Raw genomic sequence first — 57,671 nt, 5'->3', positions numbered from 1 at the left:
ATAATCATTCTGGGGAGGCACCTGAAATCCTTTTAAACTGGTGTGTTTAAGATGTTTTTCCCGGGCAATCTTCGGCATAACATCATAGGGTTCGCGGATCTGTTTGACCAATGTAGGTGGGTGGCAATGATACACGAGCGAATAAAGACTGGAAAAGCCGTGAGTGGAGACCAATTCTTCTGCATAGAGTGTTTGATCGGGCTTTCTAAAAACAGTATGTCGCTGTGCCGGAATTTGCCCTTGTTTAACATAAAATGGCATAATTCTACGATTTTAAAACGGTTATAAAAATAAATGAATATCACGCTGCCAAATAGAATCGATTGGCAATAAATTCGAAGGGATTAGTATTGAGCAAAAACAATATCAGCTATAATTGCTCTATTGAAAGCAATATAGGGCATGGATGACGCAAAGCGATGTATTCCACGATTAATCATTTTTACAAGTTTATAATGTTATAATAAAGGTAAGAATATTTTTCTGTTTTCAAGGGAAGAAATATTTTTTTCGAAACTTATACGATATATTTGTGTCGCATTCAAAGTTTGAATAACCAATAGAATATTCCGCTATGAGAATTGTTACGTGCGCAAAAAACGGCCAACATGAATTAGGTATTATGATCAATGACCGGGTATACATCTGCTCGGAGATAGCCTCTTCCCTTCCAACCAATATGGCTGATTTTTTAGTCCGTGGAGATGAAGCCATAAACGATTTAAAGTACTACCATTCAGCATTGCAGGAAGGACGGATGTCCAGGCCTTATCAACTCGTACAAGATAGTCAACTTGTGGCTCCGATCCCACATCCGGCATCGGTACGTGATGCATATGCTTTTCGACAGCACGTAGCGACATCCAGAAGAAACCGTGGACTGGATATGATTCCTGAATTTGATGAATTTCCTGTTTTTTACTTCTCCAATCATCAGGCCATACAAGGCCCCGGTCCGGTACAATGTATGCCGCTGCATCTTGAGCAACTGGATTTTGAACTTGAAGTGGCTGTCGTGATCAATAAAACAGGCATAAATATCCCTGCCTCAGAGGCCGATGAATATATCGCCGGATATATGATCATGAATGATTTCAGTGCCCGAAAGCTCCAGTTGGATGAGATGAAATTAAGCTTGGGGCCGGCCAAAGGAAAGGATTTTGCTACGGCAATCGGCCCATGGTTGGTCACCAAGGATGAATTGGAACCTTATAGAATTAAGTCTACGGGAGATCATACTGGTGACAGATACAATCTCGACATGTCATGCCGCGTGAATGGTCAACAGGTTTCTTCCGGTAATTTTGCGACGATGCACTGGACATTTGCCGAGATTATTGAACGCATATCCTATGGTGTACGTCTCTTTCCGGGAGATGTGATCGGCTCCGGAACAGTTGGAACGGGCTGTTTTTTAGAACTCAATGGCACGGGACGCATGGAGAATCCCGCTCATCAGGATCAATGGTTGCAGGTAGGCGACCAGATCGAGCTGGAAGTAACAGGTCTGGGCAAGCTTTCCAATTCCATTGTATTATACCACCAATAAATCTATTCAACAAATGAATTCTTCTTTCGATACAGTCACTTTTGAACCATCAGCTGATAAAGCAATCGTTGATAATTTAATCAAATATGCCATTGCTCCCCGTCCCATCTGTTTTGCGAGTACCATCGATACGACAGGCAATGTTAACCTGAGTCCTTTCAGCTACTTCAACCTGATGTCGCACCAACCACCAATATGCGTGTTCTCACCCTTGCGCCGCATGCGAGATGGCAGTACCAAGCATACACTGGACAATATTCACGAAGTCAATGAGGTCGTCATCAATATTGTAAACTATGCAATGGTACAGCAACAGTCACTGGCCAGTACAGAATACAGCAAGGAGGTCAATGAATTTGACAAATCTGGGTTTACACCGGTCCCATCTTTACATGTTCGTCCACCTCGGGTCGCAGAATCTCCAGTTCAACTCGAGTGCCGTGTAAGAGAAGTGATTGCTTTGAGCGATGAGCCCGGAGCCGGAAATCTCGTTATTGCAGAAGTCCTCTATATGCATGTGCACAAAGAACTATTACACAAGAACAATACGATAAAACAAGAAGAACTTGATCTGGTCGCCCGTCTCGGTGGTGACTGGTATTGCCGTGTAACCAATGAAAACCTCTTTGTTGTTCCTAAACCACTCCGCAGTCTGGGTATTGGTGTCGATCAATTGCCGGAAAGCATCCGCTTTTCCAAAGTACTTACCGGAAACCATCTGGGACTGCTGGCCAATGTAGAATCCTTACCAGTTTTAGAGCTGAATTCCCAAGAGGATAAATATTTAAACTATCTCAGGCTGAACTTTCAGCAAGGTTCACCACAATTGACACAAAAGGTACATGAATACGCGGCGCAATTGTTGGATACTGAACAATTGGAAAAAGCATGGCAGGTGCTATTGAGTCTATAAAAAGCTGCGACACATAATACGACAGATAAGCTAACCTATAAAATATCGGGAACGCGGTAGCTATAGCAATCCGGAAGCATAGACCGACAGCTATACTTCTTTTTGGCTGAAACCAGTCACAACCTGATCGGCAGCAGTGATTCCCTGACAAAAGGCTTCTTCAAAAATAGATATGCCACTTAAATCAGAATGTGCAAAATAGACTTTATCGGCAATAGGTTTCGCCAGCTCTGTGCGTGCTCGGTTTGATAGAAAACCAATGACAGGACTGATCATACCATGTCCATGTCGGAAAATTTCTATACTGATGACTTCTTTTTCTATTCCATAATGGGCCTTTCCCAAATCTTCCAGTATAAAATCTTTCCATTGCTGATCTGTCCAGCCGTACAGCTGTTTCCGGTTTACATTGAGATCTCCATCCCCTAAACTGTGATAATAGGTAATTACAAAAGGGCTTTGCAGCTGATTTAGGCTTTGGTGCTGATCATAAACATAGCCCAATCCCTTTCCATTATAAATAATATTTTCCCAGGAAAGTGTCGCCCCATCCGTAAAAGGGAAACGATGCAATACAATCGTTGCAACAATCCAGGGGGCATAATGAAATTTTTTCGTCAATGACCTACGGTTCGGCAGCAGATACTGGTTGACAAACTGTGGGCAGCAATTGATTACCTTCTGGGCTTTAAAGGTCTTTGACACTTTTCCTTTACTGTCGAATACAGACACTTCCACAGCATCTTCCCTGACATCGATCTGATAAGCCAAATGTTGATTTAGTACCTTACCATCCGCATATTTTTTCAAGTGGCTGACCAACCGTCCATTCCCTTCCTGCCAAGTGAGCACCAAATCCTGATAAGTGGGCCAGTCATGCTTTCGGCTCGCAAAATAATGTATACCAGCAAAAGCGGAAGTAGCCATTATACCTGTACCATAGTCGTCCCGGCAGCAGTAGTTCACGTAGCTATAGACCGCTTCGGTCTTATACCCTTCCGATTCCATCCATGATCGCATGCTCACAGCATCTAGCCTTTTGAGATGGTCTGATTGCGAAGCATTAAGCATCGGAATATCAAAAACGTACTTCCCATCAGCTCCTTTCAATTGCTTAAACTGATCCATTTGAACCATAAATCGATCTATTTCAGCCGTCTCCTGCGGCGATAATCCATAATTGGGGACAATGCCTTCCTGCCATACGTTGTGGATAAAGAGTCGTTCCTGTGGTGCAAAGGACAATTGTTCCGCATCAAATAAAGGAACCCCCTCAGTCGTCCAATCGATGATAATTTTCGATTCTTCCAAAAATCGCAGCAGGTCCCTGTTGGATGCATTCGGAATAGGAAGATAATGTGCTCCCAGCGGATAAGAGCTATGGTCATTCTTTCCGTGACGTGCGTTCCCCCCTACTTCGGATTCCATATCCAATAGCAGAAACTCACCTCTTCCCTTCTGTTGCAAACGATAAGCCGCAGACAAACCAGTTATACCCCCACCGAGAATCAGAATGGGTATTTCAATAACTGTTGTCGGTTTGGGAAAATCAGGAAACCGAAGGCGATGTCCCAAAATATGATCTGTACCTGTCAGCCGTAAAAAAATATGGTTTGCCTTTTTCTTGCAGGCCTGAGCAAATTGCAATCCGATTGCTCCCAGGAATGCAAGCTTAAGAAAACTACGTCGCGAGGAATTAAATCTTACTCCATTCTTCATCAAAATACCGCACTAAAATCTGGTTATCCAAACGGTTGATTTCAACCTGATCCGTCCGCATATCGGCCGGAAACTCCGTTAGTTCCTTAAAATGATAGTTGTAATACCGCAGCCTATCCACCTGTCGGGTATTACGCTTAAACTGCTGCGTCATATCGGCCGAAAACAGACAGAATCCCCATTCACCAAACGAAGGTACATAGGTATGGTAGGCGACCGTATTTGGAAAAACCGCACTGATCGTCTCATGAATACACCAGTACGATTTGGGAGCAAAATAAGGCGAGGTGGTCTGTACCGAAACCATGGTATAGGGCGTCATGAGCGGCGATAGACTTTGGTAAAAACTTGTTGTATATAGCTTTCCAAGACTATAGTTTGATGGATCCGGAAAATCAATAATCATAACATCATACTTTTCCTTCGCCGATTTTGCCCAGATAAATGCGTCCTGATTGACGACTTTCACCCGGGCATCATTTAGCGAACCTTTGTTGTGATTGACCAATAATTCATTGGTCTGAAATAACTTGGTCATGCCCTCATCCAGATCCACTAACGTAACTTTTTTTACCCCGGGATATTTCAGGATCTCGCGGACAGCCAATCCGTCTCCACCACCGAATACCAGAACATTCGAGATCTCTTTCGCCATAGACATCGCTGGATGCACTAAAACCTCGTGATACCGATATTCATCCTTGGTGTTGAACTGCAAATTATTGTTTAGAAACAATTGATATTCTCCCTTGCTCTCCGTCAGAACAATACGTTGATAGGGTGTAGAATGTTTATAGATAATATTATTTCCATATAACTGGCTTTCGGAATATTGAAGCAAGTTATCAGAATAAAAAAAGACAACAGAAAGCAGGGTCAGGCATGCGATCGACTTGGCTTTTATCCAATTGGGATTTTTGAGCCTTTTCGCAAGATAGAAGGATAGAAACACGCCTACCAGAATATTGATGATCCCAAAAAAGAGGGATGTTCCCATCACGCCCAGCTTGGGGATCAGCAGGATAGGAAACAGTACCGAAGCAATCAGCGCACCAATATAATCAAAGGCAAATACATTGGAAACCAAATCCCTAAACTGAACCCGGTCTTTTAGAATATTCATCAGTAAGGGTATCTCCATACCACAAAGGCAGCCCGTCAGAAAAACAAAAAAATAGAGAACAAATTGAAAGTGCTCGACCTGCTGGAACAGTAAAAATAAAACGACTGAACTGCAACCGCCAATAATCCCGATCAACAGTTCAATGTCAATAAAGCGATCAAAAAGGTTTTTTGTAATATACTTTGCCAAAAATGACCCCACCCCCATCGAGAACAGGTAGGTACCAATAATAAATGAAAACTGCTTGACTGAATCTCCCAATAGATAGCTTGCCAATGCACCCGCAACGAGCTCGTAGATGAGCCCGCATGTGGCAATGATAAATACGGCAAATAAGAGGAAAATAGGCAGATTGCTCTTTTTACCCATGTATTGCTGCAGCTATAATGATCGATATGCCTAATATAAAAGCTGCAAAAACAATCGCCAAAGCCATATTCTTGTTCTTTACGATCTCCTGCCAGGACTTCTCGGGTGTTAGCCGCTCCATAAGCCAATAGGCTAATAACAATACAGCAATTCCCATAAGCGAATAAATCAATGATGCTGCAATTCCTTTATAAAACAATTCGTAATTCATTTTTATATTAATTTTTATTTATGACCTGAACCATATCCACTATAACTACCACCGCTACCGTAAAAAGATCGATAATAATGTGATCTTGACCCTGTATAAGTATGGTCTTCCAAAGTGCTCGTCCGCAATGTAGTCCTGCAATCTGTTGAGGAATTTACAAATAGGCTAACAGCAATGAAAAACGCAAAAAAAGCAATTAAAGCTACTCCAAGCCAATCAAATTTTAAGATATCAACGTAACTTATCCCCTCTTCTCGAGCCACAAAATTCTTATTTTTCATTGCTAGCATATTATGCCTGAAAATGCCCACAAGAACCACCAGTCCCACTAAACATATAATCAAAAAGACATAATTGGTACCCCCGTATGTCAATTTATAATCCTCATTAAGTTCAAAGTTAACAGCCATATCAGTAGAACCATTGGATGAAGAGGTCACAAAAACAAGGTGATAGATTCCCGGTTGGATACGGCAAAAATCAACGGTCAATCCACTTGCATAATTAATGTCATTATTATCGTGGACAGCTGTACCCGTCTCTATAATCTCATTGGTCTTTTCATTGACCAGTTTGATCATCAGTTGGATGGGATGGTTTTTAGATTCCGATATTCCCTCCAGGATCAGCTTTTTGGGTTTATCACCTTTTAATTCAAAGGAAGCGCCGACAAATTCCGAATTTGTTTTTTTAGCGAAGAATTTCTCATCAAACTTATACTCATCCTTCCCAATCTGCCCCCAATTTAAAAACCAGAATAAAGCAGCCAAAAGCAAAACAGCAAAAATTCCGATGTTTCTCAGTTTCGTTCCCGCGATTTCTTTTTGAGCTATGTAGCCTTTATAGGTATCAAAAATTTGATAATAGTCCTCATCATCCAGGTAAATCCCTTGATAATACTGCACATCGTTATCAATAAATTCCTGAGAAATAAACCGATCCTCATTGACGACCTGAATATAGGTATTGGTTGTTGACGACGACTCCAGATCTTCGAATACAAATCCCTCTGCATAGACCACCGTTTGCTCCTCTGTATACTCAAGCTTATATTTCACATTTTTGAACTTACAGATATCACTTTGCGGCAAAAGCATCACTTTTTCCCGTTCAACGGCATGTAAAGCACAGGCATACTCTACGCCATCACTGAAGTAGATATCTTCTTCGTTCGCATTTAATCCAACAAACTCGTTGCCATATTCGCCATTTTTTGAATAACGTTGTATCTTAGTGATAATCCAGTAACTATTTTTCTTGAAGCGAACCAGTTCTCCCAAAGTAGCCCATTGCATCATTAAAGGAGCGGAAAACTCCTTTACATAAGTTAAGGTTTCAAGTGTCGACCCCTTAAAATAACTGTGGCAGTTGGCACAAACGAAGCCCGAAAATCCAGTTACCTCAATTTTGAACAGGTGTACATGGCCACATTTTTTGCAAATTACATCCATAAACTAGCGATTAACAACAGTTTCATTCATAACCGTTGCATTAAAATAGCTTTTAAAGATACTACCCAACTGCAAAACTTTTTCACTGTTATCTTTCAGATAATTACAGAGATAGACATCTAATGTCAATTGTCCAAATTCAGGCCAGGTGTGGATACAGATATGTGATTCCATCAGACAAATTGCAGCAGTAAATCCACCGCCCTCAAAAGAATGGGTGGAAATACCTACAATTTGTAAATTATGGATATGGATTTGCTTTTTTGTAAACGCCAAAAAAGGATCTATAGTAGTCAATAACGATACCTCCTCCACCTGCAATGTCATCAGCAGATGTTTTCCCGGAGTATACTTTTCATTCATCAGAAATAACTGGATAAATTAAACATTCCAAATATAAAAAGTTTTACCTAATTTTTATACAATAGGAATTAATCATTTCACTCAGTGATTATTTAACGCCTCCTCTTCTGCGACCCGTATCCCATCCTCTATCAGTTTTTTCAGGCTGGGCCGTATTATGATTATAGCGCGAAGTTTACCTTCAGCCTCTTGCCTTAGTTCATAATCATGATGTGCCCACGCGATCTCATACAGTTCCACCAGTGCGAGCCAGTTATCAGTGATCTCAGTGTACAACTGATCAAAAATATCCTTCCAACTCTTCCTATCAAAAGATTCCGAACGTAGTTTTGCGATACGCGCATGTATGGCGACCAATTTCGAATCTTCAATTGCTGCATGCGATAAATTGGATGTTTCCTCCGCTTTTCCGTCCTCAGATGGATACGTGTCTTTATCCGCTGCTCCGGCAAAGACCGATACAATCTCTGCACCAACAGCCATGTCGTAAGTTCCCCATTCCGGCTTAAAATAAATTTCCATCCGATCATTTCGGTAGACTTCACAATCCTCAAATGAAATCAACAGCACCTTCGCCCCTTGACGCAGAACCTTCACAACAACGCCCTCCACCACAATTCCGGAAGAAAACCGCAAAGAACATCGCTTTCCTTGGCTAATGCCATAATCGTTCAATTCTTCATTCGAGAAATCAGCCAAATCTTTAGGGCTGTTTTCCAATAAACCGACTGGAGAACCAAAGCCCTCCCGATGATAGTTTATACCGTGCCCCGCTAACTGCTTTCCTGAAAATGCCAGCGCAGTAGGGCCTACAGTTTGCAAATAGGAAATAGCCTGATCTGAGTTTACAGTTTTAAAAACACCTGACACCTGTAATCCAGAGCTATAAACGGCCGTACATACCGCCTGACAATCAACCGCTTTTTCCAAACTTTGTTTGCCTCCGATCCGAAAGGCCATAGTATCTGCAAACTGGTTCAGAACTTTCATTAAATGCTCAAAATCCGGTGTCACGAACAACTGTGGCTGAGGTTTGGTAATATCATAGGCATAGTTCACAGCATCTAGATCATATGGAAGTTTAGGCACCGATTTTTGCATACAGCTGGCGCTCTCACCGATCGAAGACAATAAGCCTGCCCCATAGATCTTCGGATCTTCTAAACTGCCTATCAGCCCATACTCCACTGTCCACCAATGTAGTCTACTCAATAAAGCCATTTCCGAAGGCTCGCCCATATTGTCCTGAACGGTTTTCAACTGACTTTCAGCTTCCCTCAATTCCGCTTCAGTTGTACCGGCTTGTTCTTTTAAAATAGACAAACGGCGAATGGCCTCATACAATTCAAAATCCTTACGGGAGGACAAAGCTTTTGTTCCAATTTCCCCAAAATACTGCAAGTAAACGGCATAGTCTGGCTCACCGATAATCGGTGCGTGTCCTGAGGATTCATGAATAATATCCGGAGCCGGTGTATATTCGATATGTTCCAATTGCCGAATATCTGCCGCTATCACCAATACCCGATGTGCCTGAAACTCCATAAAAGCCGACGGTGGTATAAATCCATCAACTGTCACTGCTCCCCAGCCGATTAATTTCAGGCTATCGTTCATCTGCTGCAGATCTGGTATCTGCGCGATGGACAAACCCGCTTTCTTCAATCCCGGTATATATGGGTAATAAGCGACATCTTTTAAAAAGGAATAATTCTGACGCATGACATAGCGCCACAACGCTTGGTCTAAAGCGGTATAACGTTCATATTGCTGGGCGACTACATAGCGCTTTAAATGTTTGGGCAACTGCTCCAAAACAACATTATTGTATGTTTCCATTTATAATCGGTATCAAAGTAAAGTATGAGACTTTGTATGAAGGTAGAAAATAATTGTGGTTTCCAAAAGAGCAACCTGACATTTCCACGCTTTTTTACAAAACATCTTGAAGGTATAGCTACTAAAACCTTCCTAAACAATTCTAAAAAAACTTCTTTTTCCTAATTTAATTCTAAAACCAATTTCTAGATCGACAGACAGATCCTGATTCGAAATTTATCCCAATCAATGACGAAGGTGTCATTGAGCGATGCTCCCAATAATGATATCTCACAGTTCTCACAGAAAGTAACGCAGCTTCAGCACGTATACTCTTCGGTCGATGGATGCGTTTTTTAACTTGCTGCAATTTGGACCTCAGCCGATCCTTGGGTAACATAATTTCAATGTTTTCTTCTAAATCTGTTAACATAATGCTATAAAAACAAAAAAGCCCGAACGTTATGTTCGGGCTTAGCTATATAAATAATTAAATTTTCTAAATTTTAATAGGCATAAGGTTCCCGAACTACTATCGGGAGATAATAATTAAAGAAAAATGGAAGACGTAAGATATTGTTCATTTTCTTCATTGCCTTAACAAAGGTAACCTTATATTTCTAAAAACCAAAAAACTCAAAATAATATAGCAAAACCACCCGCTCCTATTCACAACTACTACAGATCCCCCTAGTCATCTTATCGCTCCCCCAACTACATTCATTTAATTTTTATCAAAAATCCAACTAGACATGATTCTCAGCATCTTTTTCCGATACTGTATCCTTGCTTTTCTCCAGTAGTTTACCTTCGGCGTTATATACATATCGCTCGATCCGGCCATTTTGCTTTTTCTCAACGATTTTCTTCAATAGTAATTGGTTCTTAAAATATTCCCTGTAGTTCGTATCGTTGATTTTGTACAGCCGCTCGACTAGATTATTATGCTGATATAAGTCCGTATAGTTAATTTTACCTTTCTTATACGTATGTTTAAGTAGCTGACCATCTCTATTGAACGACTTGGATTCAACGACCTGACCGACACCATCCAATTTTGCCTTATAAAGTAATTTATTATCCCGGCCGTAGTCGGATCTACTGTGATCAAATTCATTTTCAATGGTATAGTAAGTATCAAAAAATGTCTTTAATACTTTCTTCTTCCCTAAATTAGGTTGATAAATCACGATCTTTTCCCGGCTAATTTTACCATTTCGAAAATCACGCTGCACACTGGAGGTATCTGTAATAATATACTGCAAATCTAACGTTGTATCGATAAGCACATCCATTTGCTCCATCACACCATGCCGCACCCGAACCACAGCACGCTTCCCATCTTTTTCTATCTTAAAATTTCCTTCCGCTAACCCCTCTTTATTGATAGCAATAAAAGCGTTCGAGGCACCCATAAATTGATTCTGTTGCAGAATATATTTTCCTTGCTTCAATTTTGTAACTTTTCCTTTTTCAACGATGCTAATGGTGTCTTTTGGAGATTCCGATAAATGTAACTCATACCTGTCCTTGTCCAAACGAATATACTCCTGTGCTACGGCTATTTGTCCAAGTAAAGCAATAGCTGGAAATAAGAAAAAAATCAATTTCAACATATTGTAATAAGTTTGTTGCAATAGACATATTGCAATTATTGCTCCAAAAACCAGAATTTTGAACCAAATAAAGTACAAGTACTGAATATACAACCCATAAAAATGGCTTATTGAAATACAAAAGGGAGAAATACCTAAGGTAGATCTCCCTTTTTATATTGTTCAGGAGCAGATCGTACTAGACCGACTCTAAATATTGTGCATAGCAATAGCCCTCTTCATTATCTTTGGTCCGCACCAACCACCATTGATCATTTGCTTTGCTGATCAGTGTTATAATTTCACCTTTTGCAGCTTTTCCAACAATAGGCTGATCAGTCCCCGGCCCTTTTCTAATATTTAAATTGCTATTTTCTGTAATCACCCTAACCTGACTTCCCGGGACCTCGGTAGCCACATCCACATTTAAGACAACATCACCCGTTTGGAAGTTAGGATCGATATTTCCATATATTTCCCAGAGTTTATTTTTCACATCTGCGGTAGGTGCAGTACCTCTAATCTGAAGTACACCATCCATTTCAGCGTAATTCAGATCATTAACCCCTGAAGATTGCGCAGTATCCAAAAGAACTTTATATTTTTCTTGTAATGACATAATTTTTGCTGTTTTATTTTTTAACCACAATACCACTTAAATCCACTTTCTTTGGATTCAGATTATCCAAGCCTTGTTTCAATGTAACAATCTTCGCCTGTTCCAAAGTTCCTGTTACTGAAATAATTCCATCTTTAACACTCGCTTGAACAGATGGAAAATCTTTCATAAACGTATTTACAGCCGCACCAAGTACAGCATCATTATTCGACACAGTAATAGGCGCCGGTGTCGCAACAGGTGCGCTCACAACAAGATCATTTTGAATGGATTTGACATCCTTGTCTCCAGTTGTCTTTGCAATGGATTCAATCTGCTGCTTTTCTTCCTCAGAGGCTACAGTACCACTTAGGATGACTTTTCCTTTCTCGACTTCAACATCAATAGTTTTGCGTCCCGTAAGTGCATTTTCTATCTTTTCCTCTAATTTATCATCAGATAAACCCGATTTACATGCAGAAAAAGAAAGTACTGCAGATGTTGCCAAAAGGCAAAATGTTAAATTGTTAAATTTCATATGTAAATAAATATTTATTAAGTTTCTATTCTCCTTACTTTAGATAAAATCATTACGGCCCATTTGTTTTTAAGTCAACGCCATATCCCAACTATTCCGACAAACCTGTGCACCTACTTAGCCATGGACGTTTCATATGTCCTCTATAAATTTATCCTGTCCAATACTATCCTTAACAAATTGCGGGACCAATTGTTTGCTACATGACTTTTAGAAAATTACTTGTTGGATCATAATTATATCATTAATTTTAAAAGCAAAGCTGTAGCAGGCCGGGTATACAACAGCATTCGAATACATACAAATGATGGGATTTTTGAACGATATTTTTCGAAAGAAAGAAAATAGAAAAGATAGCATACAGGATTTCTGGAATTGGTTCACAAAAAACGAACAAACATTTTTTCAAATTGTAAAAAATGGAGATCATATCGATCAGAATTTTTTCAGCAAGCTCTCCCCAAAAATCGATGCACTCCGAAAGGAACTCTATTTTTTAACTGGTATGTGCAACGATGAGACAGCAGAGCTTGTCATTACTCCTGATGGTGTTGTGAAAAATATTGCGTTTGTAGAGACTTTAATCAACGCAGCTCCTGCCCTTCCTAACTGGAAATTTACAGCTTTAAAGCCCGCAATCGAGGACATGGAAAAATTTAAAATATCAATGTACGGTTTTTCCTTTGACATCAACGATATGTTTTTCTATCCCATTGAACATCACTACCGACCGGATGAGGTGGATATCGTCATTGTACACCCCAGTTATACGGAAGAAAATAAAGCAAATATTGCTCATGGGGTTGAAATATTTCTGGATAATTATATTGGCGAACTAAACTCGATCATCACCATTGATAATTTAAATGTCACTTCCAGTGATCAGGCGGCAGGAGAACTCATTCCGCTGATTAAATTAAAAGACTATTTAATTTGGCGGGAAAAAGAATTTGTCGAAAAATACACCGATGTCAGACATGAAGCTGAAAATGATTCCTACACCGCTTTCGAAGGTATACTGCAAAACGATTTACCGATTTTAGCCATAATAAATACATCCCTGCTGGACTGGGACGGAAAAGCATCACACCCTTGGATAATAACATTACGGATCAATTACAACGGTACGGCAACAAACGGCATGCCCGACCAGGTTACATATGATTTGATGGATAAATTCGAAGATGACCTAATGAATAGTCTTCCACAGGATATAGGTCACCTTAATATCGGCCGGGAGACAGCAGATAACTTACGGGAGGTTTACCTGGCCTGTTCGGAATTTAGAAAATCGTCCCAAACTATAGATCTGCTAATAGCACAATATCAAAACAAACTCGATATAGACTACACTATCTATAAAGATAAATATTGGAGCTCCTTTGAGCGATTTAATAAAACAATAGAATAACAGCAATAGGCAACCAAAAATAAATGTTCCTCCCTTTTTGAGTTTACAATGAATAAGTTCTTCACATTTATCATCCTAGTCGGGGTCTGTCTGATTGCTTTTAGAGTTTCCCGAAATAATACCCCTGAACCAGATCGTACAGAAATCATAGCGGCATCCGATTCAGCACGGTATAACAATGCTTTCGAGCAGGTAAAAAATATCGTGAAAAACAATAAAAAGTACAACAAGGAACTTGCATTTCTACTTGATATGAAAAGACCTTCTGGCAGAAATCGCTTTTTCGTTGTCGACCTTCGAAACAATCAGCTGCTGGATCAGGGTTTAGTAGCGCATGGTTCCGGTTCGGAAACAGGGAAAACTGGGCAGCTAAAATTCAGCAATAAAGACAGCTCCTATGCAACCTCACTGGGCATGTACGCAATCGGGGTACCCTATAATGGCCGCTTCGGAAAAGCTTATAGGTTATTTGGTCTTGAAGATTCCAATAGCAATGCCTATAACAGAAATATTGTTCTACATAAATATGACAGCATGCCTTATGATGAACAGGTTGCTCCAATATGTTTAAGCCAGGGCTGCCCAATGGTGAATGTCAAATTCTATGAAAGATTGCAACGTATTATCGATACCTCGCAAAAGCAAATTATCCTGAGCATCTATTATTGATCTTTTCTCTTTTCGGGGTGTTCGACTAAATACAACATCGCCTGGTAAGGGCTTTCCGATGTGATCAGGGATTTTAACCATGCAATAAAGGCCAGCACAAATAGATCTTGGTTTTCCACATCTGCGGCCATAGTATTTACGGTGGTAATGAAAGTCCTATTTTTTACGACGGCAGGATTTTGCAGATACTTTTCAACCAGTCTTAAAAAATGTAAAACCCGACCTTCCCGTACCGTTTCCAGGTATTTTTTGTACCGACGTTTAAAGCTCCTCACACGCGAAAACGCCAAATCAATATTTCCAAACTGAATGTGGATCAAGATCTCCAGCAAACTCTTACGGATCGTCCATAACATGCCCATTTTTCGCTCGTACCAAGCATCTGTCCGAACCATTTTTCCTAATTCTGTCAATGCTAGTTTATCTTGAGATTGCGCCAAAAACATAACCAGACATAATTGCAGGTCAGCAATATCCGTCTCGCTGGATTTCGATGTCGATTGTTGTATTCCTGCACGTAAAAGAGCAAGCGCTTTAACACCCGCACCCATATAATGATAATTTAAAGCCTTTAGCAGATAATACCGTAAATGAAACTGAGCCCGAAGAACAGTCCCCGGAGCACATTCAGCTATCAACTGTTCAAGATAAGCCAAGCTCTCGTGAAATAACCCATTCCGTAAATTGAAATTAGCAAGGTAATACAGGATATGTAGGTAATAAAATAAGTGATGGACCGCATTCGCCTTTTGCCTTGTTATAAATTCGTGGCTTGTCTCCAAAAATGATCTCACCAGGGCATAGTTCTGATGAATTGTCGCATATTCATTGGCGATATTCAAGAGTTGATAAAGCGATTTAAAAGACAACAGTTCCCGTAAGGAAATGTCATACCTGCCGATTGTATCCATCACTAACTTATTTAGATCAACGATCTTACCCTTGAGATGGATATCCTGTAGCTCCACTCTTAGCAACGCATAGGCGATCTGAAATTTTGCTTCTTGCTGTATTTTATGTTGGTTAGTTATCAAGCGATCAATCAGCGGCGCCAGATCAGGACTCCGCTCCAGATAGGCATATTGCAGTCTAACCTGTAGGATTTCATTGAGCAAGCTAAACTGCTCCAGAAGTAAAGCCTTTTGCTCCGCCCGTTGAAGGCATTTAAGTCCTAATTTCATCAAATCATTCTCTAGCAGAAAACGCCCAGCTATAAGTAAACGCAATGCCTCATGAGCCTCGCTATTATCCCTCTCAAATGTTTTATTGGAAATGAACAATAATAGACTGTCATGTAATCTTTTTCTTAAAGCGTGGTAAGCATCTTTATTTTTTGAAGAAGCATAGAGTTTTTTTAGCCCATCTATATCATCAGTTTTTAATATTTCTAACAATTGGATATTCTTGACGTCATTCCGTTTATTTTTCTTCTTTAAAAAACGGTTAAAATCTTTTATATCATTAGTATCCAGAATACCAATAAGCTCTACAATCGAATCCATAGTATAAAATTTAAAGGTATATCAAACTTAATAAATAAAAATATATCATCAGTATTTACTATATATTGATTTTATATACTAGGGCATGCTCTTGATATTTGAATCAACAAATAAAAAAACAACAATAAAAAATTAAAATTATGGAACCGCTAAAAAACATGATTGAAGAAAAAATTTCAAAAAAAGATTCAAACACAAGAAATCCTTTCAAACCGACAGGAGCTTTCATTGGCGCATCGTGGACTGCTTTACTGGTAGGTACTATAGGTTACTGTATCGGTTTATGGAACGCAACGATGGCTTTGAATGAAAAGGGCTATTATTTTACCATTCTATTGTTTGCCTTATTCGCTGTTATCTCCGTTCAGAAAAGTGTCCGAGATAAAGCTGAAGGACTTGCTGTAACCGAACTTTACTATGGATTAAGCTGGTTTGCAACGATTGCCGCGATAGTTTTATTGGTTATCGGCTTGTGGAACGCTGATCTGTTACTTAGCGAAAAAGGATTCTATGCGATGTCCTTTTCTCTAAGCATATTCTCTGCGATAGCCGTTCAGAAGAATACACGAGATGCTAAACTTATTGATGATAATGAAATAAAACTTTAGCGGTTTGCCAATCCTGCGGCCTCTGGTAAACATGCCGCAGGATCTATTGTAAAAAGAATCCTAGGGATGCTTTGAGGTTTTATTATATTTTATATTCCTCGATTTTACGGTATAATGTCGCAACACCAATCTCTAGCAATCGTGCTGCTTCGGCTTTATTCCCATTGGTATGCTGCAGCACACGCTGGATATGTTGTCGTTCCATATGCGCCATAGAAAAACTGGCGGTCAGGGTTTGCTCCGCTTTCAAACCGTTCATTCCAAAAGGAAGGCTTCCTAAATCAAGCTGCCCATCTTCGCTTAAGATGACACTGCGTTCGATCACATTTTTTAATTCACGGATATTGCCGCGCCATGGATTTCGTTCGAGAGCAGCGACAAACTCAGCTGTCATTTTTAAGGGTTTGAGATTCGACTTTACCGCAAAAAAATCAGCATAATACTGCGCCAACAATCGAATGTCCTGAACACGTTCACGTAAGGGGGGTAATTGAATCGTAAAGACCGATAATCTATAGAACAAATCACTTCTAAAATGTTCCGAATCTATTTCAGCTTCAAGATCCCTATTGGTTGCAGCTATAATACGGACATCCACTTTCGTCGGTTTGGAATCACCGACTTTTAAAAATTCGCCGGTCTCCAGTACACGCAAGATTTTGGACTGGAGTTCGATCGCCATCTCCCCGATCTCATCCAAAAAAATAGTGCCCAGATGAGCCTCTTCAAATAAACCACGTTGATCTTTTGTTGCTCCTGTAAATGCTCCGGCCTTATGTCCGAACAGTTCATTTTCCAGCAGATCTTTTGTGAAAGCTGCACAATTAATAGCGACGAAACTGCGCTCCTTTCGAGGACTAGCCTGATGGATTGCTTGTGCAAATACTTCCTTACCCGTCCCGGTCTCTCCCGTTAACAGGACAGTCGTACTGGTTACGGATACCTTTTGTGCAAGTGCGATGGCCGATTTAATCGAAACAGAATTACCTATGATTTTGTGAAATGAAAGTCTATTGCCTAATTGTTTCTCCAACTGCTGTACTCGACGCGCCAGCGCCACCTTCTCACAGGCTTTATAGAGCAAAGGTATAATCTTATTGTTGTCATCACCCTTGGTGATATATTCAAAAGCACCGTTTTTAATCGCCTGAACCCCGTCCGGAATATTACCATAGGCAGTCAATAAGATAATTTCAACAACTGGATGACGTTCTTTAATCAACTTCGCTGTTTCCACACCATTACCATCAGGCAATTTCACATCGCATAATACCACATCGATGTCGAACATATCCAGATTTTTCAAACCAGACCGGATATCATCAGCTTCAATGACTTCAAAGCCCTCCAGGCTGATGATCTTGGCAAGGAGCTTACGAAGCTTCTCTTCGTCATCTATAAGAAGTATTTTATTCAACATGTTTTTTTTCAAAATTACGATTTGTTCGATGCAAACAGCAAGAATTTAGCATTAAAAAGTTACTTGACCGCTTGTCTATTTTATATTTAAAACATGAAGGAATTTGACGATACCTAAAAATAGCATTTTTGAGATTAAAAATAAACTACTATATTTGCAACTCATCCACAAAAAACTGTATGTAAGATCAAGATTCTTTAGAACGTAATAAATACCGCCGATAAATAACTATCGCGTGGTTTGTTTTTTAACATTATAAAGAATTTTGGCATGATTTCATTACAACAGATATCCTATATACATCCGAATAAAGATTTATTGTTTGAAAACATAAGTCTAACAATCAACTCTCACGAGAAAATAGCATTAATTGGCAACAACGGTGTTGGTAAATCAACATTATTGCGCCTTATAGCCGGGGATTTAGCGCCCGCAACCGGGAGTATACATCGTGATACCCGCCCTTTTTATGTTCCACAGATTACCGGACAGTACGATGATCTAACCATCGCAGAGGCTTTAGGAATTGACAAAAAATTGGCTGCTTTTTATGCCATTTTGGAGGGCAATGCTACAGAAGAAAATTTTAATATCCTTCAAGACGACTGGACGCTGGAAGAGCGCTGTCAGGAAGCTTTTAGGTATTGGAATCTGCCCGAAGTTCATTTGACAGGGAAAATGTCTGATCTCAGTGGTGGCCAAAAGGCAAAAGTATTATTGGCGGGAATCCAAATTCATGCATGCGAGCTGATCCTGTTGGATGAACCGAGCAATCATTTGGATATAGACAGTAAAAAACTACTTTATCAATGGCTGCAGGCTTCAAAAAAGACTATTGTGATTGTTAGTCACGACCGTACGCTGCTCAATTTGCTCGAGGACACTTTAGAAATGACTCCGAAGGGTATAAAACGATATGGAGGAAACTATGCTTTTTACGAATCACAAAAACAAATAGAGCGCAATGCCTTGGAGCAGGACATACACCATCAGGAAAAGGCGATCAAAATAGCGAAAGAGAAAGAGAGAGAAACGATTGAAAGACAAAATAGATTGAACAATCGCGGTCAGAAAAAACAGGAAAAAGCAGGCGTGGCCCGTATTATGATGAACACGCTTCGCAATAATGCGGAAAGGAGCACGGCCAAAATCAAAGGCGTTCACCAGGACAAGATTGGAGACCTGAGATCCAATCTGCAGGAACTCCGGGGTACAAAAGCGGCCTTAGATGAAATGAAAATTGATTTAGGAAACAGTAGTTTCCCACGCGGAAAAAGCATGATCAAAGCGACCAAAATCAATTTCAGCTACAATACCACCGAACTTTGGCCGGAAAACATTGACCTGCAGCTATTCAGCGGAGAGCGCATTATTTTACAGGGCAAAAATGGTTCTGGTAAAACCACACTGATCAAAATCCTGTTAGGACATCTTAGTCCCAGTCAGGGCCAGATTGAACGACAGAGATTTAATGCAATCTATCTCGATCAGGAGTACTCACTTATTGACCTCCAATTGAGCGTATATGAACAGGCGCAATCTTATAACAGTGAATCTTTACCTGAACATGATATCAAAATTAGACTCAATCGTTTTTTATTTGGAAAAGATGATTGGGAAAAGCCCTGCAGACTTCTGAGTGGTGGTGAAAAAATGCGTCTGATCCTCTGTTGCCTAACGATTAGGCAACAAGCTCCGGACCTCATCGTTCTGGATGAACCTACAAACAACCTGGATATTCAGAATATTCGTATCCTTACCCAGGCGATTCAGCATTATAAAGGCACGCTCCTTGTTATTTCCCATGATGAAATGTTTCAAAACGATATTGGTATTGACAGGGCTATTAGCTTAAAAAATCAGATAACATAAATTAAAGCGGAGATCTCTACGGCTAATAATATTGGTACTAGGCTGATCTGGGTATGTGCAATCAAACTGGTTTCATTGCAATCGGCACACCTATTTTGTAACAATATCGTATTCTTTATTTGGAATAATGCTAAAACGATAAATTAAATTGAAAAAAAATAAAATTTTATCAATATATTCACGATGATTTTAAACATGAAACAATAACCATCGATTAGTTGAACCTTCCCACAGATATAGATCTCAAAAAACATGTATCTCGCAGGCTTTTCAATTAATTACTCAATTTAATTATGTCAAATTATCAAATTAAAGAGAATCCCGAATTGTTTGACGCTATCGTCGTAGGCTCAGGTGCAGGTGGAGGTATGGCCGGATATATCCTGGCCCACGCGGGCCTTAAAGTATTGATGCTGGAGGCTGGCCCATTTTACGATCCCGCAAAAGATTCGTTACAGCTACGCTGGCCTTGGGAATCCCCCCGCAGAGGAGCTGGTACTACACGACCTTTTGGCGATTTTGACGCAGCTTTTGGTGGCTGGCAACTCGAAGGCGAGCCTTACAGCAAAGTTAGTGGAACTGAATTCGAATGGTTCAGAGCAAGGATGCTTGGTGGTAGAACAAATCACTGGGGCCGTATTTCATTGCGCATGGGCCCCGATGATTTCAAACCAAAAGATGGCATGACCGACGAATGGCCGATCACCTATGATGAAGTCAAGCCATTTTATGATCGTGTCGACCGTATGATTGGTATCTATGGTACAGTCGAGGGTATACATAACGAACCTGATGGTATTTTTATGAAACCTCCGAAGCCGCGTCTTAATGAACTATATATTGCAAAAGGGGCAAAGAAAGCTGGTGTGCCCGTTATTCCGGGAAGGGGTGCAGTACTGACCGAAGTATCCAAGGACATTAAAGACCGCGGCACATGCTTCTACTGTGGCCAATGTGGCCGCGCATGTAAGGTATATGGTGATTTCTCCTCTTCATCCTGCCTGGTAATTCCGGCAATGAAAACAGGGAATCTAAAAGTCATCGACAATGCAATGGTACGGGAAGTACTGACCAACGACGAAGGGTTAGCTACTGGTGTTTCTTATGTTGACACCAAAGATTTACAGGAATATACCGTAAAAGGTAAAACGGTAATTTTAGGAGCTAGCGCCTGTGAAAGTGCCCGGATTATGTTAAATTCAAAATCTAAAGCGCATCCGGGTGGTGTCGGCAACAGCAGCGGCTTAGTCGGCAGATACCTCCACGACTCTACCGGTGCTAGCCTTTCTGGTTATTTACCCCAATTACTTGATCGTAAAAGGTATAATGAAGATGGTGTCGGAAGTGTGCATATCTATTCGCCCTGGTGGGAAGACAATGCTAAATTGAACTTCCCAAGAGGCTACCATATTGAATATGGCGGCGGTCTGCATATGCCCTCCTATGGATTCTTAAACTGGGTACCAAAAGTAAATGACGCTGGTAAAAGCGCTGACGGAAAAACAAAAGCAAAAGGTGGCTATGGCACCGCACTTAAAGAAGATTATCGTAGTTACTATGGTGCCAATGTGGGCATGGCCGGACGTGGCACCGCCCTGGCAAGAAAAGATAACTATTGTGAAATTGACCCCAACCAAGTGGATAAATTTGGGATTCCTGTCCTTCGCTTCAATTACAAATGGGCTAATGAAGAAATCGCTCAGGCCAAACATATGCAAGAAACTTTTCAAGCGATTATGCATGAAATGGGGGCTGTCATCACATCGAAGATCCCTGGGGCTGATACCTTATATGGCTTAGAAGCTCCCGGAAAAATTATTCACGAAGGTGGTACAACAAGAATGGGGAACGATCCAAAAACTTCGGTATTAAACAAATGGGGACAAGCACATGATTGTAAAAACCTCTATGTGGTCGATGCTGGGCCTTTTGTACAACAAGGTGACAAGAACCTTACATGGACAATTCTGGCTTTATCGATGCGTACCGCAGAATATATATTACAGGAAAAGAAAAAATTAAATGGTTAAAGCATGAATAGAAGAGAATCGCTAAAAGCACTGGGCTTTATTGCTGCCGGATCAGGTCTTTTAACCGCAGCTTGTAATTCAAAAGACACTAAAAATACAACAGCCACAAGTGGGGATAAACTCCCCGGCGTCCAGGATTTTGAATATGAACGGACGGCTCGCTTAAAAGAAGAAAAGTTTTTTGATGAACATGAAATGGCAACAATAACAGTTTTAGCCGACATCATTATTCCCAAGGACAGTAAATCAGGTAGCGCCTCCGAGGCGGGAGTTCCGGATTTTATCGAGTTTATTGTAAAGGATTTACCTGACAACAAAATCCCTATGCGTGGTGGATTGCGATGGCTCGATCTCCAGACCAAAAGACGATACGGTAACGTATTTATAAAATGTGACTCAAAGGATCAGCTCGCACTTATTGATGAAATTGCTTATCCTGAACTAGCAAAACCTGAAATGCAACAGGGAGCAGCATTTTTCTCTTTAATGCGCAATCTGACCTCCTCCGGTTTTTATACCAGCGAGATAGGAATCAAAGATATCGGATATGCCGGCAACAAACCCGGTGTATGGAACGGTGTTCCGGACGATGTCCTGAAAGAACATGGTTTTGATCCAAGTAAATTTTTCGGATAAAAGAAAATCCTTTCCAACAAGTTGGAAAGGATTTTCTTTTTTAAACTGCTCACAATATCGTTATGGCAACAGACATTGCTATTATTTTCTTTATTGCACCGGTGTCACTTCGGTTGGTTCCGGAGCCTTGTCAATCAATTCCATGAATTGATCCAGTTTTGGTGTAATAATAATCTGTGTTCTCCGGTTGCGTTGTTTTCCGAGAGCTGTGGAATTGTCGGCAACAGGATTATACTCGCCCCTACCCCCTGCTGTCAATCGCTTCGGATCCACTCCGTACTTCGTCTGTAAAGCCTGAACCACCGAAGAGGCTCTCAATGTACTTAAATCCCAATTGTTTCGGATGTTGGGTTTCGAAATCGGATCAGTATCGGTATTACCTTCAATCAACACTTCATAATCTCTGTAATCTTGGATAATCTTTGCTATTTTGCTTAATGTCAGATCAGCTCGCTCACTGATTTCATAACTACCAGACTTGTATAGCATATTATCTGCAAGTGAAATATAAACGACACCTTTTAATACCTGCACATCCACCTCCTGTAATTCCTCACGACTCAATGACCGCGTTAGGTTATTTGTCAACACTAAATTCAACGAGTCAGACTTGTTCTTGGTCTCAACCAAATGTTTAATGTATTTATTTGAAGCATTAATTTCATCAACAAGTTTGGAAATATTGACATTCCCCTGTGAGTTTTGATTGATACTCTTATCCAAAGAACCTTGTAATGCGGCATATGCTGCTTTAAGATCAGCATTATTTTGCCGTTCCGAAGCTAACTGATCTTCCAAACTCTTAATTCTTGTCCGACTTTCAGTCAATTGAAGTTGACTATCCTGATATTGTGTCTGCAGATTTTTATACTCTGTCTGTAAACCTAGGTATGTCTTTTTACTGACACCACATCCCGTAACAAGTAAACTTGCGGTCAGTATGGATATCGGAAAACCTATATTCTTCATAGCATTCTAATTTTGTAGATGTTGAATTAATTCGTTGAACTAAGATAAAGCAATATCTTAGCCAAAAATACAATACACTACCGAATTAACATCCTTTAACGTCTATTGTCCTAGTTCCTTTAACTCCGCTACAGTGAATATTTGCTCACCTTTCAAATAAGGATTGGCTCCTTTCAAATAATTGTAAATAATAGATTTTGCTTCCTCATTCGGGAGCTTACGAAGATTCTTGACCAAGAAATTTTTATCTTCAATAATATTGTCCTTATAGCCCAAAAAAGAAGGCGCATGGACCTGTACACTCCAACGAATGAATCTGGCTTCAATGTGATTGGGATTATCTTTGATCAATTCCTCCAAATGTTTCTTACCCTCTTTAAATTGCCCAACTTTCTTAAATGGGTTGCCCATGTGTTTTGCTATCAATATCTCATAAGCGGCACGATAGACCTTCTCTGTAGTGGATTTAGCCCCCTCATCAAGCATCTCAAAATTACGTTCACATAAATCCTCATCCTTAACGGCCTCAGCATAATCTTTCCTGATCTTATCAATATTCAGCTGCTGTCCCAATCCAATCTTTGCTATTGTAAATAGAAATACGGTCAATACTATTCGTGTCATCATAATTATAAATCAGGCTTTTTCAAAACATTCTTTTTCCGACTTAAATTACTAAAAAAATCGAATTCAAATATTAATTTTCAATTATCATACCACAAAGCCTAAAACCAGCTGTCATTAGATCACTACAGTTGGCTTTTTCCAAAACGAATTTCTTTCCAATAGGATATTTTTAACGCATTTTTGTACCATGAAAGTAGCACTAAAAACAAGTCCCAAATGGTTAAAAATATGTCTATCCGTTCTTTTGGGAATTCTATTGGGCTGTCTATTGGGCGAACTGGTTTTCAAGCTTTTACAGTCTTAATCCGGATCAGACCGAACGAAGGAAAAGTTCTGCAGCTTCCTGCCTCTTCGAAAGAAATCTTGTCTTCATTCTTGCTTAAAATAGAATTATTTTTAGTATATTGCTTATACCAATATAAATTTAAAGCGAGCTATGGAGACAAAAGCGGAGTATCAGATTTGGGACACTATCGTCAATAGTGCAAAAACTAAATTCGATTATAAGCATATTCGTGCTATGTTCAAAAAGGAAGATGACGAAATAACCGATAAATTTCTATTCCATATTATTGCCGGATTTGCCTGTGGAGAAAACCACCAGACCATTTCAACAAACTTGTTCAATGAATTGCAAAGCATCCATTTTGAATGCAATGAACAACAGATTGATAAGTTCATTTCAGATAAACATGTTAAATTTAGTCCTGAAATCTACGCGACCTACCTCGCATTTTCTATGCTAGAAGATGGCGAGGATATTGATAATATTACCGAGGTCATTGACAATCTATTACAAATAGATAAATAATATTTTTTAGAGCTGTCGTTTAATTTTGGCTAAAAACTTATATTCGTATACAAATTACGCCTAAGTTATGCGCCATTTTTTAACGCTGTTTTTAATATTTTGTTTTTGTCCGAACATCTTCGGACAGAATTTCGATTTTGGTAAAATAGGTATCTCAGATTTCTCTACTACGCCACTGGATAGCAATGCCAATGCCATTGTCCTAAAAGAATTTGGACAAAGCTCTGTGTTCGTCGATGATTATGATCATCGGATCAAATTAATGCATGAATACCATGTGCTTATCCGTATCAATAATAAAGAAGGATTTAAAAAAGCTAATTTCGAAATACCGTCATACAAAAGAGGAAGTTATATCCGTGACTACCTGGACGAATTAAAGGCTGTTACCTACAATTTAGAGAATGGACAGATCCGCCAAACCGAACTTGAAAGTAAAAAGGTTTTTAAAGAAAATTACTCCACTTACCTCGATCTAAATAAATTCACACTCCCTAATATTAAAGAAGGATCCATCATAGAAGTCTCTTATCTTACACTCGAACAGGATTTATTTAATTTTAAGACATGGGAATTTCAGGATGATATTCCTAAATTACAAAGCCAGTATATTGCTGTCATCCCCGCATCTTTTACCTATAATGTGGTGCTTCGTGGCCCGTATAAGCTTGCTGACCAAAAAGGGGACGTTTTAAAGGAACATCTCTTTTTGGATGGCATCAGAATGGATTGTTCAAAGCTGACCTATGTAATGAATAATATTCCGGCGTTTGTTGAAGAAGACTTTATGACTTCTCCCAAAAATTTCAAGTCTGCCATATATTATGAACTAGAATCGATATTCTATCCAAGCACTGGCGTCAAAAAAACATTTAGTAAGGCATGGAAAGATGTTGACACGGAATTAATGAATGAAAAGACTTTTGGTGGTCAACTAAAGAAGACTGATCTATTCAAAACTACTTTACTGACACTTTTATCGCCAAATGATTCAAAATTGATCAAAGCAAACAAAATCTACGACTATATAAAAAAACAGATAAAATGGAACAATTATTTAGGAAAGTATGCTGAACTGGGAATTGAAAAGGCTTTGGAAAAAAGGACTGGTAATATTGCTGATATCAATTTGTCCCTAATCACAGCCTTGCAAGCAGCAGATTTAGATGCTTATCCGATTATTTTATCTACCAGACGAAATGGTAACCCCAATTCGTTATTTCCCGTATTATCTGATTTTGATTACGTAATCGCCTGTGTGGACATCGATGGAATCAAATACAAATTGGACGCATCGAATAGCTATCTTCCGTTTGGCTCATTGCCCCTGCAATGTCTCAATGAACGTGGCCGTATCATATATTCCAAAAAAAGTTCAGATTGGTTTCCCTTGGCCGCAGAGGAAATTTCCGAACAATATTATACCCTGACTGGTGTATTGAATGATCAAAACCAGATCAAAGGTACACTTATCATTAGCAGTAATGGCAATAAAGCACTCTTAAAAAGACAGCATATCGCCAAATTCAACTCGCTTGAAGAATATTGGGAAAAACTGGATGAAGAAATGCCTAACGTTAGTTTTACGAATGCCAAAATTGAACATCTTGAAGAGCTTGATCAACCACTGAACGAAACGTTTGAGATTACACTGGAAGTTAATAGACAACCCGAAAGCAACCTTTTATCACTTGCTCCTAATGTCATTGATCGCATCTCTTATAATCCGTTCAAAATTCAGGACCGCACTTATCCTGTAGATATGGGATTTAAATCTAAACTTCAATACAATATCCAATTGGAGATCCCAGAACAATACGAAGTAACCGATAAACCACAAAATGTATCACTGGCCCTGCCGGAATCCGCAGCAAAATATAAATATATATCACAGCGCAATGGCACTAAGCTAGAAGTGATGGCTAGTCTCAACTTTAATAAACCAATATTTACAGTTGATGAATATTTCTCATTAAAAGAACTTTACTCACGCATTATACAACAGCAAAAATTAGACATTAGATTAACCTCAAAAAAATGAAAACCGTATTTGCCTATTTAACTTATTTCTTGATCCCAATTACTGCTATTGGTCAAGAAAACTACGATATAGCCCAGATTCCGAGCACACTCAAAAGCCGTGCAGTAGCAACTGTTAGAAATGACAAAACAGTTGTGGAAGTAAAATCACCAGAGCAGGTCATGGAAACGGTCACACGTGTCATTACTGTTTATAATAAAAATGGGGATTACTATGCAGCCCTTCCAATACATTATAATAGATCAAATGAAATCAAAAGCATCAAAGGAGCTATTTACAATGAGATGGGGATATTGCAGAAAAAAATAGCAACCAAGGATTTTAAAGATGTAAGTGCTGTCGACAATAGTACAATGTTTGCTGATTCAAGGATGAAGGTCTATATCCCCGATTATCATAGCTACCCCTATACCGTTGAGTATCAATACGAAGTAAGGCATAAACAAAACTTAATCATTCCCTCATGGACTCCTGAAGTTTCAAACAATGTATCTGTTGAAAAAAGCAGCTATCAATTTATAAGTCCAATCGGCAGTGAATTCCGGGTTGAGTCAAAAAACTACAAAGGTAATATCAAAGAAGAGAAAACCGATAAAACCATAAGTAAAACCTGGAGTGCGGAACAAATTCCAGCTAAAAAAGAAGAGTCTTATAGTCCCAATCCTAACCTGAAGAGAATAAGTTTATTAATCGTTCCTAAAAACTTTGTCTATTATGGAAAAGAAGGCAACTTTAACGATTGGAAAGAGTATGGCGACTGGTTTACAACCAAATTATTGAGCAAAAAACAAGATCTTACTGAAGCCTCAAAACAGAAATTCATTGCACTTACAAAGAATGCTTCATCGGATCGCGAAAAAGCCAAGATCCTTTACGATTATCTGCAAAAAAACACGAGATACATCAGTATACAAATTGGAATTGGTGGACTTGAACCTTTTCCGGCATCTGAGGTTGACCGTTTAGGTTATGGCGACTGCAAAGCCTTGGTCAATTATATGGGAAGCATGTTATCTGCTGTAGGTATACCTTCTTACTATTGTATGGTCGAAGCAGGTAAGCGTAAGGAAAACTTTCATAAAACCTTTGCAAATGTGCAGGATGGCAACCATGCGATCCTATGCCTACCATTCAAAAATGATACCACCTGGCTAGAGTGTACCAGCCAGAATCTACCTTTTGGATTCCTGAGCAATTTTACGGATGACAGAGATGTCATTGCCTGTACCGAAAATGGTGGTGTAATTATGCATACCCCAAAATATAGCAATTCAACCAACCTCCAGGTTCGTAACGCCGATCTCAGTCTCTCCGATGATGGCAGCATAAAAGGTTCGTTAAACACAAAGTTTTATGGGACACAATATGAGAATCATATGGAAATTCTTTTGGCGAGCAATAATGAAAAAACAAAGCTGCTAGCAGAGTACTATAATATCGATAACATCAATTTTGAACAGGTTAAATATACGGAGCACAAAGAACACAATCCATTCGTTGAAGAGCTCCTCTCCATTTCCATTAAGAACTACGCTGTAAAAAATGGAAATAAGATGCTGATTCAACCAAATATATTCAACACACAATCCAGCATATCCGAGAATAAGAACCGTACGGAAGATATTTTTATTGAAAGAGGATTTGTGGATATTGACAGCATAAGCATCACACTGCCAGAAAACATCGTAAAGAAAATAACCCCAGAGCAGAAGGTCATTGAAAAACCTTTTGGAAAATATGAATTTAAATCGGAGATAAAAGGGAATAAACTATTCACCTATCGAAAATTAGAGCTCTTTGAAGGGAATTATCCGGCGAGTAATTATGAAGACTTCTTTCAATTTCATAAGGAAGTAAGCAGTTCCGATAAAGGACGTTATAATCTGAGCCTATTGTAGTATTATCCTAAAATATTTACCAGAATATGAAACTTGTCAAACAATCGGATAAAGCAATTATTGTATATTAGCCAAATGACAGAATATGCAGCAATTTTTGATATGGACGGAGTAATAAGCCATACAAATCCTTTTCACGCTGAAGCATTCAGAGCTTTTTTTAAAAACCATAACGTCCAGCAAGCTACTGAAGAAGAATTCGAACAGCATATGTATGGCAAACACAACAGCTATATTATGCAACATTTTTTTAAACGTCCAATCTCTCCTGAGGAATTGCGTACCCTGGAATTTGAGAAAGAACAACTGTTTAGGGTAATCTATAAGGAACATGTTGCACCGATCAAGGGCTTAATTGAGTTTTTGAAGGACTTAAAAGACAAAGGCTTCAAACTTGCAGTAGCAACTTCCGCCCCAAAAGAAAATATGGACTTGATTTTGGATGAATTAAAGATCCGGGATCTTTTCTCTTCCACCTTGAGCAGTGAAGATGTCAAATTGCACAAACCGCATCCTGAAGTTTACCTGAAATCAGCGGAAAATCTGGCGATGCCGATTGAAAGATGCATTGTATTTGAAGATTCTTTTTCCGGGATTACAGCAGCTCAAAATGCAGGAATGAAGGTTGTTGCCGTACTATCGACCCATAAAAAAGCGGATCTTCCCCCGAGCGATATCTATATCAAAAACTACACAGAAATTTCAGTTGCGAATGTGAAAGCTATACTGCACTAAAAGAAGCCGGCCAGAAAATGATCGATTGACATCAGGATCCATATAACCTTGTTTCTTCAATTGAATACAGCGGAATTATGGCAAAATATTAACAAAAAATAAGGGCTTCTTTAGAAAGCCCTTATTTTTTGTTAATCTCTTTTGAGACCAAATTTTTCGATCTTACTATAGAGATGACTCCGTTGTATATCCAGGTCATCCGCAGTTTTGGAAACATTCCAGTTATTTTTTTCCAATTTATATTTTATAAATTCTTTTTCTGCATGATCTTTATAGTCCTGAAATGAATCAAACGCATCCATATCCAGTCCGTAATTTACCGTACCTCTCTCATGAGCAATTCCATTGACAGGTTCACGCGAAGGATTAGCAAATGCAATAACATCCTTATCGGTAATCGATTTATCACTCAAAATAATCAACCGCTCGATCATGTTACGCAATTCACGTATATTTCCGGTCCAAGGCAGATTACTTAATTCTTTCATTGCAGCACTTGTAATTTCTTTAACAGGAATACCATATTCCATACAGATTTCCTCACAAAAGTTTGTTGAAAGTAAGGGGATATCATCGACACGATCTATTAATGCGGGCACATGGATCAAAATCACCGAGAGACGATGGTATAAGTCCATTCTAAAATTGCCGTCTTCAATTTCCTTTAGCAGATCTTTATTGGTGGCAGCGACAACACGTACATTGACATCAATTTCCTTGTCTCCGCCAACCCGGGTGATTTTATGCTCCTGTAAAGCGCGTAACACCTTGGCCTGAGCAGAAAGGCTCATATCACCTATCTCATCCAAAAACAGTGTTCCACCATTAGCCTGTTCAAATTTACCGATACGTTGTTTTATTGCCGAAGTAAAGGAGCCCTTTTCGTGGCCAAATAATTCCGATTCAATCAATTCAGAAGGAATAGCAGCACAGTTAACTTCAATCAAAGGCGCTTGTGAACGATTTGATTTTTCGTGCAGCCAACGGGCCACAAGTTCTTTACCCGAACCATTCGCTCCGGTAATCAATACTCTTGCTTCTGTTGGAGCAACGCGATCGATCGTCTCCTTGATACGTTTTATTGCTCCCGATTCCCCTAATATATCTTTGGTTTTGGAACTACTGACCTTGCGTTTTAAAACTTTGGTCTCGGTGACAAGAGAACTTTTGTCCAAGGCATTCCGGACCGTAATCAGTAACCGGTTTAGGTCCAACGGTTTTTCCAAAAAGTCAAAAGCTCCTTTTTTTGCCGCTTCAACGGCAGTTTCAATCGTTCCATGTCCAGAGATCATGATAAAAGGAATATCTGGACTGCTCTGATGTGCTTCAGACAACACCTCCATTCCGTCCATGTTGTTCATCTTGATGTCACACAGAACCAAGTTGACCTTCTCCTTTTTTAAAATATCCAATCCATCGCGACCATTGTCAACATCTAAAATCGTATAATCTTCATATTCTAAGATATCACGCAAAGAACTTCTGATGGCGCGTTCATCGTCAATGATTAAAATTGTACTCATAAATTCAGCGTTATGCTATTTTCAATTATGGATATCAATATAAGGTTTTTTTAGCAATTAGCGAAAAAGAAGCAAACCTTGTAAGCCGGGTTCTGTAGACCACCGAAGTGGAATTTCTATCATTTATCTAGATTTGCCATCACTGACAAACTCAATCAACCTACCCATTGCGAATTCCAATAAATTGAAAGAAGACGAGCAGCCTTCGGGTTTCGCAACCTATTTGGTCTTTCAACACACGAGGTTTACCGTAATGTATGTTACCATACAAGACCGTAAGCTCTTACCTTACGTTTTCACCCTTACTCCGAAAAGCGGTATATTTTCTGTGGCACTTTCTGTCTGCTATTTTATATAACATCCTTCCCGTTAGGAAGCGTGTCGCTCTATGTTGCCCGGACTTTCCTCTCCTCCCTATAAGAGCAGCGATAGAACCAGTTTGCTTCTGCGCAAAAGTAGCGATTTTCCTTGGATAAACAGCCAATTTCTTTATAATTTCGATGAAGCTGCGCCTAAGACCCCAGGCATAATAAAAATTACGCAATACTCCTGCGTAGATAACATAAAGTTTTGTATTTTCATCTAAACTTGTACCGACAACTTATGGCATTAAACAAACTTGCACTGATCCGCTACAAAACAATAGATAATTGCCTGCGCTTAAGACACCGCAAATGGACTTTGGAAGACCTCATGGAAAAAGTTTCCGATGCGCTTTATGAATTTGAAGGTATTAAAAATGGCATAAGTAAACGTACTGTGCAAGGTGATATACAGTTGATGAGAAGCAATAAACTGGGATATAATGCCCCTATCGTTGTTACACATCGCAAGTTTTATACCTACGAAGACCCAAACTATAGTATAAGCAACTCCCCTATTTCGGTTGGCGATATGCAAAAAATGAAGGAAGCTGTAGAGGTCTTAAAACATGTAAGTGGCTTTTCAAGCTTTGATGAAATGAGCGATATTGTCGCACGTCTCGAAGATAGCATCCACACTAAAAAGGACAATCAACCCTCCATTATCCAAATGGAAAGCAATAATCTTCTGAAGGGCTTATCATTTATAAGTCAGCTCCATCAGGCAATTCGCGAAAAAACACCACTTCTTATAGGTTATCAATCCTTTAAAGCACAGCAAAAACAAGATCTGGTATTCTCCCCCTACCTTTTAAAAGAATATCGTAATCGCTGGTTTCTCATCGGCCACCACAGAAAAAATGAGGGCTTGATGACACTTGCCTTAGATCGAATTGATACAATCGAGGAAATGGGCAAAAATTCATATATAAACTATACGGGAATAGATTTTGAACGATATTTTGCCGATACCATCGGTGTGACGAAAACACAGAAAGACCGTGGCCAACGTGTTATCCTGGAAATCAATGCAAGAAATGCGCCTTATGTAGAAACAAAGCCCCTACATTCTTCCCAGCAGATTTTAGACAAAAAGGAAGATGGATCAATTTTAGTCCGCATTGATGTAGTCCTTAATTTTGAGTTGGAAAGGGAAATTTTAGGCTTCGGTGAAGCGATCAAGGTAGTTGCCCCACGCAATTTACAGAACCGGATAAAACAGCGGTTGACCGCAGCATCTCAGCTATATCTCGATCAATCAAAAAAAAATCCCGATACCTTATAGAAATACATTTTTTTCATTCTTCTTTCGGTAAAGGTCTGGATCTGAGATTCACAATAGGACAAAGGAATTACCTGCTCAAAGGGATTCTAAATAGCTTGTGCGATTGCATAACCACTAGCCCAAGCCCATTGGAAATTATACCCACCAAGCCAACCGGTCACATCAACAGCCTCACCTCCGAAATAAAGACCTGGTATTTTCTTCGACTCTAATGTCTTACCGTGCAACTCTTTCGTCGAAACACCGCCCCGCATTACCTCCGCTTTATCATAGCCCTTATCACCCGCCGGTCTGACCTTAAAGCGATGAATAGTATCTACGATCAACTTAGCATCTGCTTTGCTCAAAGATGCAATTTTGATATCCAATGCCAGGAACTTACCCAGCGCATCCACCAGCTTCCGGCTAAAATAATCATTTAGCAATTGGGATACCATTCGTTTTCCGCCCTGCTGCCGCTCTTCTTTGATCAACTGTTCAAGATTAAATTTTGGAAGCAGATCTATTATGATCTCCTGCCCCGGACTCCAATAACTTGATATCTGGAGTATTGCCGGACCGCTCAATCCCCAATGTGTAAATAAGATATTCTCTTCAAAAGCGATGTTTGCTGTAGAGACTTTTGAGAACACTGAATTACCAGCGAGAGAGCTATACCAATCGGCATCTTTACCTGTAATTGTTAAGGGCACCAGTGCCGGGGCAGTCTTCACAATTTCTAGCTCAAACTGTTTTGCCACACGTAAAGCAAAATCAGATGCACCTAGCTTTTGAACCGGTAGTCCGCCTGAGGCAATAACCAGCTTTTTAGTTTCATACTGATACTCCCCTTTCGAATGCTCTGCCTTTACGATAAATCCGTTACCACGCTTTTCCACCGATTTCACAAGCATATTAAGCGCAATATCCTGCTCGGTTTCATAAAGAATTTTTGAAAACACCGCAACGATATCCTTCGCTTTATTGGTTTCCGGGAATAACTGCCCTAAGGTTTTTTCCTGTCCTTTAATACCGTATGCTTCGAAAAAATCGATGGTATCGTCGACTGTCCATTGCTTAAAAATACCATGTAAGAAATCGGGGTTTTCAGAGATGAAATTAGCGATCGTCGTCCCGGTATTTGTATAATTGCATCTTCCACCTCCTGAAATCAATATTTTTGCACCTACTTTATCATTACGTTCCAATAACAATGTTTTCTTGCCCAGCAGTCCTGCCTGTGCAGCGCACATAAGACCACAGGCACCAGCACCAATGATAATCGCGTCGTATGTCTTCACCGTCTGATATTAATAAGCTATCAATTGACCATCAACCGGAACAACGCGCCGCTCCTGTTGACTCTGATAACCGAGTTCGATAATGCGAATTACGTCCCGTGCCTGGTCTGCCGAAGTTAGTAAGGTCGCTTGACCTAAAATAGTATCCGCAACATTTTGATAAAAGTCAGGATAAGATCCACGTTCCGACACAATGATCTCCTCTACGTCCTGGCCATTTTCAACAATGTTCAGTTTACCATAAATGCTTGGATCTTCCATTCCCCAATTGGGGTCCTCATCCGGAAACTTACCGTCCCGCAGCAAGGCTTCTTGGGGGTCAACGCCATTTTTCACAAAATTGCCGTTCATGCCAAAAACACGATACCGTGAGGTCGGTTCTTTCGCAAGCATTGATCCTTTTAAAGAGACTCTCAAGTTGTCATAGTACAGGATACATTCAAAATTATCGATGGTTTTGGCATGATCACGTTGTATCGCAAGGTCTGCAAATACCGCATCTGGCCTTCCGAATAACTGTAAAGCCTGGTCGATAAGGTGCGATCCTAAATCATAAAATATACCTGATCCGGGTAAATTTTCCTCACGCCATGCATTTGGCCGCAAATAATTCCGGAAGCGGTCAAATCTCGTTTCCAAATTTACGATCCTTCCCAGTCGTCCACCTTTTATGATTTTCGCGAGTGTACGGAAATCCGAAGTAAATCTCAGATTATGATAAGGAGCAAGCACCAGGTTCTTTTCCTTAGCGAGCGCAATTAACTCATCAGCCTGTTCGACCGTATTTGTGAAAGGTTTTTCTACGACAACATGTTTCCCTACTTCCAAAGCCCTTTTTGCGAGAGGATAGTGCATATCATTAGAAGTTGCAACCACGACCAGCTCGATCGATTGATCGGCAAAAATCTCATCAGCGGACAATGCAATTTCCGCATGCGGAAAACGTTCTTTCAAAAGCGCTTGTTGCTCCGCCTTGCGTGCAGTAACTTTTACAAGTTCCAAAGCTGCAATCGAACGCATAACAGGGGCATGAAAAACCTGCCCCGAAATACCAAAGCCTATAAGGCCAACTCGAATCTTCCTCATCGCTTTACATTCTTTCTGGCACAGAAATACCCAACAGCTCCATCCCCTTGGCGATAACTTTCGCTGCCGCAGCAGATAGATGCAACCTAAAATTCTTTACGTCATCGGCTTCGGCTTTCAATATGCTCTCTTCGTGATAAAATTTATTATATAACTTGGCAACCTCGTAAATATAATTTGCCAATTGTGCTGGGCTAAATTCCTGTGCAGATGCTTCAATCGTTTCGGGAAATGCTCCCAACTGCTGAATCAGGTCACGTTCGTAAGGCGAGATGGACGTCAGCACCGAAACGGGGCTATTGCTATCAAATCCAGCCTTACTCAAGACAGACTTGATACGCGCATGTGTGTATTGAATAAAAGGTCCGGTATGCCCCTGAAAATCTACCGATTCGTTTGGATCAAACAATAGGCGTTTCTTCGGATCTACTTTCAATAAAAAGTATTTCAATGCCCCCATCCCGATCGTATTGTAAAGTTCAGCCTTTGCCTCTTCGGCCAGACCTTCTGTTTTCCCAAGTTCTTCCGTACGTTCTTGCGCCGTTTTAAGCATTTCAGCCATTAAATCATCAGCATCCACGACAGTTCCTTCACGGGATTTCATTTTACCGGAAGGTAAATCAACCATCCCATAAGATAAGTGGAACAATCCGTCTGCCCAGGACTTGCCTAATTTTTTGAGGATCAAAAATAATACCTTGAAATGGTAATCCTGTTCGTTACCCACAACATAAATAGATTCACTCATCTTGAACTCGTCATATTTAAGCTGTGCGGTACCCAAATCCTGTGTAATATAAACCGAAGTACCATCGCCACGGAGAACCAATTTCTGATCCAAGCCCTCATCTGTCAGATCTATCCAGACTGAATTATCCTCTTTCTTAAAGAAAACACCTTTGTCAAGCCCTTCCTGAATAATATCTTTACCTAACAGATAGGTATCGGATTCGTAATAATATTTATCAAAGTTTACGCCCAATTGCTTATAGGTTTTTTCAAAACCAGCATATACCCAACTGTTCATGGTCTTCCAAAGGCTAATAACCTCTTGGTCTCCTGCTTCCCACTTTTGAAGCATAGACTGTGCTTCTTTCATCAGTGGCGCATTCTTTTTTGCTTCATCTTCCGACTGACCTTCAGCTTTCAGTACCTCTATCTCTTTTTTATATTCTTTATCGAAAACCACATAATATTTCCCCACAAGATGATCGCCTTTCATTCCGGTAGATTCAGGTGTTTCTCCGGCACCGAATTTCTGCCAGGCAAGCATGGATTTACAAATATGGATACCACGATCGTTGACTAGATTTGCCTTGATCACTTCATAACCATAGGCTTTCAGAATTTCAGCAACAGAATAGCCTAATAGATTATTTCGGATATGCCCCAAATGCAGTGGCTTATTTGTGTTGGGCGAAGAATATTCAACCATCAATTTCTTTCCGTTCGCCGGAAAGACACCAAAATCTTTGGCAACAATCGTTTCATTCAACAAGGAAACCCAGTAGTCATCGGAAAGCACGATATTCAAAAAACCTTTTATCACGTTGAAGTCCGAGATTTCGGCAATATGTTGTTGCAAGTAGGCGCCGATCTCTTTACCTGTTTGCTCCGGAGAAGATTTCGAAAAGCGGGTTACCGGAAAAGTTACGATGGTAATTTGCCCTTCAAACTCCTTCCGGGTCGCCTGTAAAGCAATTTGATGTTCTAAAATATCTGCATTATAAAGCGTTTTAACAGCCTGTACAGTGACTTCAACAAGTCGCCTTTGAATAGAATTTGCCATTTAATGATTTTGTAAATTTTACAACTTCCTGATAGTGAACTGGAAATAAATAACATTCCTTATTTAGGTATTCACCATTAAAGTATATCTTTGCAAAAATAATAAAAAATGCAGAGCTATCAGGAATTTCTTGACTTAAGTGTTGGTTTTCCGCAAGACGGATTCGAAATCATCGACGACGAATTGTATTTCCACGATTTGAATTTAATGGAAATGATAGAAACGTACGGCACGCCGTTACGTTTTACTTATTTGCCTATCGTCAGCAAAAAAATTCAACAAGCGAAAATCCTGTTTCAGACCGCTATTCTGAAGCACAACTATCGCGGAACTTACAAATACTGTTATTGTACCAAATCCTCTCATTTCAAGCATATCGTAGAAGAGGCCTTGAAAAATGACATCCACCTTGAAACTTCGTCTGCATTTGACATGCCGATGATTGACTCACTGGAGAGACAGGGTACCGTTACAAAAGACATTACAGTCATCTGTAATGGATTTAAGACCTACCAGTACAAGCAGTATATTGTGGATATGATCCATGATGGATATAAAAATATTATCCCCGTATTGGACAACAAAGAAGAATTCAACCTATACGACGATGAAATTGAATTGGACGAACCCTGTGCACTCGGGATCCGCATAGCATCGGAAGAACAGCCTGATTCTCAATTTTATACATCAAGACTGGGCATTCGTCAAGAAGATGTTGTGGAATTCTACAACAACAAAATTGCTGACAACCCCAACTTCAAAGTAAAACTGCTTCATTTCTTTATCAATTCGGGGATTTCAGACACACCATATTACTGGAATGAGCTGGAGAAATATGTAACCCTCTATTGTAAATTTAAAAAGATAAACCCTGATCTAGACACCTTGGATATCGGTGGCGGCATGCCTTTTAAAGATTCATTGGTACACGATTTTGATTATGAGTATATGGTCAACGAAATCGTCAACCGGATCAAACAAATCTGTGCACACCACGAAGTGATGGAACCAGATATTATTACAGAATTTGGCAAATATACCGTTGCTGAAGCATCAGGTATCCTATACAAAGTATTGGGACGTAAACAACAAAATGACCGCGAACGCTGGTTTATGATTGATGGATCTTTCATAACAAACCTACCAGACGTTTGGGCGTTAAACCAAAAGTACATTCTATTACCAATCAACAATTGGGATTCGGAATACGAACGCGTCAACTTGGGCGGAATCACCTGTGATGGTCAGGATTATTATAATCAGGAAGCACATATGAACTCTGTTTTTATGCCTAAAACACGTAAAGTACAGTATCTAGGATTCTTCCATACGGGTGCTTATCAAGATGTATTGAGTGGCTACGGAGGAATTCATCACTGTTTACTTCCTTCACCAAAACATGTTTTGGTACGCCGAAATAGAGATGAGACGTTCAATTATGAGGTATTTGGCGAAGAGCAAAACTCCAAACAGGTAATGAAATTACTGGGCTATCAATAATGTAACCTACATAACGAAATAACGCGCTCAATTGCACGATTTTTTCTGAATGAAAGCCCGCTAAGAAACCAGAAGGAAGGTCTCGATCTTTAAGATCGGGACCTTTTCTTTTTTAACAGGTTTCATACTTTTCTATCGCTTATATTTCAATCTAAAAACCAGCTTCCTACTCTTTATAAATCGCCATAACGGACGGTAGAATATTTCTTATCATATTATCTATTAATAGGGGCTTTATACGGACCTAATAGGGACCTCATTCGGACCTCATTCGGATAAAACCGTATAAAGTACGTTTAAACTTCGAATAATGTTCCCTCTAAACTAGGGCTAATAATGAGGTTGCCTCCCAAACTCCCCGACTCAAACCCACAACTAATCACGAAATCTAAGGCAGGAAATTTCTCCGATCTAACAGTTTGCCACAAAATAAAGCAGGCCCCTTAGTTAGGGGCCTGCTCGTCTTTTTTTATGATGATTTCTTAAAGAATTTCAGCTTCGTTTTTTTTATTTTGCTATCCAGGTCTTGAAAAAAGACAGCACTTTTTCCTCATCGTAACTTTTTCCTTTCTCCAAACTACCGCTCTCCTGTACATGAAGCGTCTTTCCATTCTTATCCAATACAATAAAAAACGGATAACCTAATTTACTTCCTTCAGGTGCATACTTTTGAAAAACCGCTTCGTTTTTATTTTCTTTCGAATAGTTTAGGTGATAATAAAGGAAACGACTTTTCAGCAATTTGTCTACGCTTGCTGTTTTATGGATATAATCATTAAATCGCAGGCACCATACACACCAATTCCCTCCAGCCTGAATAATAATATTCTTTTTTTCCTTCTTAGCCAATTGCAGCAAACCATCGATATCTTTCTGCGCATCTGCCTCCGGGTTGTAAGGCTTGACCAGTTCATCCTGAGTTTTTGAAACCTCTTGGGCGACAACAGGTGAATGCACAAATTGGCTTCCCAAAAATACAGCTATTCCCAAAAACAATAATTTAATCCTTCTCATTTTCCAACAAATTATTTATGTGATTTAAAAATACAAAATCATTTTCCCAAACCAAAAACATAAGCCTACTATATTGGTTAAACACTATATAAAAAATATTTATCACAACAACACGCATATATACCAGCCACAATAAAGAAAATACCAATCTTTTTAAACTTTCAAAAGAACAAATGCTTTATCGAAAAACAAGACAAACATAAACAAACAAAAGAAAAGAAAACAAAAGAAAACACTAATTGTTTTCAAATATTTTTTTCAAAAAATTCCTTTATAATCTCATAAATATACTATAACTTAGTATTAATTGGTTACATCGACATAGAAAAAGGATAGCACCTTTGGACCAAAAACGAAACAAAATGAAACAAGAAGAATTCAAAAGGTCAAAATTAATAGAAAGAATAAAGGACACAAGTGAATGGGATGTTATCGTCATAGGTGGCGGAGCGAGCGGTTTAGGTGTCGCATTGGATGCATTGAGCAGAGGATTCAAAACAATATTATTGGAGCAGGTTGATTTTGCCAAAGGTACATCCAGCAAAGCAACCAAGCTGGTGCATGGTGGAGTACGTTACCTCGCTCAGGGAGATATTGCACTGGTTAAGGAAGCGCTTCACGAAAGAGGTCTATTACAGCGCAACGCCCCACATTTAGTCAAAAATCAATCTTTTATCATCCCGAATTACAGCTGGTTTGACGGCCCTTTCTACACAATTGGCATGAAGATATACGATTTCCTTGCGGGCAGACTGAGCCTAGGAAAATCCATACACATCAACAAGGAAGAAACACTACGGCGAATCAGTACCGTGAGAAAAAAGGGCTTATATGGTGGAGTTGTCTACCAAGATGGTCAATTTGACGATTCGAGACTAGCAGTAAATGTAGCGCAGACCTGCATCCAAATGGGTGGCGTCGCCCTTAATTATATGCGGGTCACCAATCTCACCAAAAACAATAACGGTAAGGTCAACGGTGTTATTGCCCAGGATACCGACACCGGAGAAGTTTTCACCATTCAGGGGAAAGCCATTATCAACGCAACCGGAATCTTTGTCGATGATATACTTAAGATGGACAAACCCGAAGCCAAACAAATGGTCAGACCGAGCCAAGGTGTTCACCTTGTTTTCGATAAATCGTTCCTCCCCGGAGATGATGCAATCATGATACCGAAGACAGATGATGGCCGCGTCCTCTTTTTGGTTCCATGGCACAATCGTGTCATAGCTGGAACTACAGATACACCGATCGACGAACATAGCTTAGAACCGATAGCGCTAGAAAAAGAAATTGAATTTATCTTAAAAACAGCAGGCCGTTACCTTACAAAACAACCAACACGTCAGGATGCACTTGCTGTATTTGCCGGTCTTAGACCCTTGGCCGCCCCAACGGGAAACTCGAATAAGACCAAAGAAATTTCCCGAAGCCATAAAGTAATTGTCAGTGAATCAAATTTGCTGACGCTGACGGGCGGAAAATGGACTACCTTTCGAAGAATGGGACAAGACACCGTTGATAAAGCAATTAAAATTGGCTGTCTACCCAAAAAGGAAAGCAAATCGGCCACACAGAAAATCTATAGCGCTATTCCCACAAACGACCGAAGTAACCACATGTATATTTACGGTTCCGACCAAGAAGCGATACATGCGCTTGCACAAGAAAATCCGCAATGGGGTGAAAAATTAGTCGAACATTTGGAATTTAAAAAAGCAGAGGTCGTTTGGGCCGTTCGCAACGAACTCGCCCAGACCGTGGAAGATGTGCTTTCACGCCGTGTACGCATCCTATTTCTTGATGCCAAAGCGGCAATTACAGCCGCCCCCGAAGTCGCTAAAATACTTGCTCAGGAATTAGGCAAAGATGAAAACTGGCAAAAAAGTCAGCTAGAAAATTTTCAAAAAGTCGCAAAAAACTATATCTTAAACTAATATAAATAACCCGCAGTAATCAATTATGGAACAACAATACATCTTGGCGATGGATCAAGGCACAACGAGCTCCAGAGCCATTATTTTTGATAAGGACAGAAATATCGTTTCAATTGCGCAAAAAGAATTCACACAAATCTTTCCGCAGCCAGGATGGGTTGAACACGACCCGCATGAAATCTGGTCCACGCAAGCCGGTGTAACTGCCGAAGCTACAACCAAAGCTGGACTGAATGGTAAAAACATTGCGGCCATCGGTATAACCAATCAACGGGAAACCGTAGTTGTATGGGAAAAAGAAAGCGGCAGACCGATCTACAATGCCATTGTATGGCAAGATAAGCGCACAGCGGATTACTGTGACGAACTCCGCCAATCTAACAAACACAAAATGATCCAAGAAAAAACAGGTCTTATCCTAGATCCTTATTTTTCAGCAACCAAAATAAAATGGATTCTTGATCATGTGGACGGAGCCAGAGAGAAAGCAAAAAATGGAGAGCTGATCTGTGGCACCATCGACACTTGGCTGGTTTGGAACCTGACCCGCGGCGATGTCCACATTACGGATGTTACCAATGCCTCCCGTACACTTTTATTCAATATACATACAATGGATTGGGATACGGAGCTTCTTGAATTATTCGACATTCCAGCTGCCATGCTACCTAAGGTGAAGGAAAGCAGCGAAATATATGGTGAGTCCAGAACGACGATTTTCGCACATAAAGTTAAAATCGCCGGAATCGCCGGAGATCAGCAGGCAGCCCTTTTTGGCCAGCAATGTATTGAAAAAGGAATGGTAAAAAACACATACGGCACGGGCTGTTTTATGCTAATGAATATTGGTGATAAGCCGATCATGTCTAAAAACAACTTATTGACAACCGTAGCCTGGAAGATCAATGGCAAAACCGAATACGCCTTGGAGGGAAGTATATTTATTGGGGGTGCGTTAGTCCAATGGCTGCGGGACAATCTTAATATTATTTACAAATCAGCAGATATCGAACAGTTGGCGCTTTCCGAAAAAGATAATGGTGGAGTAACATTTATCCCAACTTTCGCGGGATTAGGGGCACCTTATTGGAATGCCAGGGCACAGGGCACTATATTTGGCTTAACACGAGCGACAACAAACGGGCATATTGCCAGGGCTTCCCTGGAGGCCATTTCACTCCAGACCAGAGATGTTTTACAGGCGATGGAAGCGGACAGCGGAATCCCGATCAAAGAACTGCGTGTAGACGGTGGAGCAACAGCAAATAACCTGTTAATGCAGATCCAAGCCAATGTACTGGACAGCAATGTAATCAGACCTAAAATTACTGAAACAACAGCGTTAGGCGCTGCCTACCTCGCTGGACTAGCTGTCGGTTTTTGGAAAAATGAAGAAGAGCTTACTAAATTTTGGGCGCAAGACCGTCTTTTTGAACCCGAAAAAGAACAAGCAGAACAGACTAAACAAATTATTAAACAATGGACTAAGGGCGTTAAGGCATTGCAATTCTGGACAGAAAACTAATCAATACATATGAACCATTATTTAGCTGAATTTATCGGAACGACACTGCTCCTGCTCCTGGGAAACGGTGTGGTTGCAAATGTAATCTTAAAAGGAACAAAAGGAGAAAATAGTGGCTGGATTGTCATTACCACTGCATGGGCCCTTGCCGTGTATGTGGGAGTGGTCTTTGCCGGACCTTACACAGGCGCCCATCTCAACCCGGCAGTGACAATTGCCATGGCACTTCACAAGGCTTTACCGTGGACGGAAGTACCCGGTTATATTCTGGCTCAAATTGCAGGCGGATTTTGCGGCGCATTGTTAACTTATGTTATACACAGAGACCACTTTAATGCAACAGCTGATCCCACCACCAAACTAGGTGTTTTTGCTACAATCCCAAATATCCGAAATACTTCAACAAACCTGGCAAGTGAAATCATTGGAACTTTCGTCTTAATTTTTGTTATCTTTTTTATCACAGGCCAGGATATCACAATCAATGGAAAGACCGAACCTATTGGAATGGGCTCTTTGGGAGCCATACCGGTCGCCTTTTTAGTATGGGCTATTGGTTTATCCCTAGGAGGCACAACGGGCTATGCGATTAATCCTGCCAGAGATCTCGGTCCCCGGTTATTCCATGCGCTTTGGCCGATTAAAGGTAAAGGAAGTTCGGACTGGTCTTACGCCTGGATCCCTATCATTGGACCAATCATTGGCGCGGTATTGGCCTTTGTACTCTATTCTTTAATAAAATAATAAAGGGATTCTAATGAATCCCTTTATTATTTAAACCCGCTTTGGTTTGCGATGACCATATTCTCTATCGCGCTCGAAGGTATTCATATGCCGCTCCTTTTTCACAGGATAAACATCGTCAATAACAATCAAAATTCCCTTTTCTTCCACCGTACCGAACTCATCATTTCGAGCCGTACCGAAAGATTTCATCGTCGGGGACAGGTTCATGTACGTATTGATCAAAGGTGGGATATTTTCGCCCAATGCTCTTACATGACTATTTAATATTTTGTATCCTTCCTTATAATCTAAACCATCAAAAACACCGATAAAACGGTCATAATCATTTTTAATTTCTAAATCAGGCAAGGGAATAACCAATTTATCATGATCAGGGAAATAGTAGTCCATAAAGTAAAGCAACATATCCCGTGCATCCTTGTTATAATGTGGATACATTGTTACTTTCCCAAAAAGGTATTTAATTTCGGGATTGAGCATGACCAAAGCCCCCAAACCATCCCACAGATTGTCTAAGGAAAAAATTCCTTTTCTATTGTCAATTGCAGGTTGATATCGAGGTTGAACAAAAGATCGCCCTAATTCAATGGTATAGGGTAAATAATCTTTTGTAAATTGATCTGAGAACTGAAAATAATGGGCGGTAGATAAATTGGGAATACCATTTGTCTCTCCTGCCTCTGCACATTTAATCACACGATAACCGGCAACAACTTCTTCATCCTCGGGATTCCATGCGATCAATTGATCATAGCAATCCTCAGATGTATCATTTTCATCAATATCGATCGAAAGCCCTGTACCTCCACCTGCGCCACGGAATGTCAACTCCCGTAACCGTCCAATTTCGCGCATGACATTGGGCGAGTTATGATAGTTGATTAAGTATATCTCGTTATTTCCATTGTTGGTATATCGTACGAAAACGTCCTTGTTCAATTCGGCTTTCAATAGTTCTCTATCAACTGGAGGTATAATTTCTTGCATAAATTCTATTTTTCTTGAGCTAATCCATAAACTCTTCTTTTCACTTCTTCAGCCCAAGTCTTTTCGTTCTTTGATTGATCAAACGCTGTATAAGGGATTCTCTTTCCTACTATAATGTTAACAGTGTGCCCGCGCTGGGCAAACATTTCATCAGGTAAATATAACATTTCAATGTTTACCTTAAGACCTATTTTTTGTCTAAGCCTTGCAAAATTATAAAAAAACTTAGAGTTTTTGCCGTCAATAAGCACCGGAATGATATCTTTTTTATATTTCTTCGCTTTGCTGATAAAGCTTTTTTTCCATTCCAGGTCCTCGATACGTCCATCTTTCTGCTTTCTGGAAACCAGGCCGGCGGGAAATACAAGCAAGGCATCATCGGCTCCATAGGCTTCTTCAATTGCCGAAATAGCTTGTTTGCCTTGTCCTCCTAATTTATTCACACCGACAAATAAGGGTCTCAAATTTCCTATATTTAATAAGATATCATTCACCAAAAATTTCACATCCCGTCGATGCTTTCCTATCGCATGCATAAATGCGATCCCATCTAAACCACCCAAAGGATGATTGGAGGCAAAAATGACAGGATCAGAATCCGGAATGTTTTCGGCGCCATATAAATTTACCGTCACTCCCAAATCATTGATTAACGCATCAACAAAATCCAGCCCCTGCAAATCTGCAAAACGCGTCATAATATCATTGATCTCATCTTCATGAATGGTCTTCTTAAGATAATTCAACAAAAAAGATGGAATCCACTTTGCTAATCCTGCATTTTTTTTGCGAATAACCTCGCGTATATCAATAAATTTTTTATTCTCACTCGTAACCATCAATCTTATTTTTCTAAAAAAACTAGCTACCCTTCATTTTAAGCATAGCTCAAATTTTGGACAAAAATACTAACAGAATGCTAATAAAAGTACAATTTTAAACATTAAAATTGTACTTATTTGCAATAATGTAATTACTTACTTTTAATTTATTCATCAAACACAAAAAAGTCCAGACCCCGCCAAAGATTCTGATCAATAAAATTTTCCCTATCACATCGTTTTTTTTATTAAGTTTGGGTATGTTAATAGGACAATTTCTTTCAAACGCAGATTTCAGCATCCAGAAAGCTGATTCAATACAGCAGGCTTTAGAAAAACTACAAGACATGCTTTGTAAAGAATTGGTTGTTTTAAATGGGGATGAATATATTGGATTCGTCAATGAATCTGTTTTGTTGGATGCCGATAATGAAGAAGCCCCTATTTCCTCCATTAAAATTAACACTGCACCAATACAGCTCAAATTTAACCAGCATCCATATGATGCATTGGTGATGACAACTGTATACAACAGTTCATTAGTCCCAATTTTGGATCAAGATAACAAATATATTGGTGTTTCTACGCAATTGGATATTTTAAAGGCAATTTCATTGATCCAATCTCAGAATGAATCGGGGGCTATTATTGTCCTGTCAATAGGGTTACATGATTTTTCATTATCCCAGATTTCACATCTGGTGGAAAGTGACAACTGCAGAATTCTCAATTGTGCCACAAAAATAAATCTCGAAAGCGATTCCATTGAAGTGACACTGAAAGTAGACAAGTCCAATATCAACGCGCTGCTCAATTCATTCTTAAGGCATAATTATATCGTTATGGAGACACATAATACTGTTGCCGCATTTGATGACACTGCCGATCGTTATCAGCAACTGATGAATTACATCAACATTTAATTAATTAAGATTAGTTTTTTTCTCATCTTTGCCCCATAAATTCAAAAAAATATGAGAATTGCGATATATGGACGAGAGTTTCAGCCCTCCGTTATAGCACATGTGAAGCACTTATTTAAATATCTCGTTGGTAAAAACGTCGATATATGGGTTTATGATCCTTTTTATAAGTTCTTGACAACGCAGTTTGAATGTGGATTTAGTTTTCCCACCTACCATGTATATGAGGAAATTAAAGATAACATTGATCTCATGCTAAGTTTAGGAGGCGATGGGACTATGCTATCAGCGGTATCACTCATTAGAGATTCCGGTATTCCCATCGCAGGTATTAATTTTGGACGTCTGGGCTTTTTGGCCTCCATCAATAAAAATGACTTTGAACATGCGATAGATGATATCTTAAACAACCGTTACGATATTCAAAAACGTGTACTTCTTTCGGTCGAATCTGAACAGATCAATCTATTTCAGGGTAATCATTATGCCCTTAACGATATCACGGTATTTCGTTACGATAGCTCTGCAATGATCACAGTCAATGCGCGGATTAACGGCGAACTACTCAATTCCTATTGGGCAGACGGATTGATTATCGCTACCCCTACCGGTTCAACAGCTTACTCGTTGAGCTGCGGGGGACCAATCATTATGCCTGAAAGCGGTAATTTTGTCATCACGCCGATCTCACCACATAACCTTAACGTCAGACCGATCGTTATTTCAAATCAATTCACCCTGGAGCTTGAAATCGAGAGCCGAAGCAATCAATACATACTCAGTTGCGACTCAAAAAATGAGTCTATCGATACCTCTGTTAAATTGACAATTAAGCAAGCTCCATTTACGATCAATCTCATCCGTCTTCCACAGGAAAGTTTTTTCAGCACATTGAGAGAAAAACTACTTTGGGGAATCGATGTCAGAAACTACTAATCTTATATGATATTATGCTTCTGAATTATCAATTAAAAATCGATATTTGAAAGGAATAATACAGCATAAGATACATAAAGCATCCATAACAAGATGCCAAATAATGATCAAACGGGTTAACCTTGGGAGGTAAAACATCGTTTGAAGGTAACATACAAAAAGCCAATATCTGGTTTTAACACATAAATAAGCTGTAAAAGGCTAAAAGGTGTTAATTTTATTGAAAATAGCAACAATGAGCTTTTTAGATCAAATTGATAACATTAAATTACCCCAACATATTGCTATCATCATGGATGGTAACGGTCGCTGGGCAAAACAAAAAGGTAAACTCCGTGTATTTGGACATCAAAATGGAGTAAAAGCAGTGAGAGAAGCTTTAGAAGGATGTGTTCAGGCCAACATAAAATTTCTAACGCTTTACGCTTTTTCAGCGGAAAATTGGAATCGCCCAAAACTGGAAGTGATCGCTTTAATGGAACTGTTGGTTTCCTCTTTAAAAAAAGAAATCAAGACATTTCAGGAAAATGGCGTCAGATTAAACGCAATCGGAGATATCAGCAAACTTCCGTCCAATGCGCAAAAGAAACTTCAGGAAACAATCGAGGCCACCAAAGATAACACGCACTGCACGCTCACGCTGGCCCTAAGCTATAGTTCCCGCCAGGAAATTGTTGAAACTACCCGAAATCTAGCTAAAAAAGTTCAAGCAGGAGAATTGGGCATTGAGGAAATCAATGATGACATTTTCTCCGCCAATCTTTACACCCGGGGCTTACCCGATCCAGATCTATTGATAAGAACCAGTGGCGAACTCCGAATCAGTAATTTCCTTCTTTGGCAAATTGCTTATTCTGAATTATGTTTCTTAGATAAGATGTGGCCAGAGTTTACAAAAGAAGATTTATTTAAATCCATTGTCGATTATCAACAGCGTGAAAGAAGGTTTGGAAAAACAAGTGAGCAGTTATAAATGATTTTATTAAATTTGTCAACTGATTTGAATAAAAAACAAGCTGGTTAAATTTTCTTAATTAACAAAAATTAACAACTGATTGGTGTACTTTAGCGCCAATAATTCAAGATAAATGAAGCGTATACTACCCGTAATACTATTTTTTGGTCTCTCGTCAATGCAACTTGTCTACGGACAGGAAAATGGTGCGTTCAACTTAAATGATCCCGAAAAAATCAGTTATCTCAACCCTAAAAACTATGTAATTAGTGCTGTTGATGTAACCGGAACACAATTTTTGGATAAGAACGTATTAATTACAATATCTAAATTGTCTGTAGGTCAATATTTGGAAGTACCAAGTGAAGCGACTGCAAAAGTAGTAAAAGACATGATGGCTCAAGGCCTCTTCGACGCTGTCGAGTTATGGGCAGAAAAAATTGAAGGCGAAAATATCTTTTTGACCATTCGTGTAGTAGAACGTCCCCGTTTGACGCGTATTGATATTAACGGATTAAGCAAAAGCCAAACCGAGGAAGTCCGTAAGCGTTTAAATAGTAATACCGGTAAGATTGTCAACGAAAACTTGATGAATACGACCCGTGCTACGATTCAACGTTTTCTAAAAGAAAAAGCTTATTTATATCCTGAAATTACATTAAAAACAGTTAAGGATTCAGCCCAAGCGAATAATGAGATCTTAATTGCTGACGTAGATAAAAAACACAAAGTAAGAGTCAAAGAAATGACCTTTACAGGCAACGAGCATTTTTCGCAAAAAGATCTGCGGAAAATGGCAAAGCCAATTAAACAAAAAATGTGGTACCGCATATTTGGTCCGGGTAAATTCAAAGAAGAGAAATACAAAGAAGGTAAAGAAAACCTGATCAAAAAAATGGCCGCCAAGGGTTATCGCGATGCGGAGATCTTAAAAGACACAATCATTCGGGACGGTGAGAAAAATGTATTGGTCAAATTTGATATTTATGAAGGCCCAAAATATTATGTAGGTAATATTGTGTGGACAGGAAATGCAAAATATTCAGATACCTTATTAAATAAAATTTTAGGAATCAAACGTGGTGATGTCTTCTCAGAGGAAAAACTGAACGCTAAATTGCTAGGTGGAGGCAAAAATTCAGATGACATCTCATCGATCTATATGAATGATGGATATTTGACTTTTTCAGTAGACCCTGAACAGACGCGTGTGTATAACGATACCATCGATTTAAATTTACGTGTATATGAAGGCGCGCAATATACCATTAACAATGTTATCGTAAAAGGTAATGACGTTACAAATGACCGGGTGGTATTACGTTCGATCTATACAAAACCGGGACAAAAATTCTCAAAAGAGCAAATTATGCGAAGTGTTCGTGAGATTGCCCAATTAGGGAATTTTGATGAGCAAAAAACAAATCCAGTTCCGAGCAATTTGAATTATGCGGAAGGTACGGTGGATATCGTTTATAATGTAACGGAGAAACCATCTGATCAGGTAGAACTTTCAGGAGGTTATGGAGCGGGACAGATCATAGGTACCCTAGGTTTGACTTTCAATAACTTTTCTACAAGTAACTTCTTTGATAAGAGTTCATGGAAACCGCTTCCTCGTGGGGATGGCCAAAAATTAAGTGTGCGTGGCCAGACTTCAGGTAAACGTTACCAATCTTATAGCTTCTCCTTCTCAGAACCTTGGCTAGGCGGAAAAAAACCGATCTATTTTGGTTTGAGTGCTTATACCTCTAGTTCATCCTATGGTGGATTCAACTATTACACCGGGGAGCAAATTGTAAAAGATTCGGAATTGAACCGCATTTGGATGACCGGTATTACAGCAACTTTAGGTAAACGCCTGCAGTGGCCAGACAACTGGTTCCAAGCTAATACCTCATTGTCTTTCCAACGGTATAAACTTCAGAATTATGGTAACTATTTCTTGTTTGATAATGGTACAGCATACAATATCAATTTAACACAGGAATTTAGCCGTAACTCGATTGATGCTCCAATCTACCCAACTTCGGGTTCGAACATCAAGTTTTCGGTACAATTGACGCCACCTTATTCCCTATTCAATAATATTGATTATAAGAATGGTACTCCACAGGAACGTTATCGCTGGACGGAATACCATAAGTGGAAATTCGATTCCCAATGGTATGCAAAAATTGTCGGAAAATTAGTTTTCAAAGCTCAGGCACAATTTGGTTTCTTAGGAAAATATTCTAATAAAACAGAAACGTCTACATTCGAACGGTTCAAAGTCGGTGGTGATGGTATGCAAGGCTTTGATTACCTTCAAGGATCTGAGATTATTGCAATGCGTGGTTATGCAAATGGTGTAATTATTCCAGAAGGCACACAAAATGTTAACGTAGCGCGGAATTCAGGTAGCCCAATTTATACCAAGTATCAAATGGAATTACGTCATCCGGTTATGTTAAATGACCAGGCTACGGTGTATGTACTGGCGTTCGCGGAAGCTGGAAATACCTGGAATAAGTTCACCGAATACAATCCATTTAAGGTACGTCGTTCGGCCGGTGTGGGTGCTCGTATTTTCCTACCTATCTTTGGTATGCTGGGGATCGACTACGGTCACGCATTTGACCCTATTCCGGGATTACCGAGCAGTACTTGGAAACAAAACTTTACATTTAGTATTATGCAAAATATGGGTGGATTTTAACCGAGGTTGATCCAATCATTCAGATATTCCTTATCGGGATAAAAAAGCTATCTGCAATTTCTGCGATAGCTTTTTTTATGTCTAGCCTTTAAATTTATTTATTCCGTCGAACACTGCATATCGCATAAATCTTCTTATATTGGAGGAGGTTTGCTTTTCGCAACAAAGGTTAGCCATCATGATCTCTTTGGAAATGTATAACAGGAAACGGCCAACAAGTTAAATAGTGTTAAACCCGAGAAATATCTGTTAGATTGCATCTTTTTTGTTATTTTTGAGCCGTAAATTTATTTAAGACGGCTTCTCAGATTAAACTTTTGGGCTCGGCCATTGTCATAAGGTAAATGAATGTTAAATAATAAATTATAGTCTATAAAACTTACAGGAAATATGAAAAAAATATTGTTAGTTATAGCTTTTGTAGTCGTTAGTGCTACAGCGACATTTGCGCAACAGCTTGCATATGTAGATTCAGAATATATCCTAAAACACATTCCCGAATATACCACTGCCCAAAAACAATTAGATGATCTTTCCAAACAATGGCAGGAAGAGGTAGATCAAAAATATGCCGAAATAGAAAAATTATATCAGGCTTATCAAAAAGATCAGGTCTTGTTAAACGAGGACATGCGCCGCCGTCGCGAAGATGAAATCGTTACGAGAGAAAAAGAGGTAAAAGATTATCAAAAACAGAAATTCGGATTTGAAGGCGAACTTTTCAAAAGAAGGGTTCAATTAATTAAACCTATTCAAGACCGCGTGGCAAAAGCGATACAAGACGTTGCTTCAGCTCAGAATTTTGATTTCATCGTGGACAAAGGCAAAGAATCCACTTTCCTTTATGCAAATTCAAAATTGAATAAAAGTAATGATGTCATTACAAAATTAGGCTATAAACCTAATCCTAGTCTTGCAAACTAAGCAGGAGTTTGTTATCATTGTGGACACAAGTAAAAAAAGTAGTAATTAATTAGAAAACTAAAAAGATTGCCATAGAGATGGCTTATTAGATTAAAATGAAAAGCATGAAAAACTTATTAAAAGGTGCGGTTGCTATAGTGGCAGTATTTTTCTCAACTCAATTCGCGAATGCACAGCAAAAGATCGGTCACATCAATTTTGCTGACATTATTCAATCAACTCCAGATTATAAAACAGCGGAAGCTCAATTGAAAACTTTGAGTGAGAATAAAACTAAAGAAATTCAAGGCATGGTCACAATTTTACAGACCAAACAAAAAGAAGGAACTGATAAATTACGTACCAGAAGCGAAGCTAACAAAGATACACTAGATCCTGAATTAAATAAATTAGGACAAGAAATCCAAGATATGCAAACTCGTATTCAATCATCACAACAAACTGCTCAAGAAGAATTGGGAAAAAAAGAAGATGAATTGATCACGCCTATCCAAAGAAAAGTAGCTGACGCTGTCAACGCTGTAGCGAAAGAAAAAGGAATGGCTTATGTATTTGATATCTCAAGCACAAATATTCCTTATTTCCAAGGTGGTGAGGATTTAACTGCTGCTGTAAAATCTAAATTAGGTATCTCGGCAACAGCTGCGCCTGCTGCACCTGCGAAAAAATAATAACGACATTATACGCAATAAAAAAAGGGATTATTCATCAGAATAGTCCCTTTTTTATTGCCCCTGCCCCGCTAATGCCAAATTAGAACAATTTACGACAAACTCGTTCAACGACGATCTAAATATCGAATAAAATAGTTTATTAAAAGGAATAAAAATCTGTTATACGATTTTCTTGCTTTTCCCAGCTAAAATTTAGATATTGTAGAAAAAATATACATCTACCCTAATGAAAACATCATGAGCCCAAATTTGTTTATTAACGAACGAATAGGATAACTCATGAAAGCTTCGTTGCTAAAAATGGTTTTATTCGTATGAAATTATCACGAGCTTAAATTAGCTCAAAGACTTATACGACTGAGTCTATGATAGCTTCATTCTTAGTAACACCGCCAAAGACAGTATAATGCCTTTGTAAATAAACTGGTAATGAATAAACAAAATTATTCTAATGAAAAAGAAAGTAACTGAGGATCGTCCAAAGAAAGAAAGAAAAGTAACATCGGGTCCCATCCGAGACAAGGAACGTACCAAAGCGCGGATGATCGCAGCAGTGGGAAAAGTCATCCAAAAGAAAGGCTACCATGCGCTGAACGGCCCGAATATCGCGTTGGAGTGTGGCTTAAATAAAGCACTCATCTGGAATTATTTTGGAGGCCTCGATCAATTAGTAGAGGCGTACTTAACACAAAAAGATTTTTGGCAGATTGGAGATAAAGGCGTGTTAGAGCAAATGATATCAAATCCAAATGATATTGATGTCGCTCTGGTAAACGAATTACTTAAATCCCAATTGAATACTTTTTTAAAGGATAAAACTAAACAGAAAATCATCCATTGGGGACTGGGTGAGAAAACTAAAGCATTAAAAAATATAGCTGATAGACGCGAAGTTCTTGGTGAAGAATTATTTAAACACGTTGATCCAAAATTTGAGCATTCAGAAACGGACATAAGAGCGACTCTCGCTATACTGGTCAGCGGAATTTATTACTTAGCTCTACAGGCCAAATCTACAGGCAGCACTTTCTGCGGTATTGACATCAATACGGAAGAAGGAAAAATCCGTATTGAAAAAACCGTTGAGAGAATCCTTAAACAAGCATTTGACGGTATAAAATAAATCATTTATCGAACAACCTTTGCCCCCGGGAATCATTGCAACTTCTTTGGGGGCTTCCTTTTCTATCCCCTTCTTCCTATTCTTTATTTTTTCCGAAAAAGTCTGTACTCCATCGGCCAGAAAAAACCTTTAGTTTATTTTCATAGCTGTTGTCGCTTATAAGAACATAAAGGTTTTTTCAGAAAATTACCTGTCTAAGCTTATTTTTTGATTTATTTTTATTATGTTAGCATAACAAAATATTATAGTATATTTGTTTTATAACCAATATTCGAGCATATGATAGGTCAGCTAATATTTGCGGTTTGTTTTTTAGGGGCATTATTTTTATTCGGTAAAAATGTGCAACAGATCTATAGCAATATCAAATTAGGGAGAGATTTAAATCGTTCGGACCGAGCTCCAGAGCGCTGGAAAACGATGATTTTAGTTGCTTTTGGACAAAAAAAGATGTTTAAGCGCATTACCCCGGCCATCCTACATTTATTTGTTTATCTGGGTTTCATTATTATCAATATCGAAATGCTGGAAATCATTATCGACGGTTTATTCGGAACCCATCGGATTTTTTCCTTCTTGGGCGGTTTTTATAACTTTTTGATTGGTTCATTTGAATGGCTGGCACTTGGTGTCCTTGTATCCTGTCTGGTCTTCCTTATCCGAAGAAATATTGTCAAAGTAAATCGTCTAAATAGTAGAGAACTGAACAACTGGCCCAAAACAGACGCTAATATTATTTTGATTACGGAAATTCTGCTGATGTCGGCCTTCCTGTTAATGAATGCGACGGATCTCAAATTACAGCTTTACGGATATGAACATTTTAGTTCCGTTGGTTCCTTTCCGGTAAGTCATTATCTATTACCCTATCTTCCGACCTCTACTAGTACACTGTATATCATCGAAAGGTTTTGCTGGTGGTTTCACATATTAGGCGTATTAGCTTTTTTAAACTATCTTCCCTATTCGAAACACTTGCATATCGTTCTGGCTTTTCCAAATACTTATTTTTCAAGTTTGGATGCGAAGGGGAAATTATCCAATATGCCCGCTGTCACCAACGAAGTAAAAGCAATGCTTGATCCAAGTTTTACACCTCCATCATCAGATACCATAGCGCGCTTTGGAGCCAAGGATGTGCAGGATCTAACCTGGAAAAGCCTTCTGGATGCCTACACCTGTACCGAATGTGGTCGGTGTACCTCGTCCTGCCCGGCCAATATTACGGGAAAACTGCTATCTCCGCGAAAAATAATGATGGATACAAGGGATAGATTAACTGAAGTAGGTAACAACATAAAGGTAAATGGAAGCTTTGTGGAAGATGGAAAGTCGCTGATCGATACTTATATCAGCCGCGAAGAATTATGGGCTTGTACAAGCTGTAATGCCTGTGTCGAGCAATGCCCTGTCAATATTAACCCTTTGGACATTATCGTAGAACTTCGACGATTTGCGGTTATGGAGGAATCTCAGGCACCCGCAAGTATCAACAATATGTTTGGCAACATTGAGAATAATGGTGCTCCATGGAAGTATGCACAAATGGATCGTGCGAATTGGACTCAACAACAATAGTTTAATGATGGAAAATGAATTAAAAGTTCCAACAGTCGCTGAACTGTTAGCTAAGGGAGAAACTCCCGATATATTATTTTGGGTGGGATGTGCTGGTAGTTTTGATGAGCGCGCTCAAAAAATAACACGTGATATCTGTCGGATTCTCAAGCATGTTGGGCTCAACTATGCAATTCTTGGAACAGAAGAAAGCTGCACAGGAGATCCCGCAAAAAGAAGTGGGAATGAGTTTTTATTTCAGATGCAAGCGATGATGAATATCGAAATATTGAATGGTTATGAAATCAAAAAGATTGTCACCGCTTGTCCACACTGTTTTAATACACTTAAAAATGAATACCCTGATTTGGGAGGTAACTATGAAGTTATCCATCACACGCAGTTGATCCAGAGCCTTATTGACGAAGGGAAGTTGAAACCGGCAGACAATACCATATTTAAGGGTAAAAAAATAACCTACCATGATCCTTGCTATCTAGGACGGGCAAATGAAGTTTACGAAGCCCCGCGAAAGGTACTTGAAAGTCTGGATGCGCAACTTGTCGAATTGAAACGTTGCAAAAGCAATGGACTATGCTGTGGTGCTGGCGGGGGCCAGATGTTCAAAGAACCTGAACAGGGAAAGAAAGATATTAATATCGAACGTATTGAAGAAGTTATAGCCGTACAACCACAGGTTGTTGCCGCAGCCTGTCCCTTCTGTATGACGATGTTAAAAGATGGGATCAAAATAAAAGAGAAGGAGTCCGAAATTGAAGTACTCGATATTGCCGAAATCACTGTCCGTGCAAATAAACTTTAAAAATTTCAATCGGGCAATCACCAGCATAAATTAATAAAGGCTTGATCCGAAGATCAAGCCTCTTTTTGTTGAAAGGAATTGCCTTTCAACATCGGTAAAAGCTAGCCGTCATAGGTTACCCTACCGGTTAAAATAAGGGTAACTATGCCCCCGGCTAGCTAACGAGGAATATAGGATATCCTCCATTCAACCAATGATTAACCATTTCAAAATTAGCGTTCATTTTCCATGCATTTATTGATAATTTCCGAGAAAATATTGATCAAATCCGAACTATTGAAAAAAAAATGTTTATTTTAAAAACGTTGAGGCTGCCATCCTAAAATTTGCAGCCTCATAAACAGTTTTTTATTTCAAGTAAGATAAACAAGATAGCCAAAGGGAGTTAGCATATTATCAAGAATAATATTAGAATTTAAATTGCAAGATTATACTGAAAATGAGCTTCTCATTAAAAAACAAAACGATCTCTCAGATCTCCTTGCTATCGATCCATTTTGGCACTGCAAGTGCCTTATAATTTTCCATCTGATCTAATAGATCTTCAATTGAATCGCTAATTAATAGCATTTTCCTGTTCTCCTGTCTTAAAAGCCCTTCATTAACCATATGATCCATAAACTTGATCAGATGATCATAAAACCCATCGATATTCAATATTCCCACGGGCTTTGCATGTAGACCGAGCTGTGCCCAGGTAATCATTTCAAAAAGTTCCTCAAGAGTTCCGAATCCTCCGGGCAAAGCTATTATTCCTTCAGCATGATCATTCATGATCCGTTTACGGTCATGCATACTATCCACTGTAATTAATTTTGTTACGCCGCGATGCTCTCTTTCTTTTGAGTTTAGAAAGTGGGGAATTACGCCAACGACCTCACCACCTTTTTCTAAGGCGGCATTTGCAACCACGCCCATTAATCCGGCGCGACCGCCTCCGTATACCAGCTGAATGTTTCGCTGCGCAAAGGTATAACCTACATGTTTCGCATGATTTTCATATATGCTTGAATTGCCCAGACTGGAAGCACAAAACACAACAATGCTTTTGATTTTATTCATATACAAGTATAAAAAATTAAGCTACCTAAATCCATTTTTTCAGTAATTTAAATATTATTTTTTTTCCTTGATATGGTGGATAAATCAATGTAGAGAGTGCATATTTGCATTGGCGCATGACAGCACGTTCGTGTGAAAATGCTTTGAAGCCAAAAAAACCGTGACAACTTCCCTGACCGCTACCATTAACACCGCCAAATGGCAGGTGAGGGTTGGAAACATGGATAAGTACATCATTGACACAAACACCGCCTGATGGAACTTGTTGAACAACCTGTTGAATGCTATGCTTGTTTTCGCTAAATACATACAATGCAAGAGGTTTCTCACGTCGATTTATGATAGAAATCGCTTCCTCCAATTTGACATACGTTATTACTGGAAGGATTGGTCCAAAAATTTCCTCCTCCATGATTGCATTATCCAATGAAACATCCAATAACAATGTCGGACTCAGTGTTAAATCCTCAGAAAGTATTCCTCCCTCTACCAGTTGTGCTCCATCCAGGACCGATTTCCTGATCAAATCGAGAAGACGATCCGCATGTTTCTGGTTAATAATTTTTGCGTAGACAGTAGGATCTATTTTACCGTCCATTGTAAAAAACATCTTTTTTACAGCATTTAAATAATGTCTTACAAATTCGTCCCGCCGATTTTC

The 57,671-nt window shown here is 39.3% G+C and carries 49 protein-coding genes and 1 other RNA gene (2 of these 50 cut by a window edge); 26 read left to right on the top strand and 24 right to left on the bottom strand.

The annotated features are described in order from the left end of the window. Positions 1–261: the 5' end (the start) of a homogentisate 1,2-dioxygenase gene (locus ABDW32_RS00505; protein WP_343558576.1), read on the bottom strand. The gene continues 897 nt to the left of window position 1, outside the view; the window shows 261 of its 1,158 coding nt (coding positions 1–261); the start codon lies at positions 259–261; its stop codon lies off the left edge, out of view. 313 nt (positions 262–574) lie between these two features. On the opposite strand from ABDW32_RS00505, the gene ABDW32_RS00500 reads away from it, so the two are divergent. Continuing rightward, positions 575–1,549 carry a fumarylacetoacetate hydrolase family protein gene (locus ABDW32_RS00500; RefSeq protein ID WP_343558575.1) on the top strand — a complete coding sequence of 325 codons (975 nt, stop codon included), beginning with the start codon at positions 575–577 and terminating at the stop codon, positions 1,547–1,549. Positions 1,550–1,562: 13 nt separating this feature from the next. Then, positions 1,563–2,462, top strand: a complete 900-nt coding sequence (locus ABDW32_RS00495; RefSeq protein ID WP_343558574.1) for a flavin reductase family protein — start codon at positions 1,563–1,565, stop codon at positions 2,460–2,462. 90 nt (positions 2,463–2,552) lie between these two features. Here ABDW32_RS00495 and ABDW32_RS00490 read toward each other — a convergent pair whose 3' ends face one another. From ABDW32_RS00490 to ABDW32_RS00450, 9 genes are all read right to left on the bottom strand, one after another. Continuing rightward, a complete protein-coding gene (locus ABDW32_RS00490) occupies positions 2,553–4,181 on the bottom strand; it encodes an FAD-dependent oxidoreductase (protein WP_343558573.1) in 1,629 nt (542 codons plus the stop codon). Further along, positions 4,159–5,673, bottom strand: a complete 1,515-nt coding sequence (locus ABDW32_RS00485) for a polyamine aminopropyltransferase (protein WP_343558572.1) — start codon at positions 5,671–5,673, stop codon at positions 4,159–4,161. The genes ABDW32_RS00490 and ABDW32_RS00485 overlap by 23 nt, the downstream gene beginning before the upstream one ends. Further along, positions 5,666–5,884: a DUF350 domain-containing protein gene (locus ABDW32_RS00480; protein WP_343558571.1), complete on the bottom strand. Its 219-nt coding sequence runs from the start codon at positions 5,882–5,884 to the stop codon at positions 5,666–5,668. The genes ABDW32_RS00485 and ABDW32_RS00480 overlap by 8 nt, the downstream gene beginning before the upstream one ends. 14 nt (positions 5,885–5,898) lie before the next feature. Next, entirely contained in the window at positions 5,899–7,335 is a 1,437-nt protein-coding gene (locus ABDW32_RS00475) for a hypothetical protein (protein WP_343558570.1), read from the bottom strand. A gap of 3 nt (positions 7,336–7,338) precedes the next feature. After that, positions 7,339–7,698, bottom strand: a complete 360-nt coding sequence (locus ABDW32_RS00470) for an S-adenosylmethionine decarboxylase (protein ID WP_343558569.1) — start codon at positions 7,696–7,698, stop codon at positions 7,339–7,341. An 81-nt stretch (positions 7,699–7,779) separates the two neighbouring features. Further along, positions 7,780–9,537 carry an aromatic amino acid hydroxylase gene (locus ABDW32_RS00465; RefSeq protein WP_343558568.1) on the bottom strand — a complete coding sequence of 586 codons (1,758 nt, stop codon included), beginning with the start codon at positions 9,535–9,537 and terminating at the stop codon, positions 7,780–7,782. A gap of 725 nt (positions 9,538–10,262) precedes the next feature. Next, positions 10,263–11,132 carry a hypothetical protein gene (locus ABDW32_RS00460; RefSeq protein WP_343558567.1) on the bottom strand — a complete coding sequence of 290 codons (870 nt, stop codon included), beginning with the start codon at positions 11,130–11,132 and terminating at the stop codon, positions 10,263–10,265. Between the two features lie 178 nt (positions 11,133–11,310). Next, complete coding sequence (locus ABDW32_RS00455) at positions 11,311–11,730, bottom strand: SH3 domain-containing protein (RefSeq protein ID WP_343558566.1); 420 nt, start codon at positions 11,728–11,730, stop codon at positions 11,311–11,313. Positions 11,731–11,743: 13 nt separating this feature from the next. Beyond that, positions 11,744–12,247, bottom strand: coding sequence for a BON domain-containing protein (locus tag ABDW32_RS00450; protein ID WP_343558565.1), 504 nt, complete (start codon positions 12,245–12,247; stop codon positions 11,744–11,746). A gap of 304 nt (positions 12,248–12,551) precedes the next feature. On the opposite strand from ABDW32_RS00450, the gene ABDW32_RS00445 reads away from it, so the two are divergent. After that, positions 12,552–13,658, top strand: a complete 1,107-nt coding sequence (locus ABDW32_RS00445) for a DUF695 domain-containing protein (RefSeq protein WP_343558564.1) — start codon at positions 12,552–12,554, stop codon at positions 13,656–13,658. Between the two features lie 48 nt (positions 13,659–13,706). Beyond that, on the top strand, positions 13,707–14,327 hold the full coding sequence (locus tag ABDW32_RS00440) for a murein L,D-transpeptidase catalytic domain-containing protein (RefSeq protein ID WP_343558563.1): 621 nt from the start codon (positions 13,707–13,709) through the stop codon (positions 14,325–14,327). Here the strand turns inward: ABDW32_RS00440 and ABDW32_RS00435 are convergent. Beyond that, entirely contained in the window at positions 14,321–15,829 is a 1,509-nt protein-coding gene (locus ABDW32_RS00435; protein WP_343558562.1) for a hypothetical protein, read from the bottom strand. The two genes, ABDW32_RS00440 and ABDW32_RS00435, sit on opposite strands and share 7 nt — an antisense overlap. Positions 15,830–15,969: 140 nt before the next feature. On the opposite strand from ABDW32_RS00435, the gene yiaA reads away from it, so the two are divergent. Next, positions 15,970–16,437 (top strand): inner membrane protein YiaA, encoded by a 468-nt coding sequence (gene yiaA / locus ABDW32_RS00430; RefSeq protein WP_343558561.1) that lies wholly within the window; start codon positions 15,970–15,972, stop codon positions 16,435–16,437. A gap of 82 nt (positions 16,438–16,519) precedes the next feature. Here the strand turns inward: yiaA and ABDW32_RS00425 are convergent, their stop codons facing one another. Then, positions 16,520–17,857: a sigma-54 dependent transcriptional regulator gene (locus ABDW32_RS00425; RefSeq protein ID WP_343558560.1), complete on the bottom strand. Its 1,338-nt coding sequence runs from the start codon at positions 17,855–17,857 to the stop codon at positions 16,520–16,522. A gap of 270 nt (positions 17,858–18,127) precedes the next feature. Here ABDW32_RS00425 and ABDW32_RS00420 point away from each other — a divergent pair, with 270 nt between their 5' ends. The 3 genes from ABDW32_RS00420 to ABDW32_RS00410 all read left to right on the top strand — a co-directional run bounded on the left by ABDW32_RS00420 (position 18,128) and on the right by ABDW32_RS00410 (position 22,395). Then, entirely contained in the window at positions 18,128–19,729 is a 1,602-nt protein-coding gene (locus ABDW32_RS00420; RefSeq protein WP_343558559.1) for an ABC-F family ATP-binding cassette domain-containing protein, read from the top strand. Between the two features lie 293 nt (positions 19,730–20,022). Beyond that, complete coding sequence (locus tag ABDW32_RS00415) at positions 20,023–21,759, top strand: GMC family oxidoreductase (RefSeq protein ID WP_077432529.1); 1,737 nt, start codon at positions 20,023–20,025, stop codon at positions 21,757–21,759. A 3-nt stretch (positions 21,760–21,762) separates the two neighbouring features. Further along, complete coding sequence (locus tag ABDW32_RS00410; RefSeq protein WP_343558558.1) at positions 21,763–22,395, top strand: gluconate 2-dehydrogenase subunit 3 family protein; 633 nt, start codon at positions 21,763–21,765, stop codon at positions 22,393–22,395. Between the two features lie 90 nt (positions 22,396–22,485). Here ABDW32_RS00410 and ABDW32_RS00405 read toward each other — a convergent pair whose 3' ends face one another. Both ABDW32_RS00405 and ABDW32_RS00400 read right to left on the bottom strand, forming a co-directional pair. Further along, positions 22,486–23,364, bottom strand: coding sequence for an OmpA family protein (locus tag ABDW32_RS00405; protein ID WP_343558557.1), 879 nt, complete (start codon positions 23,362–23,364; stop codon positions 22,486–22,488). Between the two features lie 102 nt (positions 23,365–23,466). Beyond that, complete coding sequence (locus tag ABDW32_RS00400; RefSeq protein WP_343558556.1) at positions 23,467–23,991, bottom strand: hypothetical protein; 525 nt, start codon at positions 23,989–23,991, stop codon at positions 23,467–23,469. A gap of 436 nt (positions 23,992–24,427) precedes the next feature. Here ABDW32_RS00400 and ABDW32_RS00395 point away from each other — a divergent pair, with 436 nt between their 5' ends. The 4 genes from ABDW32_RS00395 (at position 24,428) to ABDW32_RS00380 (ending at position 29,476) form a co-directional block, all read left to right on the top strand. Further along, positions 24,428–24,802 carry a hypothetical protein gene (locus tag ABDW32_RS00395; protein ID WP_343558555.1) on the top strand — a complete coding sequence of 125 codons (375 nt, stop codon included), beginning with the start codon at positions 24,428–24,430 and terminating at the stop codon, positions 24,800–24,802. A 67-nt stretch (positions 24,803–24,869) separates the two neighbouring features. Further along, positions 24,870–26,843, top strand: a complete 1,974-nt coding sequence (locus ABDW32_RS00390) for a hypothetical protein (RefSeq protein WP_343558554.1) — start codon at positions 24,870–24,872, stop codon at positions 26,841–26,843. Further along, positions 26,840–28,741, top strand: coding sequence for a DUF3857 domain-containing transglutaminase family protein (locus ABDW32_RS00385; protein WP_343558553.1), 1,902 nt, complete (start codon positions 26,840–26,842; stop codon positions 28,739–28,741). The genes ABDW32_RS00390 and ABDW32_RS00385 overlap by 4 nt, the downstream gene beginning before the upstream one ends. Positions 28,742–28,816: 75 nt before the next feature. Then, entirely contained in the window at positions 28,817–29,476 is a 660-nt protein-coding gene (locus tag ABDW32_RS00380) for an HAD family phosphatase (protein WP_343558552.1), read from the top strand. 131 nt (positions 29,477–29,607) lie between these two features. Here the strand turns inward: ABDW32_RS00380 and ABDW32_RS00375 are convergent, their stop codons facing one another. Both ABDW32_RS00375 and rnpB read right to left on the bottom strand, forming a co-directional pair. Continuing rightward, positions 29,608–30,999 carry a sigma-54 dependent transcriptional regulator gene (locus ABDW32_RS00375; protein WP_343558551.1) on the bottom strand — a complete coding sequence of 464 codons (1,392 nt, stop codon included), beginning with the start codon at positions 30,997–30,999 and terminating at the stop codon, positions 29,608–29,610. 65 nt (positions 31,000–31,064) lie between these two features. Next, an RNA gene (gene rnpB, locus ABDW32_RS00370) (RNase P RNA component class A) lies at positions 31,065–31,444 on the bottom strand. A 158-nt stretch (positions 31,445–31,602) separates the two neighbouring features. Here rnpB and ABDW32_RS00365 point away from each other — a divergent pair. Next, a complete protein-coding gene (locus ABDW32_RS00365; RefSeq protein ID WP_343558550.1) occupies positions 31,603–32,646 on the top strand; it encodes a WYL domain-containing protein in 1,044 nt (347 codons plus the stop codon). Positions 32,647–32,732: 86 nt separating this feature from the next. Here ABDW32_RS00365 and ABDW32_RS00360 read toward each other — a convergent pair whose 3' ends face one another. From ABDW32_RS00360 to argS, 3 genes are read right to left on the bottom strand one after another with little or no spacing between them, the layout of a single operon-like run. Further along, the gene (locus ABDW32_RS00360) at positions 32,733–33,926 is read right to left on the bottom strand and encodes an aminoacetone oxidase family FAD-binding enzyme (RefSeq protein ID WP_343558549.1); all 1,194 of its coding nucleotides are present in this window, start codon (positions 33,924–33,926) and stop codon (positions 32,733–32,735) included. A gap of 9 nt (positions 33,927–33,935) precedes the next feature. Further along, positions 33,936–35,012 (bottom strand): oxidoreductase, encoded by a 1,077-nt coding sequence (locus tag ABDW32_RS00355; RefSeq protein ID WP_343558548.1) that lies wholly within the window; start codon positions 35,010–35,012, stop codon positions 33,936–33,938. 4 nt (positions 35,013–35,016) lie between these two features. Beyond that, entirely contained in the window at positions 35,017–36,801 is a 1,785-nt protein-coding gene (gene argS, locus ABDW32_RS00350) for an arginine--tRNA ligase (RefSeq protein ID WP_343558547.1), read from the bottom strand. A 108-nt stretch (positions 36,802–36,909) separates the two neighbouring features. Here argS and ABDW32_RS00345 point away from each other — a divergent pair, with 108 nt between their 5' ends. Beyond that, positions 36,910–38,301 carry an arginine decarboxylase gene (locus ABDW32_RS00345; protein ID WP_077432517.1) on the top strand — a complete coding sequence of 464 codons (1,392 nt, stop codon included), beginning with the start codon at positions 36,910–36,912 and terminating at the stop codon, positions 38,299–38,301. 507 nt (positions 38,302–38,808) lie between these two features. On the opposite strand, the gene ABDW32_RS00340 is transcribed toward ABDW32_RS00345, so the two are convergent. After that, positions 38,809–39,315, bottom strand: coding sequence for a thioredoxin family protein (locus ABDW32_RS00340; RefSeq protein WP_343558546.1), 507 nt, complete (start codon positions 39,313–39,315; stop codon positions 38,809–38,811). A 362-nt stretch (positions 39,316–39,677) separates the two neighbouring features. Between ABDW32_RS00340 and ABDW32_RS00335 the strand changes: the two genes are divergently transcribed. The 3 genes from ABDW32_RS00335 to ABDW32_RS00325 are packed head-to-tail and all read left to right on the top strand — an operon-like array spanning position 39,678 to position 43,524. Continuing rightward, positions 39,678–41,255 (top strand): glycerol-3-phosphate dehydrogenase/oxidase, encoded by a 1,578-nt coding sequence (locus ABDW32_RS00335; RefSeq protein WP_343558545.1) that lies wholly within the window; start codon positions 39,678–39,680, stop codon positions 41,253–41,255. Positions 41,256–41,280: 25 nt separating this feature from the next. Then, positions 41,281–42,780, top strand: coding sequence for a glycerol kinase GlpK (gene glpK / locus ABDW32_RS00330; RefSeq protein WP_343558544.1), 1,500 nt, complete (start codon positions 41,281–41,283; stop codon positions 42,778–42,780). Between the two features lie 9 nt (positions 42,781–42,789). Beyond that, entirely contained in the window at positions 42,790–43,524 is a 735-nt protein-coding gene (locus ABDW32_RS00325) for an MIP/aquaporin family protein (RefSeq protein ID WP_343558543.1), read from the top strand. A 30-nt stretch (positions 43,525–43,554) separates the two neighbouring features. Here ABDW32_RS00325 and ABDW32_RS00320 read toward each other — a convergent pair whose 3' ends face one another. Together ABDW32_RS00320 and ABDW32_RS00315 are read right to left on the bottom strand one after the other, a co-directional pair. Beyond that, on the bottom strand, positions 43,555–44,514 hold the full coding sequence (locus ABDW32_RS00320) for a GNAT family N-acetyltransferase (protein ID WP_077432512.1): 960 nt from the start codon (positions 44,512–44,514) through the stop codon (positions 43,555–43,557). A 5-nt stretch (positions 44,515–44,519) separates the two neighbouring features. After that, entirely contained in the window at positions 44,520–45,353 is an 834-nt protein-coding gene (locus tag ABDW32_RS00315; RefSeq protein WP_343558542.1) for a 1-acyl-sn-glycerol-3-phosphate acyltransferase, read from the bottom strand. Positions 45,354–45,595: 242 nt separating this feature from the next. On the opposite strand from ABDW32_RS00315, the gene ABDW32_RS00310 reads away from it, so the two are divergent. From ABDW32_RS00310 to ABDW32_RS00270, 9 genes are all read left to right on the top strand, one after another. Further along, entirely contained in the window at positions 45,596–46,258 is a 663-nt protein-coding gene (locus tag ABDW32_RS00310; protein ID WP_343558541.1) for a CBS domain-containing protein, read from the top strand. A gap of 51 nt (positions 46,259–46,309) precedes the next feature. Continuing rightward, complete coding sequence (locus tag ABDW32_RS00305) at positions 46,310–47,194, top strand: NAD kinase (protein WP_343558540.1); 885 nt, start codon at positions 46,310–46,312, stop codon at positions 47,192–47,194. Between the two features lie 235 nt (positions 47,195–47,429). Then, complete coding sequence (locus tag ABDW32_RS00300) at positions 47,430–48,167, top strand: isoprenyl transferase (RefSeq protein WP_343558539.1); 738 nt, start codon at positions 47,430–47,432, stop codon at positions 48,165–48,167. A gap of 115 nt (positions 48,168–48,282) precedes the next feature. After that, entirely contained in the window at positions 48,283–50,847 is a 2,565-nt protein-coding gene (gene bamA, locus ABDW32_RS00295) for an outer membrane protein assembly factor BamA (RefSeq protein WP_343558538.1), read from the top strand. Positions 50,848–51,237: 390 nt separating this feature from the next. Continuing rightward, entirely contained in the window at positions 51,238–51,771 is a 534-nt protein-coding gene (locus ABDW32_RS00290; RefSeq protein ID WP_343558537.1) for an OmpH family outer membrane protein, read from the top strand. Between the two features lie 104 nt (positions 51,772–51,875). Continuing rightward, positions 51,876–52,442, top strand: a complete 567-nt coding sequence (locus tag ABDW32_RS00285; RefSeq protein ID WP_343558536.1) for an OmpH family outer membrane protein — start codon at positions 51,876–51,878, stop codon at positions 52,440–52,442. 454 nt (positions 52,443–52,896) lie between these two features. Beyond that, complete coding sequence (locus ABDW32_RS00280) at positions 52,897–53,568, top strand: TetR/AcrR family transcriptional regulator (RefSeq protein WP_343558535.1); 672 nt, start codon at positions 52,897–52,899, stop codon at positions 53,566–53,568. 279 nt (positions 53,569–53,847) lie between these two features. After that, positions 53,848–55,146, top strand: a complete 1,299-nt coding sequence (locus ABDW32_RS00275; RefSeq protein ID WP_343558534.1) for a (Fe-S)-binding protein — start codon at positions 53,848–53,850, stop codon at positions 55,144–55,146. A gap of 7 nt (positions 55,147–55,153) precedes the next feature. Further along, positions 55,154–55,948, top strand: a complete 795-nt coding sequence (locus ABDW32_RS00270) for a (Fe-S)-binding protein (protein ID WP_343559652.1) — start codon at positions 55,154–55,156, stop codon at positions 55,946–55,948. Between the two features lie 471 nt (positions 55,949–56,419). On the opposite strand, the gene ABDW32_RS00265 is transcribed toward ABDW32_RS00270, so the two are convergent. Then, positions 56,420–57,010, bottom strand: a complete 591-nt coding sequence (locus tag ABDW32_RS00265; RefSeq protein WP_343558533.1) for a TIGR00730 family Rossman fold protein — start codon at positions 57,008–57,010, stop codon at positions 56,420–56,422. A 25-nt stretch (positions 57,011–57,035) separates the two neighbouring features. Continuing rightward, on the bottom strand, positions 57,036–57,671 hold the 3' end of the coding sequence (locus ABDW32_RS00260) for an aldehyde dehydrogenase family protein (protein WP_343558532.1). 762 nt of this gene lie beyond the right edge of the window; 636 of the gene's 1,398 nt are visible here — the last part of the coding sequence; its start codon lies off the right edge, out of view — the gene reads right to left on this strand; the stop codon is at positions 57,036–57,038.

It is taken from the genome of Sphingobacterium sp., assembly GCF_039596235.1.
Classification (GTDB): Bacteria; Bacteroidota; Bacteroidia; order Sphingobacteriales; family Sphingobacteriaceae; genus Sphingobacterium.
This window is presented reverse-complemented; position numbering and strand designations above follow the sequence as displayed.

What these genes read in the sequence shown, in the direction of transcription:
- ABDW32_RS00290 (WP_343558537.1), top strand. Translation starts at nt 51,238, where the DNA reads ATGAAAAAAATATTGTTAGTTATAGCTTTTGTAGTCGTTAGTGCTACA.
- ABDW32_RS00440 (WP_343558563.1), top strand. Translation starts at nt 13,707, where the DNA reads ATGAATAAGTTCTTCACATTTATCATCCTAGTCGGGGTCTGTCTGATT.
- ABDW32_RS00495 (WP_343558574.1), top strand. Translation starts at nt 1,563, where the DNA reads ATGAATTCTTCTTTCGATACAGTCACTTTTGAACCATCAGCTGATAAA.
- ABDW32_RS00480 (WP_343558571.1), bottom strand. Translation starts at nt 5,884, where the DNA reads ATGAATTACGAATTGTTTTATAAAGGAATTGCAGCATCATTGATTTAT.
- ABDW32_RS00415 (WP_077432529.1), top strand. Translation starts at nt 20,023, where the DNA reads ATGTCAAATTATCAAATTAAAGAGAATCCCGAATTGTTTGACGCTATC.
- ABDW32_RS00375 (WP_343558551.1), bottom strand. Translation starts at nt 30,999, where the DNA reads ATGAGTACAATTTTAATCATTGACGATGAACGCGCCATCAGAAGTTCT.
- ABDW32_RS00310 (WP_343558541.1), top strand. Translation starts at nt 45,596, where the DNA reads ATGTTAATAGGACAATTTCTTTCAAACGCAGATTTCAGCATCCAGAAA.
- ABDW32_RS00355 (WP_343558548.1), bottom strand. Translation starts at nt 35,012, where the DNA reads ATGAGGAAGATTCGAGTTGGCCTTATAGGCTTTGGTATTTCGGGGCAG.
- ABDW32_RS00500 (WP_343558575.1), top strand. Translation starts at nt 575, where the DNA reads ATGAGAATTGTTACGTGCGCAAAAAACGGCCAACATGAATTAGGTATT.
- ABDW32_RS00275 (WP_343558534.1), top strand. Translation starts at nt 53,848, where the DNA reads ATGATAGGTCAGCTAATATTTGCGGTTTGTTTTTTAGGGGCATTATTT.
- ABDW32_RS00460 (WP_343558567.1), bottom strand. Translation starts at nt 11,132, where the DNA reads ATGTTGAAATTGATTTTTTTCTTATTTCCAGCTATTGCTTTACTTGGA.
- ABDW32_RS00345 (WP_077432517.1), top strand. Translation starts at nt 36,910, where the DNA reads ATGCAGAGCTATCAGGAATTTCTTGACTTAAGTGTTGGTTTTCCGCAA.
- ABDW32_RS00445 (WP_343558564.1), top strand. Translation starts at nt 12,552, where the DNA reads ATGATGGGATTTTTGAACGATATTTTTCGAAAGAAAGAAAATAGAAAA.
- ABDW32_RS00400 (WP_343558556.1), bottom strand. Translation starts at nt 23,991, where the DNA reads ATGATGACACGAATAGTATTGACCGTATTTCTATTTACAATAGCAAAG.
- ABDW32_RS00455 (WP_343558566.1), bottom strand. Translation starts at nt 11,730, where the DNA reads ATGTCATTACAAGAAAAATATAAAGTTCTTTTGGATACTGCGCAATCT.
- ABDW32_RS00320 (WP_077432512.1), bottom strand. Translation starts at nt 44,514, where the DNA reads ATGCAAGAAATTATACCTCCAGTTGATAGAGAACTATTGAAAGCCGAA.
- ABDW32_RS00385 (WP_343558553.1), top strand. Translation starts at nt 26,840, where the DNA reads ATGAAAACCGTATTTGCCTATTTAACTTATTTCTTGATCCCAATTACT.
- ABDW32_RS00280 (WP_343558535.1), top strand. Translation starts at nt 52,897, where the DNA reads ATGAAAAAGAAAGTAACTGAGGATCGTCCAAAGAAAGAAAGAAAAGTA.
- argS (WP_343558547.1), bottom strand. Translation starts at nt 36,801, where the DNA reads ATGGCAAATTCTATTCAAAGGCGACTTGTTGAAGTCACTGTACAGGCT.
- ABDW32_RS00380 (WP_343558552.1), top strand. Translation starts at nt 28,817, where the DNA reads ATGACAGAATATGCAGCAATTTTTGATATGGACGGAGTAATAAGCCAT.
- ABDW32_RS00335 (WP_343558545.1), top strand. Translation starts at nt 39,678, where the DNA reads ATGAAACAAGAAGAATTCAAAAGGTCAAAATTAATAGAAAGAATAAAG.
- ABDW32_RS00490 (WP_343558573.1), bottom strand. Translation starts at nt 4,181, where the DNA reads ATGAAGAATGGAGTAAGATTTAATTCCTCGCGACGTAGTTTTCTTAAG.
- ABDW32_RS00365 (WP_343558550.1), top strand. Translation starts at nt 31,603, where the DNA reads ATGGCATTAAACAAACTTGCACTGATCCGCTACAAAACAATAGATAAT.
- ABDW32_RS00470 (WP_343558569.1), bottom strand. Translation starts at nt 7,698, where the DNA reads ATGAATGAAAAGTATACTCCGGGAAAACATCTGCTGATGACATTGCAG.
- ABDW32_RS00425 (WP_343558560.1), bottom strand. Translation starts at nt 17,857, where the DNA reads ATGTTGAATAAAATACTTCTTATAGATGACGAAGAGAAGCTTCGTAAG.
- ABDW32_RS00485 (WP_343558572.1), bottom strand. Translation starts at nt 5,673, where the DNA reads ATGGGTAAAAAGAGCAATCTGCCTATTTTCCTCTTATTTGCCGTATTT.
- ABDW32_RS00285 (WP_343558536.1), top strand. Translation starts at nt 51,876, where the DNA reads ATGAAAAACTTATTAAAAGGTGCGGTTGCTATAGTGGCAGTATTTTTC.
- ABDW32_RS00435 (WP_343558562.1), bottom strand. Translation starts at nt 15,829, where the DNA reads ATGGATTCGATTGTAGAGCTTATTGGTATTCTGGATACTAATGATATA.
- glpK (WP_343558544.1), top strand. Translation starts at nt 41,281, where the DNA reads ATGGAACAACAATACATCTTGGCGATGGATCAAGGCACAACGAGCTCC.
- ABDW32_RS00450 (WP_343558565.1), bottom strand. Translation starts at nt 12,247, where the DNA reads ATGAAATTTAACAATTTAACATTTTGCCTTTTGGCAACATCTGCAGTA.
- ABDW32_RS00390 (WP_343558554.1), top strand. Translation starts at nt 24,870, where the DNA reads ATGCGCCATTTTTTAACGCTGTTTTTAATATTTTGTTTTTGTCCGAAC.
- ABDW32_RS00395 (WP_343558555.1), top strand. Translation starts at nt 24,428, where the DNA reads ATGGAGACAAAAGCGGAGTATCAGATTTGGGACACTATCGTCAATAGT.
- ABDW32_RS00475 (WP_343558570.1), bottom strand. Translation starts at nt 7,335, where the DNA reads ATGGATGTAATTTGCAAAAAATGTGGCCATGTACACCTGTTCAAAATT.
- ABDW32_RS00325 (WP_343558543.1), top strand. Translation starts at nt 42,790, where the DNA reads ATGAACCATTATTTAGCTGAATTTATCGGAACGACACTGCTCCTGCTC.
- ABDW32_RS00340 (WP_343558546.1), bottom strand. Translation starts at nt 39,315, where the DNA reads ATGAGAAGGATTAAATTATTGTTTTTGGGAATAGCTGTATTTTTGGGA.
- ABDW32_RS00405 (WP_343558557.1), bottom strand. Translation starts at nt 23,364, where the DNA reads ATGAAGAATATAGGTTTTCCGATATCCATACTGACCGCAAGTTTACTT.
- ABDW32_RS00300 (WP_343558539.1), top strand. Translation starts at nt 47,430, where the DNA reads ATGAGCTTTTTAGATCAAATTGATAACATTAAATTACCCCAACATATT.
- ABDW32_RS00315 (WP_343558542.1), bottom strand. Translation starts at nt 45,353, where the DNA reads ATGGTTACGAGTGAGAATAAAAAATTTATTGATATACGCGAGGTTATT.
- ABDW32_RS00420 (WP_343558559.1), top strand. Translation starts at nt 18,128, where the DNA reads ATGATTTCATTACAACAGATATCCTATATACATCCGAATAAAGATTTA.
- ABDW32_RS00465 (WP_343558568.1), bottom strand. Translation starts at nt 9,537, where the DNA reads ATGGAAACATACAATAATGTTGTTTTGGAGCAGTTGCCCAAACATTTA.
- yiaA (WP_343558561.1), top strand. Translation starts at nt 15,970, where the DNA reads ATGGAACCGCTAAAAAACATGATTGAAGAAAAAATTTCAAAAAAAGAT.
- ABDW32_RS00265 (WP_343558533.1), bottom strand. Translation starts at nt 57,010, where the DNA reads ATGAATAAAATCAAAAGCATTGTTGTGTTTTGTGCTTCCAGTCTGGGC.
- ABDW32_RS00410 (WP_343558558.1), top strand. Translation starts at nt 21,763, where the DNA reads ATGAATAGAAGAGAATCGCTAAAAGCACTGGGCTTTATTGCTGCCGGA.
- ABDW32_RS00305 (WP_343558540.1), top strand. Translation starts at nt 46,310, where the DNA reads ATGAGAATTGCGATATATGGACGAGAGTTTCAGCCCTCCGTTATAGCA.
- bamA (WP_343558538.1), top strand. Translation starts at nt 48,283, where the DNA reads ATGAAGCGTATACTACCCGTAATACTATTTTTTGGTCTCTCGTCAATG.
- ABDW32_RS00270 (WP_343559652.1), top strand. Translation starts at nt 55,154, where the DNA reads ATGGAAAATGAATTAAAAGTTCCAACAGTCGCTGAACTGTTAGCTAAG.